Source organism: Nocardia coffeae, from assembly GCF_019890715.1.
GTDB lineage: Bacteria > Actinomycetota > Actinomycetes > Mycobacteriales > Mycobacteriaceae > Nocardia > Nocardia jiangxiensis.
Genome location: NZ_JAINZY010000009.1, coordinates 1 through 56,879 on the forward strand (window position 1 = coordinate 1; position 56,879 = coordinate 56,879).

55 protein-coding genes are annotated in these 56,879 nt (G+C 68.3%); 22 read left to right on the plus strand and 33 right to left on the minus strand.

What is annotated here, in order from left to right; genetic code table 11:
- Positions 1–45: 45 nt before the first annotated feature.
- Complete coding sequence (locus tag K7711_RS28415; RefSeq protein ID WP_308014991.1) at positions 46–714, minus strand: TetR/AcrR family transcriptional regulator; 669 nt, start codon at positions 712–714, stop codon at positions 46–48.
- Between the two features lie 202 nt (positions 715–916).
- Here K7711_RS28415 and K7711_RS28420 point away from each other — a divergent pair, with 202 nt between their 5' ends.
- The 5 genes from K7711_RS28420 (at position 917) to K7711_RS28440 (ending at position 6,963) form a co-directional block, all read left to right on the plus strand.
- Positions 917–2,443 carry a TldD/PmbA family protein gene (locus K7711_RS28420; RefSeq protein WP_372460202.1) on the plus strand — a complete coding sequence of 509 codons (1,527 nt, stop codon included), beginning with the start codon at positions 917–919 and terminating at the stop codon, positions 2,441–2,443.
- A 2-nt stretch (positions 2,444–2,445) separates the two neighbouring features.
- Entirely contained in the window at positions 2,446–3,834 is a 1,389-nt protein-coding gene (locus tag K7711_RS28425) for a metallopeptidase TldD-related protein (protein ID WP_222973074.1), read from the plus strand.
- A gap of 111 nt (positions 3,835–3,945) precedes the next feature.
- Positions 3,946–4,362, plus strand: a complete 417-nt coding sequence (locus K7711_RS28430; RefSeq protein ID WP_222972550.1) for a hypothetical protein — start codon at positions 3,946–3,948, stop codon at positions 4,360–4,362.
- Positions 4,363–4,399: 37 nt separating this feature from the next.
- The gene (locus tag K7711_RS28435; protein ID WP_222972551.1) at positions 4,400–6,181 is read left to right on the plus strand and encodes a hypothetical protein; all 1,782 of its coding nucleotides are present in this window, start codon (positions 4,400–4,402) and stop codon (positions 6,179–6,181) included.
- Entirely contained in the window at positions 6,181–6,963 is a 783-nt protein-coding gene (locus K7711_RS28440; RefSeq protein WP_222972552.1) for an ESX secretion-associated protein EspG, read from the plus strand. The genes K7711_RS28435 and K7711_RS28440 overlap by 1 nt, the downstream gene beginning before the upstream one ends.
- Before the next feature lie 38 nt (positions 6,964–7,001).
- On the opposite strand, the gene K7711_RS28445 is transcribed toward K7711_RS28440, so the two are convergent.
- Positions 7,002–7,484, minus strand: coding sequence for a nitroreductase/quinone reductase family protein (locus K7711_RS28445; protein ID WP_222972553.1), 483 nt, complete (start codon positions 7,482–7,484; stop codon positions 7,002–7,004).
- Positions 7,485–7,583: 99 nt separating this feature from the next.
- On the opposite strand from K7711_RS28445, the gene K7711_RS28450 reads away from it, so the two are divergent.
- Positions 7,584–8,195, plus strand: coding sequence for a TetR/AcrR family transcriptional regulator (locus tag K7711_RS28450; RefSeq protein WP_222972554.1), 612 nt, complete (start codon positions 7,584–7,586; stop codon positions 8,193–8,195).
- A 53-nt stretch (positions 8,196–8,248) separates the two neighbouring features.
- On the opposite strand, the gene K7711_RS28455 is transcribed toward K7711_RS28450, so the two are convergent.
- The 3 genes from K7711_RS28455 to K7711_RS28465 are packed head-to-tail and all read right to left on the minus strand — an operon-like array spanning position 8,249 to position 10,415.
- Positions 8,249–9,322 (minus strand): amidohydrolase family protein, encoded by a 1,074-nt coding sequence (locus K7711_RS28455; protein ID WP_222972555.1) that lies wholly within the window; start codon positions 9,320–9,322, stop codon positions 8,249–8,251.
- A gap of 32 nt (positions 9,323–9,354) precedes the next feature.
- On the minus strand, positions 9,355–10,101 hold the full coding sequence (locus K7711_RS28460) for an SDR family NAD(P)-dependent oxidoreductase (protein ID WP_222972556.1): 747 nt from the start codon (positions 10,099–10,101) through the stop codon (positions 9,355–9,357).
- Positions 10,098–10,415, minus strand: coding sequence for a hypothetical protein (locus K7711_RS28465; protein WP_222972557.1), 318 nt, complete (start codon positions 10,413–10,415; stop codon positions 10,098–10,100). Before K7711_RS28465 ends, K7711_RS28460 begins: the two co-directional genes overlap by 4 nt.
- 70 nt (positions 10,416–10,485) lie before the next feature.
- Between K7711_RS28465 and K7711_RS28470 the strand changes: the two genes are divergently transcribed.
- Positions 10,486–11,364 carry a LysR family transcriptional regulator gene (locus tag K7711_RS28470; protein ID WP_222972558.1) on the plus strand — a complete coding sequence of 293 codons (879 nt, stop codon included), beginning with the start codon at positions 10,486–10,488 and terminating at the stop codon, positions 11,362–11,364.
- A gap of 164 nt (positions 11,365–11,528) precedes the next feature.
- Here K7711_RS28470 and K7711_RS28475 read toward each other — a convergent pair whose 3' ends face one another.
- A complete protein-coding gene (locus K7711_RS28475; RefSeq protein ID WP_222972559.1) occupies positions 11,529–11,792 on the minus strand; it encodes a helix-turn-helix transcriptional regulator in 264 nt (87 codons plus the stop codon).
- A 99-nt stretch (positions 11,793–11,891) separates the two neighbouring features.
- Between K7711_RS28475 and map the strand changes: the two genes are divergently transcribed.
- Together map and K7711_RS28485 are read left to right on the plus strand one after the other, a co-directional pair.
- On the plus strand, positions 11,892–12,659 hold the full coding sequence (gene map, locus K7711_RS28480; RefSeq protein ID WP_222972560.1) for a type I methionyl aminopeptidase: 768 nt from the start codon (positions 11,892–11,894) through the stop codon (positions 12,657–12,659).
- A 46-nt stretch (positions 12,660–12,705) separates the two neighbouring features.
- Positions 12,706–13,089, plus strand: coding sequence for a PPOX class F420-dependent oxidoreductase (locus tag K7711_RS28485; protein WP_222972561.1), 384 nt, complete (start codon positions 12,706–12,708; stop codon positions 13,087–13,089).
- A gap of 28 nt (positions 13,090–13,117) precedes the next feature.
- Here K7711_RS28485 and K7711_RS28490 read toward each other — a convergent pair whose 3' ends face one another.
- Entirely contained in the window at positions 13,118–13,507 is a 390-nt protein-coding gene (locus K7711_RS28490) for a PPOX class F420-dependent oxidoreductase (RefSeq protein WP_222972562.1), read from the minus strand.
- A gap of 79 nt (positions 13,508–13,586) precedes the next feature.
- Positions 13,587–17,198 carry a cobaltochelatase subunit CobN gene (cobN, locus tag K7711_RS28495; protein WP_222973079.1) on the minus strand — a complete coding sequence of 1,204 codons (3,612 nt, stop codon included), beginning with the start codon at positions 17,196–17,198 and terminating at the stop codon, positions 13,587–13,589.
- 280 nt (positions 17,199–17,478) lie between these two features.
- Here cobN and K7711_RS28500 point away from each other — a divergent pair, with 280 nt between their 5' ends.
- The 6 genes from K7711_RS28500 (at position 17,479) to K7711_RS28525 (ending at position 22,250) form a co-directional block, all read left to right on the plus strand.
- Complete coding sequence (locus K7711_RS28500) at positions 17,479–17,730, plus strand: hypothetical protein (protein WP_222972563.1); 252 nt, start codon at positions 17,479–17,481, stop codon at positions 17,728–17,730.
- Positions 17,731–17,734: 4 nt separating this feature from the next.
- Entirely contained in the window at positions 17,735–18,064 is a 330-nt protein-coding gene (locus K7711_RS28505) for a hypothetical protein (RefSeq protein WP_222972564.1), read from the plus strand.
- Positions 18,065–18,153: 89 nt separating this feature from the next.
- The gene (cobG, locus tag K7711_RS28510; protein ID WP_222972565.1) at positions 18,154–19,341 is read left to right on the plus strand and encodes a precorrin-3B synthase; all 1,188 of its coding nucleotides are present in this window, start codon (positions 18,154–18,156) and stop codon (positions 19,339–19,341) included.
- 47 nt (positions 19,342–19,388) lie between these two features.
- Positions 19,389–20,024 carry a precorrin-8X methylmutase gene (locus K7711_RS28515; RefSeq protein ID WP_222972566.1) on the plus strand — a complete coding sequence of 212 codons (636 nt, stop codon included), beginning with the start codon at positions 19,389–19,391 and terminating at the stop codon, positions 20,022–20,024.
- On the plus strand, positions 20,021–21,637 hold the full coding sequence (cobJ, locus tag K7711_RS28520; protein ID WP_222972567.1) for a precorrin-3B C(17)-methyltransferase: 1,617 nt from the start codon (positions 20,021–20,023) through the stop codon (positions 21,635–21,637). Before K7711_RS28515 ends, cobJ begins: the two co-directional genes overlap by 4 nt.
- Positions 21,638–21,698: 61 nt before the next feature.
- Positions 21,699–22,250, plus strand: a complete 552-nt coding sequence (locus tag K7711_RS28525) for a PadR family transcriptional regulator (RefSeq protein ID WP_222972568.1) — start codon at positions 21,699–21,701, stop codon at positions 22,248–22,250.
- 25 nt (positions 22,251–22,275) lie between these two features.
- Here the strand turns inward: K7711_RS28525 and K7711_RS28530 are convergent, their stop codons facing one another.
- The 3 genes from K7711_RS28530 to dprE2 are packed head-to-tail and all read right to left on the minus strand — an operon-like array spanning position 22,276 to position 25,032.
- Positions 22,276–23,028 (minus strand): cobalt-precorrin-6A reductase, encoded by a 753-nt coding sequence (locus tag K7711_RS28530; protein ID WP_222972569.1) that lies wholly within the window; start codon positions 23,026–23,028, stop codon positions 22,276–22,278.
- Positions 23,021–24,274 carry a precorrin-6y C5,15-methyltransferase (decarboxylating) subunit CbiE gene (gene cbiE / locus K7711_RS28535; protein WP_235747952.1) on the minus strand — a complete coding sequence of 418 codons (1,254 nt, stop codon included), beginning with the start codon at positions 24,272–24,274 and terminating at the stop codon, positions 23,021–23,023. Before cbiE ends, K7711_RS28530 begins: the two co-directional genes overlap by 8 nt.
- Positions 24,271–25,032, minus strand: a complete 762-nt coding sequence (dprE2, locus tag K7711_RS28540) for a decaprenylphospho-beta-D-erythro-pentofuranosid-2-ulose 2-reductase (RefSeq protein WP_222972570.1) — start codon at positions 25,030–25,032, stop codon at positions 24,271–24,273. The genes cbiE and dprE2 overlap by 4 nt, the downstream gene beginning before the upstream one ends.
- A 101-nt stretch (positions 25,033–25,133) precedes the next feature.
- Between dprE2 and K7711_RS28545 the strand changes: the two genes are divergently transcribed.
- Complete coding sequence (locus tag K7711_RS28545; RefSeq protein ID WP_222972571.1) at positions 25,134–25,541, plus strand: PPOX class F420-dependent oxidoreductase; 408 nt, start codon at positions 25,134–25,136, stop codon at positions 25,539–25,541.
- A 21-nt stretch (positions 25,542–25,562) separates the two neighbouring features.
- Here the strand turns inward: K7711_RS28545 and K7711_RS28550 are convergent, their stop codons facing one another.
- The gene (locus K7711_RS28550) at positions 25,563–26,690 is read right to left on the minus strand and encodes a M24 family metallopeptidase (protein WP_222972572.1); all 1,128 of its coding nucleotides are present in this window, start codon (positions 26,688–26,690) and stop codon (positions 25,563–25,565) included.
- A gap of 98 nt (positions 26,691–26,788) precedes the next feature.
- On the opposite strand from K7711_RS28550, the gene K7711_RS28555 reads away from it, so the two are divergent.
- Positions 26,789–27,757 (plus strand): 5'-3' exonuclease, encoded by a 969-nt coding sequence (locus K7711_RS28555; protein WP_222972573.1) that lies wholly within the window; start codon positions 26,789–26,791, stop codon positions 27,755–27,757.
- A gap of 793 nt (positions 27,758–28,550) precedes the next feature.
- On the opposite strand, the gene K7711_RS28560 is transcribed toward K7711_RS28555, so the two are convergent.
- From K7711_RS28560 to dop, 12 genes are all read right to left on the minus strand, one after another.
- Positions 28,551–29,276 (minus strand): DUF4333 domain-containing protein, encoded by a 726-nt coding sequence (locus K7711_RS28560; protein ID WP_222972574.1) that lies wholly within the window; start codon positions 29,274–29,276, stop codon positions 28,551–28,553.
- A 198-nt stretch (positions 29,277–29,474) separates the two neighbouring features.
- Entirely contained in the window at positions 29,475–32,168 is a 2,694-nt protein-coding gene (locus K7711_RS28565) for a DEAD/DEAH box helicase (protein WP_222972575.1), read from the minus strand.
- A 3-nt stretch (positions 32,169–32,171) separates the two neighbouring features.
- On the minus strand, positions 32,172–33,161 hold the full coding sequence (gene tatC, locus K7711_RS28570) for a twin-arginine translocase subunit TatC (RefSeq protein ID WP_222972576.1): 990 nt from the start codon (positions 33,159–33,161) through the stop codon (positions 32,172–32,174).
- Positions 33,162–33,266: 105 nt separating this feature from the next.
- Positions 33,267–33,536, minus strand: coding sequence for a Sec-independent protein translocase subunit TatA (gene tatA, locus K7711_RS28575; RefSeq protein WP_222972577.1), 270 nt, complete (start codon positions 33,534–33,536; stop codon positions 33,267–33,269).
- Positions 33,537–33,598: 62 nt separating this feature from the next.
- The gene (locus K7711_RS28580) at positions 33,599–34,654 is read right to left on the minus strand and encodes a 2-dehydropantoate 2-reductase (protein WP_222972578.1); all 1,056 of its coding nucleotides are present in this window, start codon (positions 34,652–34,654) and stop codon (positions 33,599–33,601) included.
- Complete coding sequence (locus tag K7711_RS28585) at positions 34,651–35,658, minus strand: helix-turn-helix transcriptional regulator (protein WP_222972579.1); 1,008 nt, start codon at positions 35,656–35,658, stop codon at positions 34,651–34,653. Before K7711_RS28585 ends, K7711_RS28580 begins: the two co-directional genes overlap by 4 nt.
- A gap of 17 nt (positions 35,659–35,675) precedes the next feature.
- Complete coding sequence (locus K7711_RS28590; protein WP_222972580.1) at positions 35,676–36,671, minus strand: helix-turn-helix transcriptional regulator; 996 nt, start codon at positions 36,669–36,671, stop codon at positions 35,676–35,678.
- Between the two features lie 137 nt (positions 36,672–36,808).
- The gene (gene pafA / locus K7711_RS28595; protein ID WP_218008796.1) at positions 36,809–38,167 is read right to left on the minus strand and encodes a Pup--protein ligase; all 1,359 of its coding nucleotides are present in this window, start codon (positions 38,165–38,167) and stop codon (positions 36,809–36,811) included.
- Positions 38,168–38,351: 184 nt separating this feature from the next.
- Positions 38,352–39,140, minus strand: a complete 789-nt coding sequence (prcA, locus tag K7711_RS28600; RefSeq protein ID WP_222972581.1) for a proteasome subunit alpha — start codon at positions 39,138–39,140, stop codon at positions 38,352–38,354.
- A 73-nt stretch (positions 39,141–39,213) separates the two neighbouring features.
- Positions 39,214–40,053 carry a proteasome subunit beta gene (gene prcB, locus K7711_RS28605; protein WP_222972582.1) on the minus strand — a complete coding sequence of 280 codons (840 nt, stop codon included), beginning with the start codon at positions 40,051–40,053 and terminating at the stop codon, positions 39,214–39,216.
- Positions 40,054–40,067: 14 nt separating this feature from the next.
- Positions 40,068–40,262 (minus strand): ubiquitin-like protein Pup, encoded by a 195-nt coding sequence (locus K7711_RS28610; protein ID WP_040823079.1) that lies wholly within the window; start codon positions 40,260–40,262, stop codon positions 40,068–40,070.
- Between the two features lie 182 nt (positions 40,263–40,444).
- Positions 40,445–41,944 carry a depupylase/deamidase Dop gene (gene dop / locus K7711_RS28615; RefSeq protein ID WP_222972583.1) on the minus strand — a complete coding sequence of 500 codons (1,500 nt, stop codon included), beginning with the start codon at positions 41,942–41,944 and terminating at the stop codon, positions 40,445–40,447.
- Between the two features lie 274 nt (positions 41,945–42,218).
- On the opposite strand from dop, the gene K7711_RS28620 reads away from it, so the two are divergent.
- Together K7711_RS28620 and K7711_RS28625 are read left to right on the plus strand one after the other, a co-directional pair.
- On the plus strand, positions 42,219–43,250 hold the full coding sequence (locus tag K7711_RS28620; RefSeq protein ID WP_222972584.1) for a permease: 1,032 nt from the start codon (positions 42,219–42,221) through the stop codon (positions 43,248–43,250).
- Positions 43,247–43,993, plus strand: a complete 747-nt coding sequence (locus K7711_RS28625) for a TIGR03943 family putative permease subunit (RefSeq protein ID WP_222972585.1) — start codon at positions 43,247–43,249, stop codon at positions 43,991–43,993. The genes K7711_RS28620 and K7711_RS28625 overlap by 4 nt, the downstream gene beginning before the upstream one ends.
- A gap of 15 nt (positions 43,994–44,008) precedes the next feature.
- On the opposite strand, the gene K7711_RS28630 is transcribed toward K7711_RS28625, so the two are convergent.
- The 3 genes from K7711_RS28630 to K7711_RS28640 form a co-directional block, all read right to left on the minus strand.
- On the minus strand, positions 44,009–44,746 hold the full coding sequence (locus tag K7711_RS28630; RefSeq protein WP_222972586.1) for a TetR/AcrR family transcriptional regulator: 738 nt from the start codon (positions 44,744–44,746) through the stop codon (positions 44,009–44,011).
- A 49-nt stretch (positions 44,747–44,795) separates the two neighbouring features.
- Positions 44,796–45,161 (minus strand): arsenate reductase family protein, encoded by a 366-nt coding sequence (locus K7711_RS28635; RefSeq protein ID WP_222972587.1) that lies wholly within the window; start codon positions 45,159–45,161, stop codon positions 44,796–44,798.
- 67 nt (positions 45,162–45,228) lie between these two features.
- Complete coding sequence (locus tag K7711_RS28640; protein ID WP_222973083.1) at positions 45,229–47,337, minus strand: DEAD/DEAH box helicase; 2,109 nt, start codon at positions 47,335–47,337, stop codon at positions 45,229–45,231.
- A 219-nt stretch (positions 47,338–47,556) separates the two neighbouring features.
- Between K7711_RS28640 and K7711_RS28645 the strand changes: the two genes are divergently transcribed.
- Positions 47,557–48,168 (plus strand): TetR/AcrR family transcriptional regulator, encoded by a 612-nt coding sequence (locus tag K7711_RS28645; RefSeq protein ID WP_222972588.1) that lies wholly within the window; start codon positions 47,557–47,559, stop codon positions 48,166–48,168.
- Positions 48,169–48,276: 108 nt separating this feature from the next.
- Positions 48,277–49,842 (plus strand): FAD-dependent monooxygenase, encoded by a 1,566-nt coding sequence (locus tag K7711_RS28650; protein WP_222972589.1) that lies wholly within the window; start codon positions 48,277–48,279, stop codon positions 49,840–49,842.
- Positions 49,843–49,971: 129 nt separating this feature from the next.
- Here K7711_RS28650 and K7711_RS28655 read toward each other — a convergent pair whose 3' ends face one another.
- The 5 genes from K7711_RS28655 to K7711_RS28675 form a co-directional block, all read right to left on the minus strand.
- Entirely contained in the window at positions 49,972–51,501 is a 1,530-nt protein-coding gene (locus K7711_RS28655) for a glycosyltransferase family 39 protein (RefSeq protein ID WP_222972590.1), read from the minus strand.
- A 230-nt stretch (positions 51,502–51,731) separates the two neighbouring features.
- Positions 51,732–52,112, minus strand: coding sequence for a nitroreductase family deazaflavin-dependent oxidoreductase (locus tag K7711_RS28660; RefSeq protein ID WP_040823097.1), 381 nt, complete (start codon positions 52,110–52,112; stop codon positions 51,732–51,734).
- 145 nt (positions 52,113–52,257) lie between these two features.
- The gene (locus K7711_RS28665) at positions 52,258–53,172 is read right to left on the minus strand and encodes a 5-oxoprolinase subunit C family protein (RefSeq protein ID WP_222972591.1); all 915 of its coding nucleotides are present in this window, start codon (positions 53,170–53,172) and stop codon (positions 52,258–52,260) included.
- Positions 53,169–53,831 (minus strand): 5-oxoprolinase subunit B family protein, encoded by a 663-nt coding sequence (locus K7711_RS28670; protein WP_235747953.1) that lies wholly within the window; start codon positions 53,829–53,831, stop codon positions 53,169–53,171. Before K7711_RS28670 ends, K7711_RS28665 begins: the two co-directional genes overlap by 4 nt.
- The gene (locus K7711_RS28675; protein WP_222972592.1) at positions 53,828–54,577 is read right to left on the minus strand and encodes a LamB/YcsF family protein; all 750 of its coding nucleotides are present in this window, start codon (positions 54,575–54,577) and stop codon (positions 53,828–53,830) included. The genes K7711_RS28670 and K7711_RS28675 overlap by 4 nt, the downstream gene beginning before the upstream one ends.
- Before the next feature lie 390 nt (positions 54,578–54,967).
- On the opposite strand from K7711_RS28675, the gene K7711_RS28680 reads away from it, so the two are divergent.
- Positions 54,968–55,498 (plus strand): NUDIX hydrolase, encoded by a 531-nt coding sequence (locus K7711_RS28680; RefSeq protein WP_222973092.1) that lies wholly within the window; start codon positions 54,968–54,970, stop codon positions 55,496–55,498.
- A 1-nt stretch (position 55,499) separates the two neighbouring features.
- Here the strand turns inward: K7711_RS28680 and K7711_RS28685 are convergent, their stop codons facing one another.
- Positions 55,500–56,804 carry an aspartate aminotransferase family protein gene (locus K7711_RS28685; RefSeq protein ID WP_222972593.1) on the minus strand — a complete coding sequence of 435 codons (1,305 nt, stop codon included), beginning with the start codon at positions 56,802–56,804 and terminating at the stop codon, positions 55,500–55,502.
- Positions 56,805–56,879 lie beyond the last annotated feature (75 nt).

Sequence of the window (56,879 nt, forward strand, 5' to 3'; positions counted from 1 at the left end):
CGCGGAGGGGCCAACCCCCTCTACCTACTCCAGCAACGCCACAACTCAATTCCGGGCCTCCGCCGGAATAGGCAGGGATTCACGAACCTGAGGCCCCGCCAGCCACGGCGCGAGCACCCGCGAGGTCGTCTCACGAATCTTGCGCTGCAGACGTTCCCCGTCCTCGATGGCGTGCCGCCCGGAGAACAGCACGGTCAACGCACCCGAGACGGCGCCGACCACGGCGCCGACCAACGCCGCCGCGCCGACCTCGTCGAGTTCCTCGGGAAACGCGACGCGCAGATGACGGGCGATCTCCTGCTGGGCGAGCAGTTGCGCGTGCGCACCGCGACCGCTCACCGCGGGAACCGTGCGCGAGACCTGCGCTCGCAGTACCGCGATGCGGGCGGGCAGCGTATCCCCGAGATGTTCGCCGGGATTGTCACCGGCGGCCCGCAGCGCGCGCAGCAGCACCTCGACGGGACGTTCGTCCACGCGGCGGGTGGCGATCGCGTGCACGGCGGCCTGCACCCGGTCGTCCGGCTGCGGGAACAGCAGTTCCTCTTTGCTCTCGAAATAATTGAAGAAGGTGCGGGTGCCCACCTCGGCGGCCGCGGCGATGTCGGCGACGGTCGTCGCCTCGTAGCCACGGGCCTCGAACATCTCGACGGCGGCCTCGAGGAGGGCGCGGCGGGTGCGTTCTCGCTTGCGGTCACGGAGGGCTGATGGCGGCACGCGGGCAGACAGTACGGCATGTGACAGCGAATTCCGGGCAGGCAGCGTGTCCGCGCGTTGCATCTCGCGCCACATCACACAACATGCAATCTTGCACTCGATGCAGCATTGCACGGCGTGTCGTATTGTGCCGCACCGGATTCCGGAACGTTCCCGAGCATACGGTTGAACGACCGGTTCGCGAGCAATTAGCGTGTGCGAGGTGAGCATCACACCTCGCGCCGTGGACGAACAGTTCCGGGCACTGCCGCTGGCCGCCTTGGCCGATGCGGCGCTCGCGGCCGCGCGTGCCGCCGGCGCCGACTATGCCGACCTGCGCGTGCACCGACTCGTCCAGCAGACCATCCGGTTGCGCGACGGCCGCGTCGAGGCGATCACCGATTCGACCGATCTGGGCTTCGCGGTCCGCGTGATCGTCGACGGCACCTGGGGTTTCGCCGCACACGCCGACCTGTCTCCCGACACCGCCGCCGAGGTCGCCCGGCGCGCGGTGACCGTCGCGACGACGCTGCGGGCGCTCAATCGCGAGGAGGTGCTCCTGGCCGATGAGCCCGTGCACCGCGACGTGCACTGGGTCTCGGACTACGGAATCGATCCGTTCGAGGTGCCGACTCCGGAGAAAACGGCGCTGCTGCTGGACTATTCGGAACGCCTGTCCGCCGCCGATGGCGTCGACCACGTCACCGCGCATGTACTGCAGGTCAAGGAGCAGACCTATTTCGCGGACACGGCGGGCTCCTCGATCACGCAGCAACGGGTGCGGGTGTATCCGCTGCTGGAGGCCATCACGGTCGATCCGACGGCCGGTGCGTTCGAGACGATGCGCACCCTGGCCGCACCCGCCGCACGCGGCTGGGAGTACCTGACCGGCGAGGACGGCGTGTGGGACTGGACCGGCGAGCTGGCGCGGATTCCGGAGTGGCTGGCCGAGAAGGTCGAAGCGCCCACCGTGGACCCGGGCCCGGCCGATCTGGTCATCGATCCGACGAATCTGTGGCTCACCATCCACGAATCCATCGGCCACGCCACCGAATACGATCGCGCCATCGGCTACGAATCCGCCTACGCCGGAACCTCCTTCGCCACCCCGGACAAGTTGGGCACGCTGCGCTACGGCACGCCGATCATGCACGTCACCGGCGACCGCACCGAACCGTACGGCCTGGCCACGGTCGGCTACGACGACGAAGGGGTGGCCGGGCAGCGCTGGGATCTGATCCGCGACGGCATTCTGGTCGGCTATCAACTGGATCGGGCGTTCGCGCCGCGCTTGGGCCTGGACCGCTCGAACGGTTGCTCGTACGCCGATTCCGCGCATCACGTCCCGATCCAGCGGATGGCCAACGTCTCGCTGCAACCGGATCCCGAACACGACACCAGCACCGACGAACTCATCTCCAGAGTGGAGAACGGCATCTACGTCGTCGGTGACAAGTCGTGGTCGATCGATATGCAGCGCTACAACTTCCAGTTCACCGGACAGCGATTCTTCCGGATCCGCAACGGGCGCTTGGCCGGTCAGCTGCGCGATGTCGCCTACCAGGCCACCACCACCGATTTCTGGGGTTCGATGGAGGCGGTGGGCGGCCCGTCGACCTGGGTACTCGGCGGCGCGTTCAACTGCGGTAAGGCCCAGCCCGGCCAGGTCGCGGCAGTCGGCCACGGCTGTCCGTCGGTGCTGGTGCGCGGGGTCAATATTCTCAACACCCGATCGGAGGCCGGGCGGTGAGTGTGCTTCACGGTGGGGAGGTCGTCGAGCGGGCGCTGGCCGCCTCGCGAGCGGACGAGGCGATCGTGCTGGTCACCGATGCCGCCGAGGCATCGCTGCGCTGGGCCGGAAATTCCATGACCACCAACGGATCCACGATCTCGCGGGAGTGGTCGGTGGTGTCGATCCTGCGCGAGGGGCCCACCTCGGCCCGGGTCGGCAGCGTGAGCTCCACCAGCGTCGACGCGGTCGATATCGAGGCGGTGGTGCGCGCGAGCGAAGAGGCCGCGCGCTCGGCCGCACCCGCGCGCGACGCAGTGCCGCTGCTCGAGCCCGACGCGGTCGGGCTGCATCTGGATCCGGATTGGGCCGCGGACCCCGCGGCCACCGGTATCGAGGTGTTCACCGGCCTGGCCCGCGACCTGGCCTCCGGATTCGACGGTACGGACCGGCTGTACGGCTTCGCTCACCATCAGCTGCACACCACGTGGCTGGGCACCTCCACCGGTATCCGCCGCCGCTGGACCCAGCCGACCGGATCGGTGGAGATCAACGGAAAGCGCGGTCCGGCATCGGATGTCGCGAGCGCGTGGGTCGGTGCGGGCACCCTGGATTTCACCGACGTCGACACCCCGGGCCTGCTCGCCGAACTCGCGCGGCGGCTGGACTGGAACGCGCGCCGGGTGGAACTGCCCGCCGGACGTTACGAAACGCTGCTGCCGCCCTCGGCGGTCGCGGATCTGCTGATCAACATGGCCTGGGAGATGCAGGGCCGCGGCGCGAACGAGGGACACACCGCCTTCTCGCGCGCCGGCGGCACTCGAATCGGCGAGCGGCTCACCGACATTCCGCTCACCCTCTACTCCGACCCGAGCGCGACGGGGCTCGAATATCTGCCCTTCGTGGCGACCGCGTCCTCCTCGGATTCGGTGTCGGTATTCGACAACGGCCTCCCGGCGCAGCGCGTGGACTGGGTGCGCGAGGGCGTCATCGACAATCTGGTGTATCCCCGGGCGATCGCCGCGGAATTCGATGCGCCGGTGACGGTTCCGGGCGACAATCTGCTGATGACCGGCGGTTCTGCTGCCACTCTGCCGGAGATGATCGCCGCCACCGGCCGCGGCCTGCTGCTGACCTGCCTGTGGTACATCCGCGAGGTCGATCCGGCCACTCTGCTGCTGACCGGCCTGACCCGGGACGGGGTGTACCTGATCGAGGACGGCGAGATCACCGGCGCGGTGAACAACTTCCGTTTCAACGAGAGTCCGCTGGACCTGTTGCGCCGCACCACCGAGGCCGGGGCGACGGAGATCACCCTGCCGCGCGAATGGAAGGACTGGTTCACCCGAACCGCCATGCCCGCCTTGCGAATTCCCGACTTCCACATGTCCTCGGTGAGCCGGGCGACCTGACGCACGGCGTGTCCGGACCGGATGTGATCGGTCACCGGACAATCACGATGGCCGCACAACCGGTCGACCCGTATGGCAGAATCGCCGCCACACAGTCGAAGCGGGGGCAGCATGACAGACGACAGCGGGGGCCGGGTATTCGGCCCGTTGATCGAACAGGCCAAGTCCGGCTCGGTGTCGCTCGATGTGGAGCCGCAGGCGTTCCTGGCGCTGGATCGGGCTCTGCAACAACGCAAGACCGAGATCCAGGCGATTCAGAAACTCGTCCAGCAGGTGCAGACGCACGAGGCGTGGGGCCTGGGCGAGAAGACCGAGACCCTCACCTCGGCCCGCACGATCGCGCAGCGTTTCCGCGACAAGGGCGGCGGCGGGGCCAACAACGCCTACGACACCCTGCAGGACCACTGGAAGACCGCCGACGAGATGCAGACCCTGTTCCGCACGATCTGTGATCGACTACAACAGACCGACAGCGAGTTCGCCGCGAAACTCCGTGCGGCACAGGCGGCTACGGAGGAGGCGGTATGAGCGTGCGCTGTGCGGCGGCACCGGGTGAGGGGATGCTGTGACGACCTACGATCCGCCCGGCATCACCGATCCGGAGAACGTCGACGCGCTCACGCATCAGCAGATCTACGACGCGTTCCAGACCGTGGCGCAGAGCGCCGGTGACGTCGTCACGGCCTGGCAGCAGGCCGGAAGTCAGTGGCGCACCTCCACCACCGGCCTGGTCAAGGCCGTGCGCACGGCGGTGGACGGACAGTGGAGCGGCGCATCCGCCGAGGCCGCGGTGTCCGCCCTGGTCGATTACGGAAAACAGGCCGGAGAGCTGGCGGATCTGTTCGACGCGGCCGGACAGGCCGTCTCCGGTACCGCGCACGCCGCGCTCACGGCCAAGGCGTACATTCCCGAACCCGTTCCGGTGAGCGCCGATCAGACCAAGGATCCGTCCGGGTTCGACCGGCAGACCCGCGATGCGAGCAAGGCCCAGGACGACGCCCGGCAGGTGATGCAGCAGCGGTACGTCCTGCCGTTCACCGATCAGGACAAGCGGATTCCCACCTTCCCCGCCGCGGTGCCCGTCGCGAACGGCGACGGCACCGACCCGGCGAGCACGAGCGACTCCGACGATCCGGCGACGTCGACGAAACCGACCGCTTGGAGCAACGGGACACCGCTGGATTCCACCTCACCGGCGAGTGTCACCTCGCTGCTGCACGACCTGCCGTTCCCGGCGTCGGTCGACGCGACCATCGGGCGGTTCCTGCACGATCCGTCGTCGGCGACGCCCAGCACGAGCGATGTGCTGTTCCAGCAGCCGTCGACGAGTCGTCCGTCCCGAGCCGATCGGGACGAGAGCGCCCCGGCCCCCAAGGCCACACGACCGACGAGTGGCACTCCCGGCGACTCCGCCCCGACCACGCCCTCGTCGGTGCACACCGACTCTCCGGGAATCACCCCGGACGGCGACCAACGCGACTCGTCACCGCAGCGGCCGAATTCCACTCCGCAGCAACCGAACTCGGACCAGCAGGAACCCGGCTCGGATCACCCGGCGACTCCGGCACAAACCCAGACGCAGTCCACCGGCACCGCCACCGATTCGGTTCGGCCCGGACACGACAGTATGGCGAATCCGCCCACCGGCGGGCCCACGCCCAACTCCGCTCCCGCGCCGAACTCGACGCCTGCGCCCAGTGCGCCGCCCACCGGTTCGTCCGGGCCGGTCCCGGGCAACGCGACGCCGAATCTCGCCGGACCCGCACTCGGTTCGGCAGGTTCGGCGGGGTCCATCCCGGCGATTCCGTCGCCGGTGCCCAGTACGCCCGCACCGGTACCGAGCACGCCGATACCGAGCGCACCGGCGCCCAGCGCACCGACACCGGCACCGGTAACCCCCACGCCCGCACCGAGTTTCGCGGCCCCCGCCCCGAACCAGCCCGCACCGGGATCGAGCACGCCGGTTCCGGCGCCGACCGTGCAGGCCCCGGCGCCCGGCACCTCGACCCCTACGCCCGCAGTGCCCAAACCGGTGCCGAGCACACCCGTACCCGGCGCACAGACACCGGCGGCTCAAGCCACACCCGCGCGCCCGACGGTGGATCCGCTACCGCCCGACGTCCTGGCCGAGCCCGCGGCGGCCGCGGTCACCGGGGCGGCCACCGCGGAGGTGATGTCCGATCCCGGCCACCACCACTCCGGCACGGACCATCGGCCACCTCGACTACGGGTCAGATACGAAGGCGATCGGGATCGGACTGGCAAGAAGGTCGACCTACGGCACGAGTCGCACACCGCCGAGATGGCCGGAAGAGATGAGCAAGTCCAGCCGACGATAGGTGAATAATGGCCACTTGGTCGTTCGAGGACGAGGAATTCGCGGCACTGTGGTTCGGGCCCGCGAACGACCGAATGCTCTATCCGCTGCATTATCTGTCCCGATTCGGCCATGTCAACGAGCGCGACACCTGCTGGGAGCAGGTCCGGCACAAGTACTCAGAGCAGGGCCGGCTGAGCTGGAATCAGGCCGACCTGCTGCGGCGGGCGTTCACCGTGTTGACCGATCCGGAGGTGTGGGCCGAGATCCACGGCGTCTCGGATCAGGCCGGGCCGATCCGGGTCGCCGCGGCCCGCCACGACCGGCATGCCGCTCTCGCAATACAATTCACCCGTCGCCCGCGCATCGAGTTGAGTATCGTGAGTTCCGACCGGCTCTCCGCGGTACTCGCCGGTGTGCTGCCGCACTGTTCGCCCGGGACGCGGCCCGCGCAGGCCTTCGCGGCGGCCGATCTGTATCCGGAACGTCAGTCGGCGTTGCATTACACCGGGGAATCGACTCCGCTGCAACGGTATCGGCGCTTGGTCCGGCGTCCGGCGGGCGGGGCCGGAGTGGTCACAGTGTTCCGGGGGCCGCGCAATCGGGGCGGCGAGCAGCCCCACAAGGTGGGCGCGGTGCGCTGGTACGACATTCATGAGGACGGCCGCTACATGGAAACCGGCAATCACACCGTCACCGTCCAGCCCGCGGACACCTCCGCGATCCAGGCCGCGGTCGCCCGGTTACTCGACAACGCCCTGTCCGAATATCGCGACTACGTGGACGACATCGGCGAATACGCCCACCGGTAGATCGGAATTCCGTTCGCCTACCAGGAAATTCGATGAATCTAGCGGGATGCGTCGCGCGGATGCAAGCGGACCACAGCGGTACCACGCGCCAACGCGGCGCGTAGCTCGGCACGGTTCACGCCGCCGTCGGCATCGAGGCTGATTCCGGCGAAGCGACCGTGGACCGGATTCTGTTCCAGGATGATCCGGTACAGCTCGACGATCGGCTCCTCGTCGGTGATCACCTCCCAGTCGGCGCGGATCTCCTTCCCGCGCAACGTCACCCGCACGGGTTCACCGTCGCGCAGGTTGCGCCGCCAGCCGGCCGCGGTGCCGACCAGCAGATCCCCCTCGGACGAGGCATATCCGACCGGGTTGGCGTATTCGCGGCCGGTCTTGCGACCGACGACGGTGATGATCAGCAGTTTGCCGCTGAAGATGCGATGCAATCGGGAGCGCAGCAGGTAGCGGACGGTGGCGTCCCAGGAACGCTGCAGCCGGGACTGGGTGGGCGCGGGGGTCGTGGGGGCGGAACTGGACATGGCGAGTACCTCCGGATCACGTATTTACTGAGTGTATACTCAGAAAATACGACGAGATGCGGCATACTGCAAGGGCGAATCGAGTTTTCAGGAGGCGATGTGGCACCCGAGCGCGCGGCCCGCGGCCGTCCCCGCACCGGCGTGCGCGAGGCCGTGATCGCCAGCGCACAGCAGACGCTCGCGGAATCCGGCCTGGCCCGCACGTCCACCAAGGAGATCGCACGTCGGGCGGGCGTCGCCGAATCGAGCATCTTCTACCACTTCGGCGACCGGATGGGCCTGCTGCACGCGGTGATCCAGCATCAGTTGCGGCCGTTGAAGGAACTCCTGGCGGACCGGCCCGGAACCGAGCACAGCCTGCGCGAGGACGTGCTCGATCTGCTCGGCGCACTCGAGGAGTTCTTCCTCGCCGCCATTCCGGCCATCGCCGCCGTCCAGTCCGATGCCGAACTGCGCGAATCCTACGAAAAGCGCAGTCGCGACATGGATCTGGGCCCGCACCGCGCCGTCGACGCGATTCTCGCCCACCTGTCCCCCCGCGCCGCGACCGCCGACCTGCGTCCCGCGGCTCTCCTGCTGGCGGGCGCGGCGCATCAACGCGCCCTGCAACGCCATCTGAGCCCACCCGACGCCCTGGCCTCGCTGCCGACCCGTGCGGAGATCGCGGATACCCTACTGCCAGTGTTCGATTCAGCGCTGCGTGGTTCGTAATCGATCGCGCGACGTCGGCGGCCGACACCACCTGTTCGAACGAATACTGCGAACTATCCCGACCGGGTTCCGGTGATGCCGAATACCCGCTCGGCCGTCCGGTGGGCGATCGCGGTGCGCTGATCGCCGCTCAACGGGGCCTCGCGCAGGAAGGTCACGGCAGCTGCGGGATCCTCGTACGGGTAGTCGATCGCGAACATGATCGCGTCCTGCCCGACCGCGCGCAGGGCCAGCTCGAGCACGTCCGGATCGTCGATTCCGCTGGTGGTGATCACCATATTGCGGTGGAAGTACTCACTGGGAGTCAACGACAGCCTCGGCATCGGTGTGGCTGCGCCGATCGTCCGCGTCGCGAATGCGTGCCGATTGTCGATTCGCCTGAGCCAGTACGGAATTCCCTCGCCGAGATGCCCGAGGACGATGGTCAGATCCGGGTAGCGATCCAGCGTTCCGCTGAGGATGAGCCGCATGGCGTGCAGCCCGGCCTCGGCCTGATAACCCCAGATCGCACCCGGCATCCCGTAGTCGCGGTAGACCGGCATGCTCGGCGCGCGCGGATGCAGGTAGATCGGCGCGCGGTTGGCCTCGGCCGCCGCCAGCAGCGGGCCGAATTCCGGTTCGTCCAGGTACCGCCCGCCGGTGTGCGAATTGATCATGATGCCGTTGAGCCCGAGCGGACCCATCACCCGTTCGATCTCCTCGGCCGCGGCCACCGGATCCTGCGGCGTCACCGTGCCCAGTCCGCCGAACCGGTCGGGGCGACGTCGCACGATCTCGGCCAGCGCATCGTTGAACAGCCTCGCCAGCGGCACCGCATCGGCCGCCGGAAATGCTTGCACGCCAGGAGGATTCAGACTCAGTAACGCCATGTCCTGGCCGAGTGCATCCATCTCGCACAGGCGGGCGCCGATATCGGTGAGCCGAGTCCGAAGATCCGGATCACGCTCCAATGTCCGCAGCAGATCCACTTCGACCTCGTCGCCCGGCGCGACATCCACACCGTGTGCGACACGGAGGAATTCCTCGGTGGACATATGCTCCTCCACCGCGATGACCCGCAGATCGCGCACGACGGGTGCGGCTGCCCGATCATCTTGTGCCACAAACTCTTCGCTCGACCTGCTCATCGACTCCTCCTGTCCGGAGTCCGGCCGCCCGCTCATGCCCGCCGACCGCCGTCGACCGACAGTGCGATTCCGGTGATGTAGGACGCCGCGTCCGAGCACAGCCAGACCGCAGCCGCGGCCGCCTCCTCCGGTGTCGCCAATCGGCCGAGCGGAGTGGTCGCGGACTGCCGCGCGATCATGTCGGTACCCGCGGCCACCTGCTCGAATCCGGGAGTCAGGGTCGGGCCCGGACAGACGGCGTTGACCCGGATATTCCGGTCGGCGTAGTCGACCGCGGCGACCTTGGTGAGCCCGACGATGCCGTGTTTGGCGGCCACGTACGCCGGAGCGGTCGGGATCGCGTACAGACCGCCGTTCGAGGCGACGTTCACGATCGCGCCGCCGCCCGCGAGCAGCGGCAGCTCGTATTTCATGCACAGAAAGGTCCCGGCCAGGTTGACGCCTAGCACCCGGTCGAATTCGTCCAGGGTCATCTCGTCGAGCCGCCGATGATGCGAGGCCAGCCCGGCGTTGTTCACCGCGAAATTCAGACCGCCGTATGCCTGGACCACACGCTCGACCGCAGCCCGCACCGAGGATTCCACGGCGATGTCGACGGTGACAGCCAGCGCCTCACCGCCGTTCGCCCGAATCGCGTCGACGGTCTCGGCCGCGGCACTCGGGTCGATGTCGAGCACCGCGACCGCGGCGCCCTCGCGGGCGAAGGCCACCGCCGCCGCCCGTCCGATCCCGCTGCCCGCGCCGGTGACCAGGCCGACCTTCCGACCTTCAGCGCTCATGCCAGCGACTCGTGGTTCGCCCAGGCCACCTTGTACGGGTGCCGCGACTGCCAGCGATCGATGACCTCGTGCACGCCGGGCGCGGCGAACGCCTTCCCCAGCGTCTCGACATCGGGCAGCCCGATCTGCACGATCGCGGTCGCGATCAGCGCCGGAATGGCTTCCTCACCGGGAATCGGGATATGCCGCCGCACCACGATCGACTGTGTGAGCCCGGTGGCGAGCATGGCCTGTTCGATATCCGTGAGGTATTGGTCGAGCTCGTCGTCGGGCAGTGGCCGATCGAAGGAAACAATCATCGTGTGGTTGATCATGAGGCAATTCTCGGTCGATCCCCTCGTATCCGTCCAAGACCTGTTCGTTATCCGGCGATAACCTGGAGGCATGATCGAACTGGAAACCCGGGAGCTCGAGTACTTCATCGCGGTCGCCGACGAGCTGCATTTCGGCCGGGCCGCAGTCCAGCTGTCGATCGCGCAACCGGCGCTGTCCAAGGCGATCCGGCGAATCGAGAGCAGGCTCGGCGTTCCGCTGTTCGTGCGCTCGAGCCGACACGTCGAACTCACACCGGCCGGGGAATCCCTGCGTGAACACGGACGGCACGCGCTCAATGCGGTCAGCGCCGCGGTCCGCAACGCCCGGCACGCCGGTGACGCCCAGACCCACCTGCGGCTCGTACTCAAACCCGGCGGCGATGCCGGGCTGCTGTCCGGGATCCTGGCCGAGTACTCCCACCAGCCCGACGCCCGTCGGGTGGAAATCCTGTTCAGCGGCCCCGTCGACCGCACCGACTTCCTGCGCGAGGACCGCGCCGACGTCGGCCTGCTCTACGCACCCTTCGACGACCTGGACGGCCTCGCGCACGAGATATTGCACACCGAGGACCGCGTGGTCATCGTCCCGCGGCGGCACCGCCTCGCCGACCACACATCGGTACGGATGTCCGACCTCGAAGGCGAGACGCTTCCGTGCTGGAAAGGTCTGCCCGGCGACGAGGGCACCGGTCCCGAGGTCTCCGATGTGGTCCAGATGATGCACATGATCTCGGTGGGCCGCATGATCGCGATACTCCCCCGCTCACTGGTCGAGAACACCCCACCGGACCTGGTCTGCATCCCCGTCTCCGACGCCCCGCCGAGTCACCTCGTCCTGGCCTGGAACGAACACGACCAGCGCCCGTCGGTCATGGCGTTCGTGGCCGCCGCACTCCGCGCCCGCCGCCAGGATGCCGAACCGAACATCGGAACCATTGTGCGCCAATAGATTCGAACACGGCGCGACACCGAAATCCCCCTCCGCCATATTCGATCAGGGACGCCGTGCACGTTCTGCGACAGCCCTGTCGAATCGCCCGGCACACACACGCCGCAGACGGAATGCGCTACCCCCTGTGAGCGGGCACGGACAGAACTCGACCCCGATGTCGTTCAGGCCGATTCGGCGAGGGCGGCGGATTGCCAGACGTCGGCGAGGTCCTGCAGCGGAACGTCCAGGGCCCGGCTCAGGCCGACGACGGTGCCGAAGGCTGGGCTGGGGAGCCGGCCGGACTCGATCTTGCGGAGGGTTTCCGGTGAGATGCCCGCGGACTGTGCGATATCGCCGAGATCCCGGCCCGCGCGGGCCGAGCGCAGGAAGGCGCCCAAGCGGCGACCTGCTTCCACCTGCGCAGGAGTGAGCGGGAGACGGACCATGTCGACAGAGTACGAGTGGTATTCAAATACCGCAAGCGGCTTGGTATACAAATACCGGATGCGCTACGTTGGTATTTAAATACCATCAAGGAGGTGCCCGTGGTCGAGCTGAAGACGCCCGACGAGATCGACAAAATGCGCGTGACCGGGCAGTTCGTCGGCCAGATCCTGGCCGAACTGCGCGAGCGCGCCCAGGTGGGCGTGAACCTGCTCGACCTCGAGCTGCATGTGCGGCGACGCATCCAGGAGCGCGGCGCGAAGTCGTGCTACTGGGACTACTCGCCGTCCTTCGGTCGCGGCCCGTTCCGCAACACCGTCTGCCTATCGGTGAACGACGCTGTGCTGCACGGACTTCCGTTCGACTATGTACTGCGCGACGGCGACGTGCTGACCATGGACCTGGCCGTCGAGGTCGACGGTTGGGCGGCCGACTCGGCCGTCACGGTGATCGTCGGCACCCCCGCCGAGGCCGATCAACGGCTCGTCGCCGCCACCGAGGAGGCGCTGGAGGCAGCCATCGAGGTGGCCGTGCCGGGTAATCGGGTCGGTGACATCTCCGCCGCGATCGCCGCCGTCGCCCGCGCGCACGGGTATCCGATCAACACTGAATTCGGCGGTCACGGCATCGGCCGCACCATGCACGAGGATCTGCACATCCCCAACGACGGTCGCGCGGGGCGTGGATTCAAGCTGCGCCGCGGACTCACCATCGCCATCGAACCGTGGTTCGCCGCGACCACCGATCGCATCTTCGTCGACCCCGACGGCTGGACGTTGCGCTCGTCGGACGGTTCGCGCACCGCGCACAGCGAGCACACCATCGCCGTCACCGACGAGGGGCCACGCATCCTCACCCTCGCCGCCTGAGGTTCCGGATCTGGTTGTCCGGGTGGCTCGGCGCTAGGCTGCGTGCGTGGACAATCCCTTCGGCGCGGTCGGCACCGCGAATTACGTGCTGCTGACCAGCTTTCGCAAGAACGGCACCCCGGTCGGTACGCCGCTGTGGGCGGCGCTGGACGACGGCAAACTGTACGTCTGGACCGTCACCGACAGCTGGAAGGTCAAGCGGATCCGCCGCAATCCTGCGGTGACCATGCAGCCCTGCACTGTCAGCGGCACCCCGCGCGGCGCGGTCGTCAAAGGAACCGCGCAGATCCTCGACGACACCGGCAGCGATCGAGTGCGGCGACTGATCAAGCGCAAGTACTCGATTCAGGGCTGGCTGATCGTGGTCGGCAGCCAGTTGCGACGCGGGCGCAAGGGCACCATCGGCATCGAGATCACCGCCGACGCCTGAGACGCCCGCCTCGCGACGGGGCCGGGCGCTACCGAGCCCCGTCCTGCGGGGTCACCGACAGCCCGACCGAGCCGTCGCTCCCCTTCACCAGTTTGTGCGCGCGGATCAGGATGGTGCCGATCACGCCGTACTTATGGCCGACGATCCCGCGAACCCGTTCGGTCCCCGACGAGTCGAGCACCTCGGCCGTTCCGTTCAGCACTTCCGCGGAGGTCGTGCGGCCCCGGTTGTCGCACGATTGCAGCCGCACCTGCGGATTGCGCCGAATCCGCTTCACCTTCCACGACGAGGCGTAGGTCCACACCACGATCCGCTCCCCGTCCGGCGCCACCCACACGGGCGCACCGACCGCGGTGCCGTCCTTCTTGTAACTCGTGAGCAGCGCGTACTTACTGTTCGCCAGTTCGTCCCAGGTCATGCCACAACGCTAGGCCGGGCCCGGCGCGCATACATCCGTCCGCGGTCGGACCCCGCCATACGCACCTGGGCGTACCGCGCTACTCGAGCTCGCCCTCGGTCTCCAGGTACACCTGCCGCAGCTTGTCCAGAGTCTCCTGTTCGGGCTGCTCCCACAGTTTGCGTTCGGCCGCCTCGAGCAGCCGCTCGGCGATACCGTGCAACGCCCACGGATTCGACTGCTCCATGAACTTGCGGTTCGCTTCGTCGAATACGTAACTCTCCGAGAGCTTCTCGTACATCCAGTCGGCCACCACATTGGTCGTGGCGTCGTAGCCGAACAGGTAGTCCACGGTGGCGGCCATCTCGAACGCCCCCTTGTACCCGTGCCGTCGCATGGCCTCGAGCCAGCGCGGATTCACCACGCGCGCCCGGAACACGCGAGCGGTCTCCTCGGACAAGGTGCGGGTGCGCACCGCGTCGGGACGAGTGCTGTCACCGATGTACGCCTCGGGATTCGTGCCGGTGAGCGCGCGCACGGCGGCCACCATGCCGCCGTGGTACTGGAAGTAGTCGTCCGAGTCGGCGATATCGTGCTCGCGGGTGTCGGTGTTCTTGGCGGCGACCGCGATACGGCGATATGCGGCGCGCATGTCGTCCGCGGCGGGTGCGCCATCCAGATCGCGCCCGTACGCGAAACCACCCCACGCGGTGTAGACCTGCGCCAGGTCGTCATCGGTGCGCCAGCTGCCCGAATCGATCAGCTGCAGCAGACCCGCGCCGTAGGTTCCCGGCTTGGAGCCGAAAATGCGTGTGGTGGAACGACGTTCGTCACCGTGTTCGGCCAGGTCGGCCCGGCTGTGTGCTCGCACGTAGTTCAACTGGTCCGGCTCGTCGAGGTTCGCGACCAGTTGGACGGCGTCGTCGAGCATGGCCAGCACGTGCGGGAAAGCATCGCGGAAGAACCCGCTGATGCGGACCGTCACGTCGATACGCGGGCGGCCCAGCTCGGACTGCGGAATCACCTCCAGGGTGGTGACGCGCCGACTCGCCTCGTCCCAGATCGGCCGCACCCCCAGCAGCGCCAGAACCTCGGCGATATCGTCGCCGGAGGTGCGCATCGCGGAGGTGCCCCACACCGACAGCCCGACCGAACGCGGGTAGTCGCCGTGATCGGCCCGGTACCGTTCGAGCAGCGAATCGGCCATCGCCTGACCGGTCTCCCAGGCCAGTCGCGAGGGCACCGCCTTGGGGTCCACCGAGTAGAAGTTGCGGCCCGTGGGCAGCACGTTGATCAACCCGCGCAGCGGCGATCCACTGGGTCCGGCCGGGATGAACCCGCCGTCGAGCGCGTGCAGGATGCGCGTGATCTCCACGCCGGTCTGCCGCAGCCGCGGCACCACCTCGGTCGCGGCGAAGCCGAGTACCCGGCGCACCGCATCCAGACGTCCGGGATCCACATCGGAATCCGTGAGCAGGCGCTCGGTGAGCGCGTCGATCTCCGAGGCCGCCCAGCCCGTCTCCTGCATGGCCGAGACGAGCTCGCGTGCCCGCTTCTCGAAGGCGTCGACACGTTCGCGCGATTCGTCCCCGGATTCGCTGAGCCCCAACGCCTCTCGCAGACCCGGCACATGGTCTTCACCACTCCACAGCTGCCGGGCGCGCAGCATGGCCAGCACCAGATCCACCTCGGCCGCACCGCTGGGGGCCTGACCGAGAATATGCAGGCCGTCGCGGATCTGCACATCCTTGATCTCGCACAGCCAGCCGTCGACGTGCAGCAGCATGTCGTCGAAGGACTCCTCGTCCGGGCGCTCGGTCAGGCCCAGATCGTGGTCCATCTCGGCCGCGCGCATCAGCGTCCAGATCTGCTGGCGGATAGCGGGCAGTTTGGCCGGATCCAGCGCGGAGATGTTGGCGTGCTCGTCCAGCAATTGCTCGAGCCGGGAGATGTCGCCGTAGGTCTCCGCCCGCGCCATCGGCGGAATCAGGTGATCGACCAGGGTGGCGTGGGCGCGACGCTTGGCCTGGGTGCCCTCGCCGGGATCGTTCACCAGGAACGGATAGATCAGCGGCAGATCGCCCAGTGCGGCATCGGTGCCGCAGGTCGAGGACATGCCGAGCGTCTTGCCGGGCAACCATTCCAGGTTGCCGTGCTTGCCCAGGTGGACCATGGCGTCGGCGGCGAAACCGTCCGGCGCGGCCAGCCAGCGGTAGGCGGCCAGATAGTGGTGGCTCGGCGGCAGATCCGGATCGTGGTAGATCGCGACCGGATTCTCCCCGAAGCCACGCGGCGGTTGCACGATCAGCACCACATTGCCGAATCGCAGTGCGGCGATGACGATCTCACCGCGCGGATCGGCCGACCGGTCGACGTACATCTCCCCCGGCGGCTCACCCCACGCCTGCACGACCGCCGCACGCAACTCCGCGGGCAAGGTGTCGAACCAGGCGGTGTAGGCCGCGGCGCCGATGCGAATCGGGTTGCCCTCCAGCTGTTCCGCGGTCAGCCAGTTCGGATCCTGACCACCCGCCGCGATGAGGGCGTGGATGAGGGCGTCACCGTCGGCCTGCTCGAGTCCCGGGATCTCCCCCTGCTCACCCAGATCGTAACCGGCCGAACGCATTTCACTCAGCAGCGCGATGGCGCTGGCCGGCGTGTCCAGGCCGACGGCGTTGCCGATGCGGGCGTGCTTGGTCGGATACGCCGACAACACGATCGCGATCCGCTTGTCCGAGGCCGGAATATGCCGCAGTCGCGCATACCGCACCGCGATCCCGGCCACCCGCGCCGCACGCTCGGGATCGGGCACGTAGGCGGACAACCCCTCCTCGTCGAACTCCTTGAACGAGAACGGAACCGTGATGATGCGGCCGTCGAACTCGGGCACGGCCACCTGGGTGGCCACGTCCAGCGGGGACAGTCCTTCATCGCTGCCGGCCCACTGCTCGCGACCGGTGGTCAGGCACAGGCCCTGCAGAATCGGCACGTCCAGATCGGCGAGCGCGCCGATGTCCCATGCCTCGTCGTCGCCTCCAGCGGATGCGGTGGCGGGTTTGGTGCCGCCCGCGGCCAGCACCGTCACCACCAGGGCATCGGCACCGCGCAACGTGGCGATCAGCTCCGGTTCCGCGGTGCGCAGCGACGCGCAGTACAGCGGCAGCGGGCGCGCCCCGGCCTCTTCGATCGCCGCGCACAGCGCCTCGATATAGGCGGTGTTCCCGGCCAGATGCTGGGCGCGGTAGTACAGCACCGCGACCGTGGGACCCGTGAGGTCCGCACGCGAGGTCCGCTCGAGCTCGCCCCAGTTCGGCAGGTGGACCGGCGGCTCGAAGCCGTATCCGGTGAGCAGCACCGTGTCGGACAGGAAGTTGTGCAGCTGCCGCAGATTCTCCGCACCACCCGCGGCCAGATAATTGTGCGCGTCCGCGGCGACGCCGCCGGGCACGGTCGAGCACTCCATCAGCTCGGCATCCGGCGCCATCTCCCCGCCCAGCGCGACCACCGGGACGCCGCTCGCGCGCACCGTGTCGAGCCCCTGTTCCCACGCTCGGCGACCGCCCAGGATGCGCACCACCACCAGATTCGCGCCGTCCAGCAGGGCGGGCAGATCGTCCGGCAGCAGTCGCGCGGGATTGCCGAGCCGGTAGCCGGCGCCGCTGGCCCGCGCGGACAGCAGGTCGGTGTCGGAGGTGGACAGCAGCAGGATCACGATCGGCCTTTCCTCGGGTTTCGCGCCCATCAGGGATTCGTGCCTGCCGGGAGGGTCTGACTGTCACAGTGGCGCGACCGCACCGGAATTGCACCGGTTTCCTCGGGACAGGCAGGCACCGGGATGCTACCGCGCCGCACCGACACCTCCGCCCAGCGCCCATAACGACCTGGCACACACCCTCCCGGAACGAATGTCCGCGGCGTACGCTCGATCTATGCCGAACTCACCAGGGTGGGCCAGGCGAAATCGGTTCGCCGCCTGGTCAGGAATTGTTTGCATGATGGTTGCTGTCGCCTTGCTGGCGATGACACTGGCGGCTGCCGCCCAGAACAACTCGCTGACGATCATCGCGGCCGGAGCGTGCGCGGTGATCGCGATAGCGGGTCTGCTCATCTTCGAATCCACGGCACATTCCGATCGGATTCGCCATCACGAAACGCCACATCTGTTGTCCGACAGTTATGTTCCTGATCCGCCGTGGGCGCGTCGCGCCCGTGCGCTGAGGCGCGCAGGCAGGAGAGGACCCTGAGCGTATGTCCATGACTCCGAACTGGGTTCGGCGCAATCATTTCACCGCCTGGTCCGGCTATTTCTGCGCGCTGCTGGGCTTCGCGACACTGGCCATGACGCTGACCGCGGCAGGTACCGGCCACTCCGGGTACGCGATGATCGCGGGCGTCCTGTTCGCGCTGACGCTGGTCTACGCACTGACCCTGATCACCACCACGGTGCACCGCGATCACGCCGACCATCACGCGACACCGAATCTGCTGGCGGACAAGTGGGATCAGACCCCGCGCGCACTGCGCCGCCGCGCCATGCTGACACCGGTTCGCTCACAGCAGGTGCAACCTCGGCGCTGATCGGATCATCGAACCGCCTCGACCACGGCGCGGAGCCGAAACTCACCCGCGGCGGGCCACACCTGCACGAGCCGTACGCTGGGTGAATCATGACTCGCTCCGCCCCTGACTCCTGCCCCGGCGTGCTGCGCCTGCACGAGGCCGCCGACGGACCGCTGGCGCGCATCCGCCTGCCCGGTGGCCGGTTGCGTCCGGATCAGCTGCTGGCCCTGGCCGAGGCCGCCCGCGATCTCGGCGACGGCGGCATCGAGTTGACCTCGCGCGGCAACGTCCAGTTGCGCCGGATCGGCGATGCCGACGCACTGGCCGCCCGGCTCGGGAACGCGGATCTGCTACCCAGCCGCACCCACGAGCGGGTGCGCAACATCGTGGCCTCACCGCTGTCCGGGCGGCTCGGCGGCCTGGCCGACATCCGAGAGCTGATCCCACGGCTCGACGACGCCCTGCGCGCGGCGCCGGCCCTGGCCGATCTCCCCGGCCGGGTGCTGTTCACCCTCGACGACGGGCGCGGCGACGTCAGCGGCCTCGGCGGCGATTTCGGCATCCACGCCGTGGGCGCGAACGACTACGCGCTGCTGCTGGGCGAGCGGGACAGCGGCATCCGGGTACCGGACGCACAGACGGTCGAGGTGTTGCTCGCAGCCGCACACGAGTTCCAGGCGCTGCGCGGCGAACACTGGCGGCTGCGCGAAATCGCCGACGGACCCGCGCGAATCGTCGCGGCACTCGGCCTGGAACCGACCGCTGATCCACTGGACCCGCCTGCGCCACAGGATATTCCGATCGGCTGGTTCGCCCAGGACGACGGTCTGGTGAGCCTCGGCGCGGGCGTGCGACTCGGTGTGCTGCCCGCCCGGACGGCCGAATTCCTCGCCGCGGCGGACCGTCCGGTCGTCCTCACACCGTGGCGCAGCCTGATCCTGTCCGACCTGGACGAGTGGACCGCCGAACAGGTGGTGCGCGTCCTGGCCCCGATGGGCCTGATCTTCGACGCCACTTCGCCGTGGCTGTTGGTGACGGCCTGCGCCGGACAACCCGGCTGCGCCAAATCCCGCACCGATGTGCGCGCGGATGCCGCCGGAGCGGTCACCGAGGGGCGGGTGTCGCCGAGCGGCACACCGTCCGCCGGGCAGGGCCTGACCGTCGAGGAAATCGCGGTTCCGGGACGTCAGCACTGGTCCGGATGCGAGCGCCGCTGCGGCCGTCCGCGCGGCGCGGTCACCGACGTGGTGGCCGAATCGGACGGCTACCGAATCGGCCCGCCGGTCCCCCGCTGACACACTCGGTCCGGGAAGCCCCGGGACCGGGAACTATGGTGTACGCCATGTCCGACGTGCGTACCAGCTACCTCACCGACGGGGCCGAGATCTATCGGCGCTCGTTCGCGACCATCCGGGCCGAGGCCGATCTGGCCCGGTTCCCGGCCGATGTCGCGCAGGTGGTGGTCCGCATGATCCACGCCTGCGGGCAGGTCGATCTGGCCGCCGACGTGGACCACAGCGAGCACGTCGTCGCGAGTGCGCGGACCGCGCTGCGAGCGGGTGCGCCGATCCTGTGTGATGCCAACATGGTCGCCGCCGGGGTCACGCGCAAACGCCTGCCCGCGGACAACGAGGTGATCTGCCTGCTCGGCGATCCCCGGGTTCCGGCCTTGGCGCAGACCATGGGCAATACCAGATCGGTTGCGGCACTGGAACTTCTGCGTGACCGCCTGGACGGCGCGGTGGTCGCGGTCGGCAATGCGCCGACCGCGCTGTTCCACCTGCTCGACATGCTCGACGCGGGTGCACCCCGGCCCGCCGCGGTGCTGGGCATCCCGGTCGGCTTCATCGGCGCCGCGGAATCCAAGCAGGCGCTGACCGAATTCGGCGGCGTGGAGTATCTGACCGTCCGGGGGCGGCGCGGCGGCAGCGCGATCACCGCGGCGGCACTGAATGCGATTGCGAGCGAACAGGAATGAGCGAACAGGACCGCGCGCAACAGCCTGCCGCGCCGACACCGGCCCCTCGTTCCGCGCAGCCGCGGGCGGGCAAACTGTGGGGTATCGGTCTGGGCCCCGGCGATCCGGAACTGGTGACGGTCAAGGCCGCCCGGATCATCGGCGAGGCCGATGTCATCGCCTTCCACAGCGCCCGGCACGGCCGCAGCATCTCCCGCGGTATCGCGGCGGCCTACATGCGCACCGGGCAACTCGAGGAACACCTCGTCTACCCGGTGACGACCGAGACCACCGACCATCCGGGCGGCTATCAGGGCGCCATCGACGAGTTCTACGAGCAGGCCGCGGCCGCCCTCGCCGCACATCTCGCGGCCGGACGCTCGGTGGCGCTGCTGGCTGCCGGAGATCCGCTGTTCTACAGCTCGTACATGCATATGCACCGCCGCTTGGCCGATCGGTTCGAGGCCGAGATCGTCCCGGGCATCACCTCGGTCAGCGCCGCCTCGGCCGCACTGGGCACACCCCTGGTGGAGGGCGATCAGGTGCTGACCGTCCTGCCCGGCACCCTGCCCGCCGAGGAGCTGACCCGCCGCCTGACCGAAGCCGACGCGGCCGTGGTGATGAAGTTGGGGCGCACATATCCGAGTGTGCGGCAAGCGCTTTCGGATGCCGGGCGACTCGACGACGCGTACTACGTCGAGCGCGCCAGCACCGGACGTCAGCGGGTGCTGCGCGCGGGCGAGGTGGATGCGGCCGAGGTGCCGTACTTCGCGATCACCGTCGTACCGGGCCCGACCCCGACGACCGAGATTCCGCTCACCGCAGCGGATGCCACGCACCGCACCCGAATCTCGGAAGCCGAAGCGCCGCAGGATGATCGCCCGGTGACCGGGGAGGTCGTGGTCGTCGGCCTCGGACCGGGATCACCGGACTGGACCAGCCCCGAGGTCGCCCGCGCACTGTCCGAGGCGACGGATCTGGTCGGCTACACCACCTACATCGACCGGGTGCCGGTCCGTCCGGGTCAGCGCCGTCACGCCAGCGATAATCGGGTCGAATCCGAACGCGCCGCCATGGCACTGGATCTGGCCAGACACGGCGCGCGGGTTGCGGTCGTGTCCTCCGGAGATCCGGGCGTATTCGCCATGGCCGCAGCGGTGGTCGAGGAGTCGGCCGATCCACAGTGGCGCGAGGTTCCGGTCCGGGTGCTGCCCGGAATGACCGCCGCGAGTGCGGTCGCGAGCCGGGTGGGAGCGCCACTCGGACACGATTTCGCGATGATCTCGCTGTCTGATCGGCTCAAGCCGTGGGAGACGGTGGCACAGCGCATCTCGGCGGTGGCGTCCGCCGATATGGCCATTGCGGTGTACAACCCGGCGTCCTCGCAGCGCACCTGGCAGGTGGCGGCACTGCGCGACCTGGTCCTGGAACACCGCAAGCCGGATACGCCGGTGGTGCTGGGCCGCGACGTCGGCGGTCCGGCCGAATCGGTTCGCGTGCTCACACTGTCCGAACTCGATCCCGCCGAGGTGGACATGCGCACACTGCTGATCATCGGAGCCTCCACCACGACCGCATTCGACACTCCGGCCGGTCGCCGGGTGTTCACCTCCCGGCGGTACGCGACCCCCTGAGCACGGCTCCCGATCCGAACGTTAATATTCCAATGTGGAACGTTGATGTGGAAGGGTGGATATGGCCGAGGGTGAATCGAAGCGGGGTCTGAACTCGACCGCGGCCTCGCTGCTGGGTTTTCTGCACGAGGGGTCGATGGCCGGGTGGGATCTGGTGAATCTGGCTCAGGAGCGGATCGGGGACTTCTGGACGATCACACAGAGTCAGGTGTATCGCGAATTGGCCGCGATGGACCGGATCGGCCTGGTGGAGAAGGGGCAGACGGGGGTGCGCGAGCGCACGCCGTACCGGATCACCGAGGCCGGGCGGGAAGCCTTCGCGCAGTGGATCGCCCGCGATCCGGGTGCGGAAACCATCCGGGTGCCGTTGCTGCTGACGCTGGCGTTCGGCGAATTCGTCGAGCCCGAACGGCTGAATCGGATCATCGCCGCCAATCGCACGATCCACGAGGAACGACTCGAGCGTTATCTCGCGGGGATCGGCGACACGCGATCCCGGTGCGAAAGGGCCACACTGGATTTCGGGATCGGTTACGAACGCGCGGTGCTGGACTGGTTCGATCGGCTGCCCGGGTTGCTCGATCGGTCCGCCGACGACAGACCTACGGGATAGCCACCACCGCATGCGGCGTTCGAGGTCACGGCAGTCTGCGCAGCCAATCCCACGCGGCGGCAACCGATTCCGCGGTCCGCGCACCAGCCGGCAGAGACGGGCGATCGATCATGACGACGGGAACGCCGCAGGCGCGCGCCGCGAACAGTTTGGCCACGGTCAGCTCTCCCCCGCTGTCCTTGGTGACCAGGACATCGATCCGACGTTCGGTCAGCAGGCGGATCTCGTCCTCGACGGCGAAAGGCCCACGCGCCAGCAGCAATTCGTGATTCGGTGGCAGTTTCGCACTCGGCGGATCGATCGCGCGGATCAGAAACCAGCTGCTGGTCAGGTCTGCGAACGCGCCGACCTCCTGACGGCCGATCGTCAGGAATATCCGGGATCCCAGCCCGGCGACGGTATCGACCGCCGACGCGATGTCGGGCACCCGGATCCACCGATCTTCCCGACGTTTCCGCCACCCCGGCCGACGTACATGCAGCACAGGCAGATCCAGCGCCGCGGCCGCGGCGGCCGCATGAGCGGAGATGACGCCCGCGAACGGATGGGTGGCGTCGACCACCGCGTCGATATCGTTGTCGCCCAACCAGTTCCGCAGGCCGTCAACGCCACCGAATCCACCGATCCGGACCTCTCCCACCGGCAGAACGGGCTCGCGAACCCGACCGGCCAGCGAGGACACCGCAGTGAATCCACTCTCGCCGCTCATCATTTCGGCAAGGTTCCGCGCCTCCCGGGTGCCGCCGAGGATCAGCACCCGGCGGCACCGGTCACCCATCCTTCACCACCGCCCACTGGGTGATCGGCAGATGCGGCCGCCAGGTGGTGAATCCGCCGAGCGGTTCGGCGCGGTAGACCTGGAATCGGGTCAACGCACCGCCGAATTCGGCCGCCCACGCGCCCAGCAGCGTCTCCGCCTCCGCGGTGACCGCGTTGACGACCAGACGTCCACCGGATCGCAGTCGGACCCAGCAGTTCTCGAACAGGCCCGGCTGAGTCAGTCCGCCGCCGAGGAATATCGCGTCCGGCGTGGGGAATTCGTCGTCCGCCAACTCCTCGAGCACCTCACCGAGCACCGTGATCCCCGGCACCCCGAGAGCCAGCGCGTTGGCCGCGATCTGGCCCCGTCGCGCACCGGATCGCTCGAAAGTGATGGCGCGACAGGCCGGATGGGTGCGGCACCATTCGATGGCGATGGTGCCCGATCCGCCGCCGACATCCCACAACAGCTCGCCCGGGGACGGCGCGAGCGCGGCGAGGGACAGGGTGCGCACCTCACGTTTGGTGAGCTGGCCGTCGCCCCGGTAGATCTCGTCCGGGAGTCCCGGCAGCCTGGTCAGTCGCGGGGCGGCCCGATCGGCGAGACAGTCCACGGCGACGATGTTGAGCCGATCGCCCGGCGGTTCGGCCCAATCGGCCGCGACGCCCTGGACCATGCGCTCGGCCACTCCGCCGAGCTGTTCGAGCACCGTCATCCGGGATTGCCCGAAACCGTTGCCCGACAGCACCTTCGCGAGGTCGGACGGGGTGCGCTCATGTTCGCTCAGCACCAGGATCCGGCGGCGATGGGCCAATTCGGGCAGTACCGTCTCGATCGGCCGCCCGACGGCGGTGACCACCGCGATCTCCGCGAGCCCCCACCCGAGCCGGGCGCACGCCAGGCTGGCCGAGGAGGGCTGCGGCAGCACCCGAAGCGCCTGCGGCCCCAGGAGTTTCGCCAGCGACACCCCGATTCCGTAGAACATCGGATCACCGCTCGCGAGCACGCAGACACGTCTGTTGCGGTGTGCGGCAAGCAGATCCGCGAGCGCGGGCAGCAGCGGCGAGGGCCAGGGCAGCCGCTCGGGGCCGCCCGAGGAGAGCATCGCCAGCTGCCGACTCGAACCGAACACCACCTCGGAGCGCTCCACGGCCTCGCGAGCCGCCGCGCCGAGCCCGTCCCAACCGTCCGCGCCGATCCCCACCACCGCGATCGGGGTCCGAACGGGCCACGGCTCCATGCCCGTACCCGGCGTGTCGTTCATCGCGGCAACCGTCGCCAGACCGATCGCGGCAGGAATCGCACGGCGAAGTAGAGCGGGCGCATCATGGCCGGGGCCCAGGCGATCGCGCGCCGGGACCGCAGACTCGCGACGACCACGTCGGCGACCTGACCGGGCCGCACCGAGAAGGGCGCCGGATCCATTCCCTCGGTCATCCGCCCGATGACGAATCCGGAGCGCACCAGCAACAGGTGAACTCCACTGCCGTGCAACGCATCCGCCAGTCCGGTGGCGAAACCGTCCAGACCCGCCTTACCCGATCCGTACACGTAGTTGGCGCGCCGGACCCGGAATCCGGCCACCGAACCGAAGACCACCAGTTGTCCGCTGCCCTGGGCGCGCAGGATGGCCGCGAGGGTCGTCAGAATGCTGACCTGGGCGATGAAATCGGTCTGCAGCACCGCGACCGCCGCCGCGGGGTCCCGTTCGGCGAGTTCCTGATCGCCGAGGACACCGAAAGCCAGCACGGCCACGCCGATCCGGCCGTGCTCGGCGGCGATCTTGTCCAGCAGCGGCTGATGCGAGGGCAGATCGTCGGCGTCGAACTCCACGGTGTGCACCGCCGTCGCGCCCGCCCGGTCGAGTGCGGCCCGTTGGTCGGCCAGATCGGCGCTGCGCCGCGCGGCCAGGATCACCGCTCGGCCGCGCGCCATCCGCTGCACGATCTCGAGACCGATCTCGCTGCGGCCGCCCAGCAGGACGATCGCGCCCTCGTCGACATCATGTGCCCGCATACCCATGGCGGACAGTCTGCCACCGTGACCGCCCCGAACCGGACATGTGGGTACGCTCGGGTCACTCGAGTGCGGGCGCGGCGGCGGGGATTGTTAGCGTCACATCCATGACCAGCACCAGCGAACGTATCGCACTGTCCGCGGCTGCCCTCGAATTCGTCGCCGAGCGGCATGTGGCCACCCTGACCACGCTGCGCGCGAACGGCACCCCGCACATGGTCCCGATCGGCTTCACCTGGGACCAGGACAGCGGCATCGCGCGCATCATCACCTCCGGCGACACGGTGAAGGCCCGCAACGTCCGACGCACCGGCTACGCCGCGGTCAGCCAGGTCGACGGCGCCCGCTGGCTCACCCTCGAGGGCCCCGCCGAAATCCTCACCGACCCCGACGCGGTCACCGACGGTGAACGCCGCTACACCGAGCGTTACCGCCCTCCGCGGATCAACCCCGCCCGCGTCGTCATCGCCATCCGCCCCACCCGCCTGCTCACCGGGGCGGCCCTGCGCGACTGACCCGCGCGCACCCGCTGCGGCTCAGACCGCGGTGAGCCCGTGCGGACGTTTGTTCACCGATTCGCAGCCGTCCTCGGTGACGATGACGATGTCCTCGATGCGAGCGCCCCATCCGCCCGGGAAGTAGATGCCGGGTTCGATGCTGAAGGCCATACCGGGCTCGAGCAGGATGTCGTTTCCGCCGACGATGTAGGGCTCCTCGTGCACCGACAGGCCGATGCCGTGTCCGGTGCGGTGGATGAAGGCTTCGCCCAATCCCGCCTGCGCCAGCACATTTCGCGCGGCGGCGTCGACCGATTCGGCGCTCGCACCGGGCCGCACGGCCGCCACGGCCGCCGCCTGGGCCTGTTCGAGGATCGCGATGCGCTCGGCGATCTCCGAATCCGGCTCGCCGACGACGTAGGTGCGGGTGGAGTCGGAGTAGTAGCCGGGCTCGACCGGTCCACCGATGTCCACGACCACAACGTCGCCGGATTCGATCGGACGCTCGGAATGCTCGTGATGCGGACTCGCGCCGTTGGGGCCACTGCCGACGATGACGAAGGCAGCCGCGGTGTGCCCTTCCTCGACGATCGCAGCCGCGATATCGGCGGCCACCTCGGCCTCGGTACGTCCCGCGCGCAGCCATTCACCGACGCGCGCATGCACCCGATCGATGGCCGCGCCCGCGCGCCCCAATGCCTCGATCTCGCTGGCGTCCTTACGCATTCGCAATTGCCGCAGGACGGGCGTCGCCGAGACCGGCAGCGCGTTGAGCACATCCGCGATCGGCAGCAGATGCAGCGCGGGCATGGCGTCGGCGACCGCGACGCGCGCGCCGGCGTTGAGCGTCGACTTGACGGTCTGGTACGGATTCACCCCGTCGACCCAGTCGACGATCTCCAGGCCGAGATCGGCAGCCGCGGAATCCGTCAGACCGGCCAGTTCCAGCTTCGGCACCACCACCGACGGCGTCGCGCCGCTGGCGGGAACCAACAGGCAGGTCAGCCGCTCGAACGACTGCGCCCGGGACCCGATCAGATACTCCAGATCCGGGCCCGGCGTGATCAGCAGCGCGTCCAGATGTGCGGCGCGCAGGAGTTCCGCCGCCCGCTCCAACCGGCCTCCGTACACCTCGGCCTCGAACCGTGATTCCGTTTGCGCGCTCATGATCGTCAACGGTACGCGTTCGGGCGCGTCGCGACGCGGGGTACCGGACGAGCCGACACGCACCGCGTTGTCGGACCGACCGGGTACCGTCTGCAGCCATGAGTTCACCCGCCCCCGGTCCGCTGCTGCTGCTCGACGGCGCCAGCCTGTGGTTCCGCGCCTTCTACGCGATCCCGGAGAAGATCACCGCGCCCAGCGGACAGCCGGTCAACGCGCTGCGCGGATTCACCGATATGGTGGCGGCGCTCATCACCCGGCACTCCCCCTCCCGGTTGGTGGTCTGCCTGGATCTGAACTGGCGCCCGCAGTTCCGGGTCGAGCTGGTCCCGTCGTACAAGGCCCACCGCCTCAACGATTCCGCGGGCGCGGACCCCGGTGCGGAAGAGGTGCCGGACAACCTCACCCCCCAGGTCGACATGATCCTCGAGGTGCTGGAGGCGGCCGGTATCGCCACCGCGGGCGCGCAGGGCCTCGAGGCCGACGACGTGATCGGCACTCTGGCCACCCGGGAGTCCACCGACGAGGTGATCGTCGTCAGCGGCGACCGTGATCTACTCCAACTGGTGCGCGACGATCCGCAACCACGCGTGCGGGTCTTCTACGTGGGTCGCGGCCTGGCCAAGGCCGAACTGTTCGGACCCGCCGAAGTATCCGCGAAATACGGTGTGCCGCAATCCAACGCCGGCCCCGCCTACGCCGATATGGCCACCCTCCGCGGCGACGCCTCCGACGGCCTGCCCGGCGTTGCGGGCATCGGCGACAAATCCGCCGCCACCCTGATCACCCGCTTCGGCACCCTGGAAGCCCTCGTTGCCGCCGTCGCCGACCCGAATGCCGAACTGGCCCAAGGCATCCGCAACAAACTCACCGCAGCCCAGGACTACCTGAAGGCCGCCGCCCCCGTCGTCCGCGTAGTCCGCGACGCCGAGGTATCCCTCTCCCGGCCCGACCCCCTCCCCGACACCCCGGTCGCCCCCGACCACCTGCACACCCTCGCGACCACCTACAACGCGGAAAGCCCCATCAAGCGCCTCATCACCGCGCTGGAAGCCAACGCCACACGCTAGTCACAACCCCGACGCCGGTCCCGGAACCCCCACCCATCCCGGCCGAATCACGCAGCAAGCCAGCCGATTCCACGCGGTCTCCGTGCGAACAAACCGATCCGCGAAGTCGCCTCCCTGCGTCCAAGCACGCAATCGGAGCAAGCTGCAGAGAAGCGGCATCGACACGCCAGAAGACTCGGAAAACCCTGTCGCCCAACGTTTTCCGCTGCACCTTACCGTTCGCGTAGGTGCACAGCCCGCCGGTCGACCCCGCCGCGCCCATGCGAGCAATACCCCGCCCCCAGCTGGCCCCACGACCAAGCGCAGGCCCCCGCCGAAAGTTCTCAGGCTCACACACCACACCCAGCAGACCTGCTCGAGGCACGAGGAAGCCAGCCTTCAGGCGAGCTGGCCAATGCCTCGACCTCGCAACACAGTCAGCTGCAGAGCGTCTCCACACATCGCAACAGCCCGCTGCGAAAACACCACACTCCAACACTTTTCAGCGCAATTTTGTTGCTCTGCAACCATTCACGATACGACAACAGGTCACACCACTACCCCAGCTGGGCGCGGAGGAACCGACGACCCCGTGTCACAACGCACGCACCTCCCACCCCCACCGGCGAAGCGTCTCCGTACGCCGGAACCGTCAGGCAAAAACCGCCAACCCCAAAGGTTTTCGGCGCGGGCTCGTCGTTGCGCGCTCGAAGCGCATGGGCGAAGCCCGAGTCTCGAGCGCGCAACGACGAGCCTTACAGCGCCGAAAACCCGCCGCAGCGAAGCGGAGGCCGAAAATACAGCAAAAATACAGCTAGTTGGGGCGGCCTACCTCGTAGGTGCCGTCGGACTTGGTGACCTTGATCGTGACGTTCTTCTGCTCGCCGCCGACCTTGAGTGAACAGGTGAATGTCTTGCCGACCTCCACCTTCTGCCCGGACGGGCAGTTGACGTTCTGTACGTCGTCGATGCCGTACGAGTCCTTGAGCACTTTCTGCACACCGGACTGCACGGCGCTGTTGTCCAGCTTGTCGCTGCCCAGGAAGACCACGGCCAGCACGACGACCACGACGATGACGACGACCGCGCCGATGCCGCCGCCGATGATCAGACCGCGACGCGACTTCTTGCCGGTGGGCTGCAAGGAGGGCTGCTGCGGCTGTTCCTGATTCCACTGGCCGGACTGGCTCCACTGCTGTGGTTGCTGCGGCGGCTGACCCCACTGCTGCTGGGTCGCCTCCCACGGCTGCGATTGCGCGGGCTGCTGCTGTGGCCACGACGTCCCGCTGCCCTGCCCCCACTGCTGCTGACCGGCGGGCTGCTGACCACCCCACTGCTGCGTCGGATCTGCATTGCCGGTGGCCTGCGGCGGCCAGGACGTCTGTCCCGGCTGGCTCCACTGCTGCTGACCGGCCGCTTGCTGACCGGCCCACTGCTGTGTCGGGTCGGCGGGCTGCTGACCGGTCCACTGCTGAGTCGGATCGCTACTGTGTCCCTCCCCTGGACCAGGGGTATCGTTCGGTCCGTACGGGCCGCTCATCTGCCTGCCTCCACTCGTCGTCGTACACACGCTTGCCCCCCGCGTGAGGTCGTCAGTCGCTCACCACGGTCGGTACTCGCAAGCATCAAATCACAGTTCGGCACTGTCTGTGCCCATTGGCCTACGCTCCGCTCCGGCGGGTTCGCGGCGCCCTGAGGGCGCACCGATCCGCCCGTGAACACGAGCTGTGACATGCGCTCACGCCGAGTCGACCGCGACCACGCCGCGGCGGATCGCGCGGACCGCTTTGGAGGCCGTTCCCGCCACTTCGACATCGTCGGCGGTGTTGTGGATCTGGTCGAGCAGATCGATCACCTGGCGGCACCAGCGCACGAAATCACCCGCCGAGAGCGCATTGCCCTGATCGCCGCTGGCCAGCAGGGATTCGGCCAGGCCGTCGCCGCGGGCCCACTTGTGCAGTCCCGTGACGAAGCCCAGATCCGGTTCCCGGGTAGGGGTGAGTTTGTGCTGGGCCTCGTCGGTGCGCAGCTCACTCCAGACGTTCATCGTCGCCGCGACCGCGCGCCGGATCGGGGCCGTGGGCCCCGCGGGGCCCAGATACCCTGTCTCCTGGCGTGATTCGTAGACCAGCATCGACACCACCGCGGCCAGTTCGGCCGGTCCGAGCCCGCGCCAGACGCCTTGGCGCAGGCATTCGGCGACGACCAGATCGGCCTCGGTGTAGATGCGCGCGAGCCGACGGCCGTCGGCGGTCACCTCGCCGGCATCGTCCACATAGCCGCGCTCGGTGAGCAATTCCACGATGCGATCGAAGGTGCGGGCCAGGGAATTCGTCGCGGCGGACACCTTCTGGCGCATGGCCTCGGTCTCGCGCTGCACGCGGTTGTAGCGCTCGCCGACCCGCGCCAGCTGTTCCCGGTCCGGCCGCGAATGCGCAGGATGCGAACGCAACGCCCGCCGCAGGGTGGCCAGCTCCCGGTCCTCGCCGCCTTTGGCCTTGGTACCCCGACGTTGCCGTCCGGGCGGGGTGATTCCGGTGCTGCGCAGGGCCGAGGCGAGGTCGCGACGGGTGCGGGCGGTGCGGTGGTCGACGTGCCGCGGCAGCCGCATCCGGCCCAGCGGTTGCGCGGGCGTCGGAAAGTCGGCGGCGGAGATGCGCCCGGCCCACTTGTCCTCGGTGAGGACCAGCGGACGCGGATCACCCGGGGACTGATCGGGTTCCAGGATCACCGCCAAGCCCTGGCGCCGCCCGCTCGGGATGGCCACCACGTCACCGCGCCGCAGCGAGGTCAGCGCCGCCACCGCCGCGCCGCGACGATCGGCGCGACCCTGCCGCTCGATATCACGCTCGCGCTGGGAGATTCGCTCCCGCAGCGACATGTACTCGAGGAATCCGTCGTGATCGATCTGCGAACGCAGTTTGCGCAGTTGCCCCTCGTTGCGCTCGATGCCCCGGACCAGCCCGACAACCGATCGGTCCGCCTGGAACTGCGCGAACGAGCGTTCCAGCAGCGCCCGCGACTCCTTCGAACCCATCCGGTCGATCAGGTTGATCGACATGTTGTACCCGGGACGGAACGAGCTGCGCAGCGGATAGGTGCGGGTCGAGGCCAGACCGGCGACGGAGCTGGTGTCCACGTCGGGATTCCACACCACCACGGCATGTCCCTCGACGTCGATACCGCGCCGCCCCGCCCGGCCCGTGAGCTGGGTGTACTCCCCCGGCGTCAGTTCGGCGTGCGATTCGCCGTTGAATTTGACCAGCCGCTCCAGCACCACCGTGCGCGCGGGCATGTTGATCCCCAGAGCCAGTGTCTCCGTGGCGAATACGGCCCGAACCAGGCCGTTCACGAACAACTCCTCCACGGTGTGCCGGAAGGCGGGCAGCATACCGGCGTGATGCGCGGCCAGGCCCCGGAACAGCCCCTCGCGCCACTCCCAGTACCCGAGCACCTCGAGGTCGGCGCGCGGCAGATCGCCCGTATGGGCATCAATGATCTCCGCGACGCGCTCGTGGTCGTCCTCGCGGCTCAGATCCAGCCGGGAACGCAGGCACTGCGCCAAAGCCCCGTCGCAGCCCGCGCGCGAGAAGATGAACGTGATCGCCGGGAGCAGGCCCTCCTCGTCCAGCCGCGCCAGCATCTCCGGACGGTGTACCGGGCGGTAGTCGCGGCGCGGGCCGCCGCGATGGCGCGGACCGTTCCAGCTGTTCATCCGGTCGGCTTCCTCGCGGTGCTTGATGTACCGCACCAGATCCTCGTCGACGAGGATCTTCTGATCGCTGGACTTCTGATCGAACAGATCGAACATCCGCCGCCCGACCAGCACGTGCTGCCACAGCGGCACCGGACGCGTCTCGTCCACGATGACGGCGGTATCCCCGCGCACGGTCTCCATCCAGGAGCCGAACTCCTCGGCATTGCTGACCGTCGCGGACAGGCTGACCAGCCGCACGTCCGGCGGCAGATGCAGGATCACCTCCTCCCACACCGCCCCGCGGAAGCGGTCCGCCAGATAGTGCACCTCGTCCATGACGACGTACGACAACCCTTGCAGCGCATCCGAACTCGCGTACAGCATGTTCCGCAGCACCTCGGTGGTCATCACCACCACCGGCGCGTCCGGATGCAGCGACTGGTCCCCGGTCAGCAGACCCACCTGACCGCGGCCGTAACGCTCGACCAGATCCGCGTACTTCTGATTCGACAGCGCCTTGATCGGGGTGGTGTAGAAACACTTGCCACCCGCGGCGCGAGCCAGATGGACAGCGAACTCGCCGACGACGGTCTTACCGGCCCCGGTGGGCGCGCACACGAGCACGCTGTGCCCGTTCTGCAGCGCCTCGCACGACTGCTGCTGGAACGGGTCGAGCGTGAATGTCAGTTCTGCGGCGAATACCGCGAGTTCGCCGATCGGCGACCGTTGTCCCACTCGTCAGAGCGTATCGGAGTAGTCCGACACCGGTCGCGGTGTTTTCTCCGGGCCGTCGGACAGGATCGCCGCCGCCGGATCGATCGGCTGGGCCGCAGCCACCGGCGCCACCTGCCCGACCCCGTCGGTTCCGGTCAGCGGGGACGCCTGGTCGTCGGACAGCTCGTCCCAGTCCTCGCGCAGCCGCGCACGCCGCCTGTCGTTGATCCGGGACACCTGCACCGCCACCTCGAACAGCAAAGTCAGCGCGCAGGCCAGGGCCAGCATCGAGAACGGATCCTGCGGGGTGACGATCGCGGCGAAGACGAACAATCCGAAGATCATTCCGCGCCGCCACTTCTTGAGCCGCTCGTAGGTGAGCACGCCGATGGCGTTGAGCCCGATGATCAGCAGCGGCGTCTCGAAACTGACGCCGAAGATGATCAGCAACTTGATGATGAACCCGAAGTACTGGGTACCGCTCAACGCGGTGATCTGGACGTTGTTGCCGATCGACATCAGGAACCGCAGCGCGTGCGCGACCACCCAGTACGCCAGCAGCGCGCCGACCAGGAACAACAGCGCGCCGGAGGTCACGAACCCGACGGCGTACTTGCGTTCCTTGGCGTACAGGCCAGGCGTGACGAAACCCCAGACCTGATACAGCCAGACCGGGCTGGCCAGCACGATTCCCGCGGTCAGGCCGACCTTGAACCGGAGCATGAACTGCTCGAACGGTGCGGTCGCCAGCAGTCGGCAGGCGCCGTCGGCGCTCAGATTGGCCCGCGAGGAGGCGGGCAGCGAACAGTACGGTCCGCGCAGAATATCGCCCAGGCTGTGCACACCGAGGAATCCGTACTGGTACCACAGAAATCCCAGCACGGTGGTGAGGCCGACGGCCAGCAGCGCCTTGAGCAGCCGCGAGCGCAACTCCTCGAGATGTTCGACCAACGACATGGTGCCGTCGGGATTCGTTCTACGTCGGCTGCGCCGGGGGTCGAACGGAATGCGCATGGGATCTCAATGCCTCGCTGCTCGCCGGACGCCGGACCTGAACGACTCACCCGTCGCCGTGACCGGTACGTCGCCGGTTCGGCGCGGGCTGAGCCGACGTGTCGGCTAGGCCTTGTGCACTTCCGGGTTCGGCTGGACCTGCGGGGCGGGCTGGACCGGTTGCGAGGCGGGCAACTCCTGCGGAGCCGGCGCGGGGGCGGGCTGCTGTTGCTGCGCGGGCTGCCCACCTTCGGACTGCATCTCGCTCATCTCGCTCTTGAAGATGCGCAGTGAGCGTCCGAGGCCACGAGCCGCGTCCGGCAGCCGCCTGGCGCCGAACAGCACCAGCACCAGGACCGCGATGATGATCCAGTGCGTCGGGCCGAATGTACCCATCGATAACCTCCAAAACTGTGGTAAGTCCGATGCTACCGGACCGGGAAGAACGATAACGCCCGTCAGGCGCGGTGCGATGGATGGGCGGGGTCTTCGGCCCCATCACATTTCGCCGAACGCAACCGCGCCAGCAGATCGGGACCGGTCCACCGGCGCGAGTCACCCCGTTCGGCCGCACCGATCAACTCCACCAGACACGCGTTGACCGGCGTCGACATGCCGACCATCCGCCCCAGGCTCACGATCTCCCCCGACAGCCAGGCGATCTCGGTCTTGCGTCCGAGTGCCAGATCGTCCGCCATCGAGGAGCGGGCCTGGGGATCCACCGCGACCACCCGTCCGGCGAACCTGCTGAACAGCAGGTCGGGCACCGTCAGCAGGCGCACCATCAACTCCGGCGACAACAGCGTCAGCCGGGCCGGGCGGATCTGCGCCCGATGCATCACCGCCAGGGCCTCGGCCTGCGCGAGCGCCAGGCAGCGCCGATAGTCGCGCTCGCCGAGTTCGGTGCGCAGCGGCAGGCCGGACAGGGCGTTGATCGGGTTGTTCAGATTCAGCAGCAGTTTGGCCCACTGCACCGGCAACAGATCCGCATGCCGATCCAACGGCAGCCCCGCACGAGCGAACAACGGCGCGAAACGATCCAGCGCCGGATCGTCGGCAACCGCCAGGCCACCGGCCGTGCCGCGATGGAAGTTCCCGCCGTCGCGGTGCACGACGTTGAACATCACCATCCCGGCCAGCACCACGCACGCCGGCAGGATCTCCTTGATCACGGTGTCGTTGCCGATGCCGTTCTGCAGACTCAGCACGACCGTGTCCGGACGCACCCGGCCCACGAGTTGTTCGGCCGATACCGCCGTCTGCGCCGACTTCACCGTGATCAGAATTAGATCCGCGGTCGCGGCCGAGGTGGGCTCGGTCGCCACGGCGAAGGCGCCCGGCGCCACCCGGTCGGCGCCGCCGTCCAGGTCGGTGAGCCGCAGGCCGTTCCCGGAGATCTCGTCCAGCAGGCGCGGACGCCCCACGAAGGTGACATCGGCACCGGCCGCCGCCAACTTCCCTCCCACGAATATTCCGATGCTGCCGGCGCCGAGCACCGTCACTCGAAATGTCACGTGGGCCCTACCTCCTCGATCACTGTGTCTCCGTAGCCCGGGTCCTCGGCCAGGGCCGCATAGGCGTCCAGGGCGGCGCTCGACCGCTCTCGCACCGCCGTGACCAGTTCGGCCGGACCCAATACCGTCACCCCGGAGCCGAAGCCCAGCAACAGTCGCGCCATCCAGTCCATGGTCGCGAACCGCATGGTGGCCTCGACATCGCCGTCGGGCAGCAACGCGGTGCGCTGCATCGAATACTGATCGAGTACCCAGCCGTAGTCGGCGCGAATCCGCAAGTGCGCCAACGGGACCGCGGGATCGTCGGAGAACAGGTCCAGCGCGGCGGCCTCGTCGGTGGCATGGCTGGGCGGGCGCGCGGGTTCGTCGAGTTCGGCAGCCTCCTCGATCCGGTCGAACCGGAACAGCCGCACGCCCTCGGCGCGGCGGGACCATGCCTGCAGATAGGAGTTGTTGTCCACCAGCACGATTCGGATCGGATCGACCACGCGCTCGGAAACCACATCCCGGCTCGCGGAGTAGTACACCAGACGCAGCGCACGGTTCGCCGCCAGCGCCGAACGCACCGTCGTCACCGCCGGAGCCTCCAGTGGCGCAACCGATTCCGTTCCCGCCGACGTGCCGGTCCCCGCGATGGCCGTCTCGATCTTCGCCAGCGCCGCGTGCGCGGCCGTCGGATCCACCATGCCCGGCAGATCCGCGATGGACCGCAACGCCACCAGCAGCGCGGTCGCCTCGGTCGAGGTCAGCCGCAACGGCCGGTCGATTCCCGCGGAGAAGGTGACCTCGACACTCTCCTCGGAGAAGGACAGGTCGATCAGATCGCCCGGCCCGTAGCCGGGCAGGCCGCACATCCACAGCTGATTGAGGTCGTTCATCAGCTGCTTGGTCGTCACGCCCAGGTCCTCGGCGGCTTCCGCCGCGCTGATCCCCGGATTGGCCAGGAAGTACGGGACCATGTTCAACAGGCGGGACAACCGCGTCGACAGTCGGCTGCCGCTCATGCGGGCGCTCCTGGGCGTCATGCCGGAACCTCTGTGCGCTCGAGCACCGAGCGCAACCGCGCCACGACATCCGCGCGCAGCTGCGCCGGAGCCAGCACCAACGCATCCGGACCGAGTCCGGTGATCAGCCGCGCCAGCCAATCGCGCGAACGCACCGGCACCTCCACCACCGCTCCGCTCCGCCCGGCGACCTCGCGATCCTCCACGACCGCGCCGAGACGGCGGATCTCCTGGCCGCGGCCGTCGGCCACCCACACCGTCGCGGTTCCCGTCACGGGCGCGGCCCCGGTCACCCGGGCGACCATCGCCCGCAGATCCGCGCCCTCGGGTTTACGGACCGCGTTCTCCGGACCGTACGCGGTGACGTCCTCACCGATCCGGGACAGCCGGAACGTGCGCACCGCGTCGCGAACGCGATCGTGCCCGACCAGATACCACCGTCCGTGATGGGTGACCACACCCCACGGCTCCACATCGCGCATCAGATACGGCGCATTGTGCGAGTTGCGGTGTTCGAACCGGACAGCGCGTCCGGCGTCGATGGCGGCCAGCAACTTGCCCAGCGCCGCCTCCGACCCACGCGTGCGCGCGGGTACGGCCGGAACCGAGGCCAGTGCCGCCTCGGGCTCGACGTGGACCCCGGCGGCCCGCAGTTTCAGCACGGCCCCTTCCGCGGCGGCGGCCAGTTCGGGAGATTCCCACAGCTGCACGGCCACCGCGACGGCCGCGGCCTCCTGGCTGGTCAGATCGATATCGGGGAGCTCGTAGGCGTCCCGGTTGATCCGGTACCCCTCCTGACTGGTGTACCGGCCGACCGGGCCGACCTCCAGCGGAATGCCCAGATCGCGCAACTCGTTCTTGTCGCGCTCGAACATCCGGCTGAACGCCTCGTCGCTGACCGAGTCCTCATATCCGGCGACGCTGTCACGAATACGTTCGGCACTCAGAAACTGCCGGGTCGAGAGCAGCGCGATGACCAGATTCATCAACCGCTCGACCTTGGATATCGCCACTCGGACAAGAGTAATGCGACCAACCGCATTGTTGTGCGCTGGTATCGCAATTTTCGCGACACGCACCCTTTCGCCAGCAGCGAACTCCCGGTGACCTCACACAAGCGGCCGTGCGCACCACCGCGCACGGCCGGGCGTCACATCGAGGCGATCAGGCGATCCACTCGCTCGTCGACCGAACGGAACGGGTCCTTGCACAGCACGGTGCGCTGGGCCTGGTCGTTGAGCTTCAGGTGCACCCAGTCGACGGTGAAGTCGCGACCTGCCTCCTGCGCGGCGGTGATGAAATCACCACGCAGTTTGGCGCGGGTGGTCTGCGGCGGGGTCGTGACGGCCGCGTCGACCGCGTCGTCCTCGGTGACCCGCTTGGCCAGACCCTTGCGCTGCAGCAGATCGAAGACGCCGCGACCACGCTTGATGTCGTGATACGCCAGGTCAAGCTGAGCGATCTTCGGATCGGACAGGTCCATGTTGTACCGGTCCTGATAGCGCTGGAACAGCTTGCGCTTGATCACCCAGTCGATCTCGGTGTCGACCTTCGCGAAATCCTGCGCCTCGACCGCGTCGAGGGTACGGCCCCACAGATCCACCACCGCGTCGACCTGCGGATCCCGCTCGCGGTTGCGCAGATGCTCCACCGCGCGGGCGTAGTACTCGCGCTGGATGTCCAGGGCGCTGGCCTGCCGCCCGCCCGCCAGGCGAACCTGACGCCGGCCGGTCAGATCGTGCGACACCTCGCGGATCGCCCGGATCGGGTTGTCGAGTGCGAAGTCCCGGAACGAGACGCCCGCCTCGATCATCTCCAGTACCAGCGAGGCGGTGCCCACCTTGAGCATCGTGGTGGTCTCGGACATGTTCGAGTCGCCGACGATGACGTGCAGACGCCGGTACTTCTCGGCGTCGGCGTGCGGCTCGTCGCGGGTGTTGATGATCGGCCGCGAGCGCGTGGTCGCCGAGGACACGCCCTCCCAGATGTGCTCGGCACGCTGGGACAGGCAGAACGTCGCCGCCTTGGGCGTCTGCAGAATCTTGCCCGCGCCGCAGATGAGTTGGCGCGTCACCAGGAACGGCAGCAGCACGTCGGAGATCCGGGAGAATTCACCGGCGCGCACGACCAGGAAGTTCTCGTGGCAGCCGTAGGAGTTGCCCGCGGAATCGGTGTTGTTCTTGAACAGGTAGATATCGCCGCCGATACCCTCCTCCGCCAAGCGCTGCTCGGCATCGATCAGCAACTCCTCGAGCACCCGCTCACCCGCACGATCGTGGGTGACCAGCTGCACCAGGCTGTCGCATTCGGCCGTCGCATACTCCGGGTGGGATCCGACATCGAGGTAGAGCCGGGCACCGTTGCGGAGGAATACGTTCGAGCTACGGCCCCAGGAAACCACCCGGCGGAACAGATACCGGGCCACCTCGTCAGGGCTCAACCGACGGTGACCGTGGAACGTACACGTCACCCCGAACTCGGTCTCGATCCCCATGATTCGTCGCTGCACACTATCGACATTACAACCAACCCATCCCCGAAAGTGGCTGTGCGAGCAAGTGGTTGCATACGTCTTCGCAACGATTTCCCGTGTGAAGGGCCGGATTGGCGATCCCGGCCCGCACCGGGACAAGGCCCCTTACACTCGTGGACCACGAGTGTAAGGGGCCTTGTCTCAGGCGATTACACGGCTGCTACGAGTTCGACGGATCTCCTGCCGACGGTGTCTGCGGCTCGTCCGAACCTTCGGACTTCTCGGCCGAATCGGAGTCGCTCGTGCCCAGCAAGGTACGCAGGGCGGTGGGCGCGATGCGCCGGAACGCCCGACGCGGCCGCGACTGCTCGAGCGTGGCGACCTCGAGCGAACCGACGCCCAACGTCCGCTTCTCCTTGTCCGCGCCCTCGGGAACGGCCTTCTGCAACGCCTGCACGGCCGTCTCCAGAGCACTGGTCAGATCGAGTCCGGGCTGGTAGGTCTCCTTCAGCGCGGTCGCGATGGGATCGGTGTTGCCACCCATCACCACGTATTCCCGCTCGTCGACGATGGAGCCGTCGAAATTGATCCGGTAGAGCACCGAGTCCGGCGTCTGCTCGGGATAGCCGACCTCGCCGATGCAGATCTCCACCTCGTACGGCTTGAGCTGATCGGTGAAGATGGTGCCCAGCGCCGAGGCATACACATTGGCCAGGGCCCGGCCGGTGACGTCCCGGCGGTCGTACTGATAACCGCGCAGGTCGGCCTGCAGGATGCCGCCCCGCCGCAGGCTCTCGAACTCGTTGTACTTGCCGACCGCTGCGAAACCGAGACGGTCGTACAGCTCACTGATCTTGTTCAACGTCGCCGACGGATTCTCCGCGACGAACAACACACCCTTGTCGTACACCAACGCCACGACACTGCGTCCCCGTGCGATCCCCTTGCGCGCAAGTTCGGTCTTGTCGCGCATGATCTGTTCGGCCGACGCGTAGTACGGCAGTGTCATGCTGCAATTCCTTTCCGCATGCCCGGGCGGCCTACGTGGTTACGCTCCGCTGCCGCCTCCGGCCGCTGACCGTTCATGCGGGGAAGCTCCCTTCTTCCGCCTCGCGCTCATCCGCGAGCGAACGCGCGATCTCCGCCAGCCGCTCCTCGGACACCTCCACCGCGCCCTCGGCGTCGATCAGGACCGCCGTGGGGTAGATACCGCGCATCAGGTCCGGACCGCCGGTGGCGGTGTCGTCGTCGGAGGCGTCGATCAGCGACTGCACCGCGATGCGCAGGGCCTGATCGGCGTCGATACCACGGCTGTAGGTCTTCTTCAGCGAGGATTTCGCGAACATCGAGCCCGAACCGGTCGCCGCGTAGCCGAACCGCTCCTCGGTGCGGCCACCGACCACGTCGTAGGACACGATGCGGCCGGCGTGGTCCGCGTCGCTGGCCTCCTGGTCGTATCCGGCCAGGATCGGCACCGCGGCCATCCCCTGCAGGGCGGCGGGCAGATTGTCGCGCACCATCCTGGACAACTTGTTGGCCTTACCGTCGAAGGTCAGCGAGACACCCTCGATCTTCTCGTAATGCTCCAACTCCACCGCGAACAGCCGGATCATCTCGACTGCCACGCCCACCGTGCCCGCGATCCCGGCCGCGGAATAGGTGTCGGTGATGTACACCTTCTCCATGTCGCGGCTGGCCAGCAGATTGCCCTGGGTCGCGCGGCGATCGCCCGCGATCAGCGCACCACCGCGGTAGGTGATCGCGACCACGGTCGTGCCGTGCGGGGCCAGATCCTGCGACGCCGCCCCGCTGGGGGCGGCGTCGCCGGTGTTGCCGAATCTGTTGGCGGGCAACAGTTCCGGTGCTGACTGACGCAGATGTTCGGTGAACGACGACAGCGCGTACCCCGTGTGGAGCCGCATGGGGTCACCTGATGTCACTGGCCGCCCTTCTGAACGTATGCGCGCACGAAGTCTTCCGCGTTCTCCTCGAGTACGTCATCGATCTCGTCGAGCAGGTCGTCGGTGTCCTCCGCCAGTTTCTCGCGGCGCTCCTGCCCCGCGGCATCGACGCCGGCAGCGTCGTCGTCCTCGTCGCCGCCACCGGCGCGCCTGGTCTGCTCTTGTGCCATAGCAGCCGACCTCCTCTGTACTGATCATCGGCGAGCACCGGATAGCTCCGATGCTCGTCCCTCAACACTACCCAGCAGCGCGGACAAGATGCCGGATTACCTCGCAATGTGCCCCCGCCGCAACGTGACAGCGGCCGGACATCGCACCCGGTGCGATGCCGGTTCGACCGCCGTGGCGACGGCTAGGTGGTCAGCTGTTCCACCAGCTCCGCCGCCGTGTGCACGCCGTCCAGCAGCTTGCCGACATGCGATTTGGTGCCGCGCCGGGGCTCGAGCGTGGGGATGCGCACCAGCGAGTCGCCGCCGAGATCGAAGATGACCGAATCCCAGCTGGCCGCCGCGATATCGCCACCGAACCGCCGCAGACATTCGCCGCGGAAGTAGGCGCGCGTGTCGGTCGGCGGGTTGGTCATCGCATCGAGCACCTGCTGCTCGCTGACCAACCGCTGCATCGAGCCACGCGCCACCAGACGGTTGTACAGCCCCTTGTCCAGGCGGACATCGGAGTACTGCAGATCGACCAGATGCAGTTTCGGTGCGGCCCAGCCCAGGCCCTCGCGGTTGCGCATCCCCTCGAGCAGGCGCAGTTTGGCGGGCCAGTCGAGCAGGTCGGCGCATTCCATCGGATCGCGCTCGAGCAGGTCCAGCACGTGCGCCCACTTCTCCAGTAGATCGGTGACGCGGGCGTCGTCGGTGCCCTCGCGGCTGTGGTACTTGCCCACTCGATCGAGGTAGATCCGTTGCAGCGCAAGGCCGGTCAGCTCGCGACCGTCCGACAGCGCGACCGTCGCGCGCAGGGTCGGGTCGTGGCTGATGGCGTGCACCGCGGTCACCGGACGCGCCAGTTGCAGATCGGCCAGATCCTCGCCGGCCTCGACCAGGTCCAGCACCAGGGCCGTAGTGCCGACCTTGAGGTAGGTGGACCATTCGGCGAGATTGGCGTCGCCGATGATGACGTGCAGGCGGCGGTACTTGTCCGCGTCCGCGTGCGGCTCGTCGCGGGTGTTGATGATGCCGCGCTTGAGCGTCGTCTCGAGACCGACCTCGACCTCGATGTAGTCCGCGCGCTGGGACAGCTGGAATCCGGCCGTGTCACCGGACTGGCCGATGCCGACACGGCCCGACCCGCAGATCACCTGACGGGAGGCGAAGAACGGGGTGAGTCCGACGATGATCTGGTTGAAGGGCGTGTCCCGGCTCATCAGGTAGTTCTCGTGAGTGCCGTAGGAAGCGCCCTTGCCGTCCACGTTGTTCTTGTACAACTGCATCGGGGCCGCGCCCGGCACGCTCGAGGCGTAGCGCGCGGCGGCCTCCATCACCCGTTCACCGGCCTTGTCCCAGATCACCGCGTCCAGCGGGTCGGTGACCTCGGGCGCGGAGTATTCCGGGTGCGCGTGGTCGACGTAGAGCCGGGCCCCGTTGGTGAGGATCATGTTCGCCGCGCCGACTTCGTCGGCGTCGATCACGGGGGCGGGCCCGTTGAGGCGGCCCAGATCGAAACCACGAGCGTCGCGCAGCGGCGATTCCACCTCGTAGTCCCATCGGGTGCGCTTGGCCCGTGGCACGCCTTCGGCCGCGGCGTACGCGAGCACCGCCTGGGTGGAGGTGAGAATCGGGTTGGCCGAGGGCTCGGTGGGCGTGGAGATCCCGTACTCGACCTCGATTCCGATGATGCGCTGCATGAGTTGAATCGTAACCGCGTCGCGCGGCGCCAACCGGGCGGGCGGTGCACGGAACGGGCCGCGACCGGCCGGTGAACGGTGTGCACCGGGCGTGTTCCCGGCCCGGTGAACGACGCGTCTGTGCAGGCCCGGGAGTATTCCCCGGTGTCGGTGGTCTGTGCCATCATGCCCATGTCCACACCGCGACAGCGAATATCACCGCCGCGGCGTGCGACGGACATTGCGCTCGGTTGTTCGCCCGGATCTCGATGTCGTCAGCAATGGGGGTAGATGAATGTCGATACCGCGGACCGACCTCGTCGCCGACGATGCCGGGCAGGCGCCGCGGCGCGGCCGATTGCGCGGGTCGTCCACCTACGTGCTGGGCGGGTTGCTGGTACTCGGACTGATCTTCCAGGGGCAGCTCGCCGGCTGGATCGGTTCGAGCCCGAAACTGCAAACCGCCACAACGGTTTTCACCGGCGTCTTTGTGCAGGCTGTGCCTTTCCTGGTGCTCGGCGTGCTGATCAGCGGTTCGATCGCGGCGTTCGTCTCACCCGAGTTGCTGCGAAAGTTGCTGCCGCGCAACAGCACCGCCGCCATCGGCGCGGCCGGGCTGGCCGGTATCGCGCTGCCCGGCTGCGAATGCGGTGTGGTGCCGGTCGCCCGGCGGCTGATGGATCAGGGCGCACCCGGCGCGGCGGCCTTCGCATTCCTGCTCTCGGCGCCTGCGGTGAACCCGGTGGTGCTGATCGCGACCGCCGTGGCCTTTCCGGGACATCCCGCAATGGTCGCCGCGCGGTTCACCGGATCGCTCGCCACGGCCTTCGTCATGGGGTATCTGTGGGCCCGGTTCGGCCGCCCGGAATGGCTCACCGCCCGCCCGCCCGGACACGATCACTGTGCGGCCGGGCGGTCGCGGTGGGCCGTGTTCGCCGAGGCGGCGCGGCACGATTTCCTGCAGGCCGCGGCCTTTCTGGTGATCGGCGCGATGGCCGCGGCGGCCCTGCACGTGCTGGTTCCGCCGACGTGGTATCGCCAACTGTCCGGGCAGATGCTGATCTCGATCGGGGTGCTCGCGCTGCTGGCGGTGGTGCTGGCATTGTGCTCGGAGGCCGATGCCTTCGTGGCCTCCAGCATGTCCGGACTGCCGCTTCTGCCCCGACTGGTCTTCCTGGTGGTCGGCCCCGCCGTGGACGTGAAGTTGTTCGCCATGCAGGCGGGCACCTTCGGGCGGCGTTTCGCGCTCCGGTTCGCCCCGGCCACCTTCGTGGTCGCGACGCTGTGCGGATCGGCGGCCGGATATCTGTTCGTGGGTGCGCGATGAACCGGGCCGCACAGAATTTCGCCCTGCTGCTGATCGGCGCGGCGGTACTGAAGATCTCTCTGGACGGCACCTTCCTGCGGTACGTGCGGCCGGGTCTGCAGCCGTATCTGGTGGCCAGCGGAGTCGCTCTGCTGCTGCTCGCCGCGGTGGCGATCGTGCGGGACATCCGCGGTCACGACGAGCCGCGAGACCATGCGGATCACCATCCCGGGCGACCGCAGTGGCCGCTGCTCGCGCCGATCGCGGCGCTGCTGATCATCGTTCCGCCCGCACTGGGCGCGTCCTCGGTCCAGTCCGGCGCGACCGCGGCGGCCGGCATCGCCGCACCCGCATCCGGCGGCGGGAGGGTGCGGTTCGCACCGCTGCCCGCGGGCCCGGCGCCGACCATCCGGATGTACGACCTGATCGACCGCGCCGCCTACGACTCCAGTGGCGAACTCGACCGGCGGCAGATCACCGTCCAGGGATTCGTCATCCGCACCGAGGAGGACGGTAGTGCGCGCACCGACGGCACCCATACCGGATTCGATCTGGCCCGCGTGGTGATCACCTGCTGCGCCGCCGACGCACAGACCCTGCGCATCCATCTCGACGGCGCGGTCACCCCGTTACCGGACGACACCTGGGTCTCGGTGCAGGGGCGGGTGGTGCCGAACAGCGCGACCCCACAGGACAACATGACACCTACCGTGACGGTGACGCGGATGCAGATGATTCCCCCGCCTGCCCGGGTCTACGGATGAGCCTGCGGCTCAGGCTCAGGATGCCGAACTCTCGGGACTGGCCAGCAGTACGGCGATGGGCGTGTCCCGGGCCAGCGGAACCCCGAGATTGCGCGCATTGCCCTCGAACAGCGCCAGGACCGATTCGGTGAGGATGGCTTCGATCTGCTCACAGGTCAGTGCCGTCGCCGAATCCGCGCGCCAACTGTTGACGACGCCGTCCACGAAACCGACCACCCCGAAGGCCATCGGCCGCGCACTCGCCGGATCGATACCGAACCGTGCCAGCGAAGAGGTGAACAGATCGGCCAGGCGGCCGCCGATCCGGTCCCGGGCTCCCGCGATCGCCTGTGACGAATCTCCCTGCGGCGCAATGCCGTCCAGGAATCTGTGCAGGCCGGGATGCCGATCGACCCATTCGACGTAGGTGCCGACCGCACCGCGCACCGCATCCCGCACCGTGCCGTCGGCACGCAGCGCGGGCATCAGCTCATCCAGCAGCGTTTCCAGGATCCGCCGACGTATCTGCTCGTCCAGATCGGCGCGGCCGTCGAAATGCCGGTACACCACCGGGCGCGGCAGGCGCAGCCGATCCGCGATCTGCTGCACGGAGACATCGGCCCCGCACTCCTCGATCACCTCGACCGCGGCATCGAGCACCGCAGCGCGCCGACGTTCCTTGTGCCCGTCCCAGCGCGTGCTGCGGCCGTCTACTCCCGACCGCGCCCCCGATGCGGTCCGCCGGGACGCGGACCTGCCACCGGTCTCGCTCACACGGCCACGATACCGGCCCGCGACATGGCCGATAGGCCACGCAGGCGACTCAGAGCAGTGACCGAAGCGACTCGTCGTCCCGGGCGACCACCGCGCCGCGACTGCTCGCCACGATCGGGCGCTGGATCAGCTTCGGGTGATGGGCGAGGGTCTCGATCCAGTGTTCGCGATCCTCGGGCGTGCGCGACCAGCCCGCGATGCCCAGTTCCTTCGCCACATCCTCGCCGGTGCGCGTGATATCCCACGGTTCGAGACCGAGCCGGTCCAGCATCGCCCGGATCTCCGCCGCACTGGGCGCATCCTCGAGATAACGCCGCTCGGTGTAGGAGACCCCGGCCTCGTCCAGCGCCTGCTTGGCCGCACGGCTCTTGGAGCAACGCGGGTTGTGCCAGATCTCCATCTGCTCGGATGTCATATGCGCACCCTAGCCCGGCCCGGCGCCGGCGCGGCAGTCCCGCATACCGGCCCCGGGTGCCCGCAGCTCAGCCGCGACGACCGCCGCCGCTGGGCAGGAATCCGCCCGACGCGTCACGACCGCCGTTTCGCGCACCCTGACGATGCCGTCGCCCCGGCGCACCCGCACCGGACCGATCCGCTCCGCCCGAGGGGCCATGCTGCGATTCCGACCGCTCGTGCCCGTTCCGCCTGCCCTCGGACGAGGTCGAATGCGTGTGCCGCGCACCGGATTTCACGGCATGCCCGGATCGATCTCCCGCTCCGCGAGCACCCGCGTCCCGCGATCCTCGCCCCGACTCGACCCGCTTACCATCCGAAACATCCTGCCGCGCACCGGATTCCATGGCATCACGATTCGAGGACCGCTTGCCTGCCGCCGCACCCCGATCGGTACGTCCGCCACGCGGCGCATCTCCCCTGCCACCCGAATCCACGACATGGTCGCGACCACGCCGGGAACTCCGGTCGAGTCGCGCCCGCTCGCCGCCCGCACCGTCACCCGAGGCGCGCGACCGCCGGTCGACACCGGCAATCGACTGCTGCCCATCACCATTCGACGTTTCACGACGCTTCCGCCGGGCGGCCGAGTCGGACTTCGCGCCACGTGAGCCGCTACCCGAGCCACGCGACTCGTACGCGCCACCGGCCGAATTCCCCTGCGACACATCGCGGCTCGACGCCCCACGACGCTCCTGCAGCGTAACGGCCTCCCCCTTCGGGCCGCGCCGACGCTCGCCGACGGGGCGCGCCTCGGCCGACCGAGAACCGGAACGCCTTGTCCGAGAAGTGGTTCCAGCGCTACTCGGCGACTTCTGGACAGGTGCGGACGGCATGACGATCGGAGCGATGACGCCGATCAGGTCGCCGACCGCGCGCGAGTCCGCAGTGACCGACTGCGGGCGCACGGTGATCGCGGCCTTACGCAGCAACATCGCGGTGTCCTTGCGCTGATCGGGCAGGACCAGGGTGACCACATCGCCCGCGCTTCCCGCGCGAGCAGTGCGGCCGGACCGGTGCAGGTACGCCTTGTGTTCGGCGGGCGGATCCACGTGCACCACGAGTTCGACCCCGTCCACGTGCACACCGCGTGCGGCGACGTCGGTGGCCACCAGCACCCGCGCGGCTCCCTCGGCGAAGGCCGCCAAGTTGCGATCGCGGGCGTTCTGGGCCAGGTTGCCGTGCAGGTCGACCGCCGGAATCCCTTCCGCAGTCAGTGTTTTCGCGAGCTTGCGGGCCTGATGCTTGGTCCGCATGAACAGGATCCGCCGCCCGCTGCCCGAAGCCAGCGCGCGGACCACGTCCTTCTTCACCGCCGGACTCGCGACCTCGAAGACGTGGTGCGTCATCGCGGCCACCGGCGAGTGCGCCTCGTCCACCGAGTGCAGCACCGCATCGGGCAGGAAGCGCTTGACCAGCTTGTCCACGCCGTTGTCCAGGGTCGCCGAGAACAGCAACCGCTGCCCGGTCTCCGGTGTCGCGGCGAGAATCCGGGTGACTCCCGGCAGGAAGCCCAGATCGGCCATGTGATCGGCCTCGTCGATCACGGTGATCCCGACATTGCCGAGGTTCACCAGCCCCTGGCGCATCAGGTCCTCGAGTCGCCCCGGGCAGGCCACGACGATATCGGCGCCCGCTGCCAGCGCTTTGACCTGGCGAGTCTGCGAGACGCCGCCGAATACGGTGGTGACCGTCATCGAGTACGCCGCGACCAGCGGCTCGAGTGCGGTCGCGATCTGAGTGGCGAGTTCCCTGGTCGGAGCGAGGATCAGTCCGGCGGGACGATGCCGACCGGCGGTCCCGGCCAGATCGGTTGCCAACCGGGCCACCACGGGAATGGCGAACGCCAGCGTCTTACCGCTGCCGGTCTTGCCACGGCCCAGCACGTCGCGACCGGCGAGGGTGTCGGGCAGGGTGTCGGCCTGAATGGGGAACGGCGCGGCGATACCGGCGTCCCGCAGGGCCCCCACCAGCGTGGCCGGTACGCCGAGCGCGGTGAAGGACGTGGTCACGGCAGCGCCGGACGCGGATTCGGTCGAGTTCACAGAGATTCTGGTGTCTTTCGAACAGGGTGCCCGCGACGCGGCGAAATCTTGATTCGCGCGGGGCACACGGTGGCGAGATGGCCGATGGGCCATATCGATCGCCGCAAGGAGAGCCGGTGCCACAGCGCTGATACGCGGTGAGAGCAATCTACGACGCCGGATACGAACGAGCCGCATCCTTTGATCATGATAGCCCAGGCATTGCCCTCGAACGATTCGGTGTAGCGACCGTCACGAATTTTTCTGCCCAATGGGCAAACTTTCCCAGTGAGCACTCTTGCCCGGTGGGCACTTTTCCGTCAGACTGGGTGCATGACCGACGAACAGTCCCTCGGACTTCGGGAACGCAAGAAGCTCGACACCCGTAGGGCGTTGAGCGATGCGGCGCTCGAGCTGATGTTCGAACGCGGTCTGGAAAACGTTGTCCGAGAGGACATCGCCGCCCGGGCCGGGGTTTCGGTCCGCACCTTCAACAACTACTTCTCCAGCAAGTTCGAGGCCCTGGCCTATCGGCAGATCGAGCGCGTGCGGCGCGCCGCGGAAATATTGCGCGACCGCCCCGCCGACGAGCCACTCTGGACAGCGATCATCGAATCCGTGATCGCCCCGTTCGAGGCCGACGGCGTCGGATGGGGCCCACCGACACCCGCGATCCTCGCCGAGATCCGCAAACTGCCGGCCGCACCGGAGATGCACACCGCCTTCGTGCACGCCGTGGGCGACGAACTGGTCGCCGCGGTGGCCGTACGCACCGGCACCACACCTGCCGACCTGTATCCGAAACTGGTCGCGGCGGCGGTCAACGCCGCCTTCGTCACGACATTCGACGTGTACGCGCACACCGACCCGCCACAGGTCGTCACCACGATCCTGCGCCGGGCCCTGACCGAACTGGCCCGGGGGCTGCCGGACCCGAGCGTCTGACCCACCGGCCACCGAAAACCACACAGCGGTAGCGCATTCGGCGCTTCCGTGATCTGCCGCACCCTTCTCCACCGAGAAGGCGCACCTATCGACAGGGGTTGATCAGTCATGTCCGAAACAACAACCGAGGTCATCATTTCCGGCGCCGGGCCGAACGGCCTCATGCTCGCCTGTGAACTCGCTCTGGCGGGCGTCCAGCCGATCGTGCTGGACCCGCTGGAGGGCCCGAGTCCCGAGCCCAAGGCGAACGGCCTGATCGGCCAGGTGGTCCGGATGATGGATATCCGGGGGTTGTTCTCCCCCAACGAATTCGAGATCTTCGACTCCTCCCGGGCCGAACATCCCGAACCCATTCCGCACTACATGTTCAGCGGTCTTCCGCTGGAATTGTCTGCACTGCAGAATAATCCGATGTACGGCTGGTCGATCCCGCAGCCACGCCTGATCGTATTGCTGGCCGCGCGCGCCGAGGAACTCGGCGTACGGATCCGATGGGGCAACAAGCTCACCGACTTCCGAACCGACGGGGAGCAGATCGTCGCGACGGTGGCGGGCCCCGAGGGGCCGTACCGGATCGCCGCCCGATACCTGGTCGGCGCCGACGGCGGAAAGAGCCTGGTGCGCAAGCAACTCGGGATCGCGTTCCAGGGCACCAGCTCCAACGACCGAATCACTCGCTTCGCGCATGCCCACGTTCCGGAGGAGTTGCGAACCGAGGACGGCGGGATCGAGATCCCGGGGGCGGGCCGATTCAGCTTCGGCCACAACCGAGTCGAGCGCGGCATGTTCGTCTACGCGGAGATACTTCCGGGACGTCCGATGATCGGCGCGGCCGAGCACGGCTGTGATCCCGTCCCGGACGACGAGCCGGTGACGTTCGACGAGGTGCATCAGGCGGTCGAACGGGTCCTGGGCGTTCCGGTGCCGATGGCGCCGCCCGAGGGCCCGGGCCCACATGCGTTGCGCCGCACGGTCGGTCAGAACACCCTGCTCGCCGAACGCTATCGCCGAGGCGGTGTCCTACTGTTGGGCGATTCGGCGCACGTCCACTCGGCGATGGGCGGGCCCGGCCTGAATCTGGGCCTGCAGGACGCGATCAATCTGGGCTGGAAGCTCGCCGCCGTGGTGCGCGGCAATGCGCCGGAGGATCTGCTCGATACCTATGAGAGCGAACGTCATCCGGTCGCCGAGCGGGTCATGATGCACAGCCTCTCGCAGACCGCCCTGATCGCCCCCGGCCCCGAGGTGACCGCACTGCGCGAACTCTTCGGCGAACTCATGCAGCTGCCCGAGGTCGCGAACCATCTCGCGAATCTGCTTGCCGGAGCCGATGTTCGGTACGCGATCGGCGACGACCATCCGCTGTCCGGCCGTCTGGTGCCCGACCTCACCGTGAGGACCGATGCCGGACCGGTGCGAGTCGCCGAACTGCTGCGCACGGCACGTCCGATTCTGCTCGACCTGTCCGGTGGTGCGGCAGGGCACGCACGCGAATGGGCCGATCGGGTCGATGTCGTGACCGCCACCGCGGACGATGCGCCCGCCGCCGCGCTGTTGATCCGGCCGGACGGGTATGTCGCCTGGGCCACAGGCGATTCCGATATCGACGGCCTGCACCGCGCGCTGACCCGCTGGTTCGGGCCCGCTCGCACGCTGGCCGAGGTGACGGACTGAGCTACCCGGGAGGCATCGTCACCGCGATGCCTCCCGGACCTGTCGCCTACGTACCAACGTCTCCGCACCAACCGAATTACCGGTGTAGGGCACCGAGCAGGCGCTGCCGAACCGATATGTTCGATGCGTTCACAGATGCATCCAGCGCGGCCATACCTGTGACCACGACTTGCGCTGACCGGTGCATCGCCAGATGGTCACGTTCTGCGTATTACCCGGGAATCCGAGCCGGGTATCGACTCTGCCGACCGGCTCGACATGCTCGAACTGACTCTGCAATGCCGCCTCGGACCCGCCGACCGCAACGACCGCGGTAGCACCGTCGGGTGGTGTGGCGAAATAGCCGAAACCACGACTGGGGCTGTAGATCGGCGGCAGGTGGGCCCGGCCGAGTTGATCCAATGCGCTTGCCTGCCAGTAGGTATCGGTGACGAGGATCGGATGGGATCGCTCGACCGGGGTCAGGCCGTCGTAGGCGCGAGTAACCGCCTCATCGAGTTCGGGCCAGCCGAATTGGCCATAGACCCCGATCTGAACCGCGGCCTGAGCATCGTTGTGCGGCGGCGTGATTCGATCCGCCGACCGCCACGGCGTCGCCTGCAGAATCAGCATCGTGGCCGCAATCCCCAGCGCCACAAGGACAGTGGCCAGCGACCACCGCCACACCGAAGCCATCCGCCCGAGGGCGGTCACCGCACCCACCGCACCGGCAGCGATCACCACCGCGTACATACCGGCCGGATAGTACACCCGGCCGCCGGTGATCATGAACGCCAGGTACAGCAGGAGCAGCGCTACGCAGAGAAAGCGGTACGGACGGAATATGTTGTACCGCAGCAGAACCCAGATTCCGATCAGCAGCAACGGCGTGCCCAGGAATTCGCACAGGATCACCGACATCGGGATGAACAGCAGTCGTCCACCCAGGATCGCCTGTTCACCGGCGATCTCGTTACCCATCGCCAATTGCGGCCAGCCGTGCCCGGACTGCCAGAGCAGTTCCGGCACAGCGGAAATCACGACGATCAGCGCACCGACCCACAGCAGCGGACGCCGCACCAGCTCGCGCGGACCGGCGATCAGCGCACCGGCCGCGACCGCGACCCAGAAGAACGGGATCAGCCATTTCACCTGCAGATCGATCGCGGTGATCAGCGCCGCGATCAACAGCAACACATCACGGCGGCTGCGCACCCAGCACACCAGCAACCAGGTGATGATCACCCACAGCGCGGTGTCCACCGTATTCGTGGTCAGCATCGCACCCTGCAGCAGCAGGAAGGGCGAACTCGCGTATCCCGCCGCGGCCAGCGTCTGGGCGCTGCGCCCGCCCCCGAACATCCGCGCGAGTTCCGCGCACAACACGGTGGCGGTCACCGTCAGCGCCACCGCGGGCAGACGCAGCACCAGATAGGACCCGGGGGCGAGGGTGTCCATCGCCCGCGCGATCAGTGGAAGTACCGGCCCCTGGTCCGCATAACCCCACCCCGGTCGCCGTCCGGCGGCCAGGAAGTACAGCTCGTCCCCGAAATATCCGTACCGCGAGGCCGCGAAGAGCAGTACCGCCGCGGCCAGCACCGCGATGACGGCAATCGCGCCCTTCGCCCGGGGCGGAGTCGCAACACCGTCATCGATCACGCGCTCCATCACGTCGGTCATCGCGAACTCTCCTGCACGAGTCTGGGCGGCCACCACGCCGAATCTATCGGCTACCACGTCCGCGGCCATCCCCCACACGACCGAGTCGTGACAAGCCTCACGGCGTGGCCGCGGACCGCGCAGGCATCCTCGCCGTCGGCGAAATCCACGACCGGACAACGCATCCAGGGCTGTCAGCTGTATTGGCGGCCATCTCGCAAGATCGAAGTACCAGCCCGGCCGGCAGTTCGCTACGGCGCGGGATGCGCCTCGACGTAGCAGTCCGCGGAAAGCGTGTGCAGCATCTGCCGGACGCCGATCGGGGCCCAGCCGACCTCCGCGTCGTGCCGCACGACCGGATCGGTGAGCGCGATGGTGCGTCCGTCGAGCTCGAGTTCGAATTCACCGGCGGCGAGAATGTTCTTGAGCCAGTCGACATCCCGACCGTAGCTCAGCGCGATGCGATATCCGCCGTCGCGGCTGAACACCGTCACCGGTGTGTGATACTCGCGGCCCGATTTGCGCCCCCGATGCACGAGCACCCCGAGTCCGGGCATCCGCCCGGCGACCAGGCCCGCGACCGGATTGGTAACCCGCCGGTTGAACCTGGCCAAAGCCCGCGGCAACGGCATTGTCGTCCCCTTCCCGAAATTCCTGCGCCCACAGGCTACGCGCGAACCCGCACAACCGCGCGCCATGATCGAAAACGCCCCCTGACACCGATCGCCACACGCACGATCGTCGGCCGTCACGGCGAATTGCGCTCTGCGCCTGGGATCATCCGCGCACGAATCGGATCGGGCGGCCGGGGCGAGCCTGAGCCAGGGCGTCGACATCGGCGTCCAGGACCGTGGCGATCACCGGGTAGCCCCCGGTGATCGGATGGTCGGCGAGGAATACCACCGGCTGACCGGAGGGCGGCACCTGGATCGCGCCCAGGGGCATGCCCTCGGTAGGGAGTTCGGCGTCGTCGATTCGGGTCAGCGGCGGGCGGTCCGCGTCGCCCTCGAGTCGGATGCCCACTCGATCGGTGTCGGCACTCACCCGCCAGGATCCGGCGAAGAGATTCTCAGGACGATCGTACCAGTCCTCGCGCGGGCCCAGTATCGTCCGCACGGTCAGCGTATCGGCGGTCAGGGGCGCGACCGGGGCGAGGTCGACCTCCGGCCAACGCCGCGGCGGCGGGCCCACCGGGAGCACGTCCGTTGCCCGCAGCGGTTCGGGTCCGATGCCCGCGAGCGTGTCGCGGCTGCGGGAGCCCAGTACCGACGGCACCGCGATACCACCGCGCACGGCGACGTAAGTGCGCATTCCGGTCGAGGATATGCCGAGCGCCAGCCGCTGACCGGCCCCCGGACGCAGCACCGCGGAATGCGCGGCCGGACGGCCGTCCAGCGTGATCGGTGCGGGTGCGCCGGTGACCGCGACGACAGCGGACGCACCGAATTCCACGATCAGCCCGCCCAGCAGACATTCGATCGCCGCGGCGGATTCGTCATTGCCGACCAGCCGGTTGGCCAGGGTGAACGAGCGCCGATCGGCCGCTCCGGAAACACCGACACCGGCATGGAACCATCCCGGACGACCCGAATCCTGAATGGTGCTGAGCATTCCGGGCGCGACCACCTGCAGTACGGCCGTCGCCGAACCGTCCGGATCGGTGGGATACAGCAACGAGCTACGCCGGGTCATGCGGCGATCTCCGCCGCGGTGAAGCGCACCCGAGTCCCGGGACGCAACAGCGCGGGCTCGGGCCGGTCGAGATCCCACAGCGTCGTGGTCGTCCGGCCGATGATCCGCCAGCCGCCGGGTGAGCTGCGCGGATAGACGGCGCTGTACCCGGCGGCCAAGGCGACGGAACCGGCCGGCACCGCTGTTCGCGACTGCTCGCGGCGCGGCACCGACAGCTCCGCGCCGGGCGCTTCGAGATATCCGAATCCGGGCGCGAAGCCGATGAATGCGCACCGCCACAGCGCGCCGGTGTGCCTGGCGATCAGCTCGGCCTCGGAGATACCGAGCAGGGCCGCGGTCTCCGTCAGGTCGACACCGTCGTAACGCACCGGAATCTCCACGACCGCACTATCTTTCACATCCCGAGCCGCATATTTCGACGACGTGTCGAATGCCGCGCGCAGCCGCCGGATCATCACCACCACATCGACACCGGGCCGCAGCGTGATCAGTACGGTGCGCGCCGCCGGTAGGACGTCGCACACTCCCCCGACGGGATCGTCCCGCAGCCGATCGATGAAGCCCATCAACTCGTCCCGATCCGACGGTTCGACCAGTAACGCTCGGTCCCCGGCCTGCCGGATCATCAGCCCGGGCTCGCTCATCACACCGCTGCTCATGCGAATGCCCGTAACTCGACGCCCCGCTCGGCCAGCGCGCTGCGGATCGCCCGCGCGATCGCGACCGCGCCCGGCGAATCACCGTGCACGCACAGACTCCGCGCCGGTACCGCGACGGCGGCGCCGTCCACATCCCGGGCCTTGCCGTCGGATGCGATGGAAACAGCCTGTGCCACAGCAGATTCCGAATCGAGAACACTCCCGGGTCGACTTCGCGGCACCAGGGTGCCCGCCGGGGTGTAGGCCCGATCGGCGAATCCCTCGGCGTGGAAGTCGATTCCGACCGCGACGGCCGCAGCCTCGTGCTGAGATCCGGGCAACCCCAGCAGGCTCAGCCCGCCGTAGGTGGCCACTGCCGCCGCGATCGACTGCGCGATATCGGCATCCTCTGCTGCCGAGTTGTACAGCGCACCATGTGGTTTCACATATCGAACCCGATCACCGGCAGCGCGCGCGATACCGTCCAGCGCACCGATCTGATACAGGCATTCATCGGTCAACTGCCCGGCCGGCATCGAGATCTCCCGCCGCCCGAATCCGGCCAGATCGCGGTAGGAGATGTGCGCACCGATCCGCACGCCGCGTTCGACGGCCATCGCGCAGGTGCGCCGCATGATCGACGGATCCCCGGCATGGAATCCGCAGGCGATGTTGGCACTGGTCACGATGTCCAGCAGAGCGTCGTCGTCCCCCATCGACCAGGCGCCGAACCCCTCCCCCAGATCACTGTTCAGATCGATCGTCATCGTCGCCTCCTTCGTCGAATGCCACTGCCGCCCAACAGCTCCCGGCAATGGATCTCGGTCGGACCGAACAACGCCGACACCGCGGATCGAGCGCACCGCACCCGGCGGCTCCACCATCGCGACGACCCGGCATCCACAGCGGCGGCGAACACCCGCCGACACCTGATCGGCCCCGTCGGTGACCACCCTGTCCTGCGCCGGGAACTGCACTCGCGAACAGCTCTGCCCAGTATGCCCCTTTCTGCGGGGCGATCACGACGGTATGAAGTACTCACGGACGGCGAGCCCGCAGTGGCCGCCGATATGCTGGTCGGGTACCTGAACGAGACGCAGGCGCGGATCTCGGCGGACGGCCGGGATCGATACCGACTTTCCGACGAGGACGAACCGATGGGTGAGGTGATCGCGGTCTACGACCGCGACGGACAGCAGGTCGGCAGCGCCGACCGTTCCGCGGTCTACGCGCGCGGGCTGTGGCATGCCAGCGCGGGCGTTCTGGTCCGGTCCGGCGATGGCGAGCGCATCTATGTACACCGCCGCACCGAGACCAAGGCCGTCTTCGCCGGGATGCACGACTGCCTGGCCGGGGGCGTTCTGGGCCCGGACGAGGACCCGGCCGACGCGGCGGTTCGCGAACTCGGCGAGGAACTCGGAATCATCCTGGGCGACAACGATTCTCGTCCGGTCTCCCGGGCCCGCGTCAGCTGGGACGGCGAATGGCTCGGTACGCCCATGCGCTGCCACCTGTTCGCCTACGAGATCCGGTACGACGGCCCGATCCGGCATCAGCCCGAGGAGATCGCCGACGGCTGGTGGTGGACCGACGCACAACTGCGCGCCCACCTGGATGATCCGGCCTGGCCGTTCGTCCCCGACACTCGGCTGCTGCTCGAGGACCTGCTGCGCCCGACAGCCCGGTAGATCACCCGACGTACGAGTCGGCCACCGCCAGAACCTCGTCGAGAATCTCCATCCCCGTACGCAATTCGTCGACCGAGGTGGTCAGCGGCGGCGCGATCTGCAGCCGATTCGCGGCGACGAAGGGCCACAGCCCGCGCTCCTTGGCCGCTGCGGTGACCCGATTCATCGGTTCCTGCGCAGCACCACTCGCGGCGAAGGGCACCAGCGGCTCCCGCGTCCCCGGATCCCGCACCAGCTCGAGCGCCCAGAAGAATCCCATGCCACGCACCTCCCCCACCGATGGGTGCCGAGAGGCCAACTCTTGCAACCCCTTTCCGAGCACATCCGACCCGGCCGAACGAACGTGGTCCAGAATGCCCTCCCGTTCGAAGACCTCGATCGAGGCCACCCCGGCCGCGCACGCCAGCGGATGGCCCGCATAAGTAAGCCCGCCGGGATAGACGGCGTCGTCGTACCGGGCCGCGATCGACTCGGCGATCAGGACCCCGCCGAGCGGCACATAGCCGGAGTTCACGCCCTTGGCGAAGGTGATCAGATCCGGCGCGACGTCGAATGCCTGCACCGCGAACCACTCACCCACGCGACCGAATCCGGCCATCACCTCGTCGGCGATGTACACGATCCCGAACTCGTCGCACAGCTCGCGCACACCGGCCAGATATCCCGGCGGCGGCACCAGCACGCCGTTCGTACCGACCACCGACTCCAGGATCAGTCCCGCAATATGTTGCGGCCCTTCGAGTTCGATCACCTGACGCAGATGCCGCAGCGCCGCGGCGGACTCGTGCTCCGGAGTCGAGGTCTGCCAGGCCGAGCGGTACGGGTACGGACCGAAGAACCGGACCACGTCCACATTGGTCGGCTCCGCACCCCAGCGACGCGGCTCACCGGTCAGGCCGATCGCCACGCCCGTGCCACCGTGATAGGAGCGGTAGGCCGAGAGCATCTTCGTGCGCCCGGTGTAGCTGCGCGCCAATCGGACCGCATGTTCGACCGCCTCGGCGCCGCCGGTGGTGAACAGCACTCGGTTCAGCTGTCCCGGCGCGCGCTCGACGATCAATCGGGCCAGTTCGCTGCGCACCTCGTTACCCACGGTCGGCGATATGGTCGTCAACGTCTGCGCCTGCGCCACGATCGCAGCCACCACATCCGGATGCTGATGGCCGATGTTGACGTTCACCAACTGAGAGGAGAAGTCCAGATAGCGTCTGCCGTCGGCGTCCCAGAACCAGGACCCCGAGGCACCCGTGATCGGAACGGGATTCACTTTCGCCTGCGCACTCCACGGATAGAAGACGTGATCCACCGGCAACCTCCCTCACTCGGGCCACCGCGCGAGCCGCGTCCACCGCACGCACGGCACACTCCTGTTCGCGATCAA

What these genes read in the sequence shown, in the direction of transcription:
- K7711_RS28670 (WP_235747953.1), bottom strand. Translation starts at nt 53,831, where the DNA reads ATGAGCAGCGGTGTGATGAGCGAGCCCGGGCTGATGATCCGGCAGGCC.
- cobG (WP_222972565.1), top strand. Translation starts at nt 18,154, where the DNA reads ATGACTCGCTCCGCCCCTGACTCCTGCCCCGGCGTGCTGCGCCTGCAC.
- K7711_RS28665 (WP_222972591.1), bottom strand. Translation starts at nt 53,172, where the DNA reads ATGACCCGGCGTAGCTCGTTGCTGTATCCCACCGATCCGGACGGTTCG.
- K7711_RS28650 (WP_222972589.1), top strand. Translation starts at nt 48,277, where the DNA reads ATGTCCGAAACAACAACCGAGGTCATCATTTCCGGCGCCGGGCCGAAC.
- K7711_RS28645 (WP_222972588.1), top strand. Translation starts at nt 47,557, where the DNA reads ATGACCGACGAACAGTCCCTCGGACTTCGGGAACGCAAGAAGCTCGAC.
- K7711_RS28465 (WP_222972557.1), bottom strand. Translation starts at nt 10,415, where the DNA reads ATGATCAACCACACGATGATTGTTTCCTTCGATCGGCCACTGCCCGAC.
- K7711_RS28585 (WP_222972579.1), bottom strand. Translation starts at nt 35,658, where the DNA reads ATGAGCGGCAGCCGACTGTCGACGCGGTTGTCCCGCCTGTTGAACATG.
- tatA (WP_222972577.1), bottom strand. Translation starts at nt 33,536, where the DNA reads ATGGGTACATTCGGCCCGACGCACTGGATCATCATCGCGGTCCTGGTG.
- K7711_RS28455 (WP_222972555.1), bottom strand. Translation starts at nt 9,322, where the DNA reads ATGAGCAGGTCGAGCGAAGAGTTTGTGGCACAAGATGATCGGGCAGCC.
- K7711_RS28490 (WP_222972562.1), bottom strand. Translation starts at nt 13,507, where the DNA reads ATGACCTGGGACGAACTGGCGAACAGTAAGTACGCGCTGCTCACGAGT.
- cbiE (WP_235747952.1), bottom strand. Translation starts at nt 24,274, where the DNA reads ATGAACGACACGCCGGGTACGGGCATGGAGCCGTGGCCCGTTCGGACC.
- K7711_RS28525 (WP_222972568.1), top strand. Translation starts at nt 21,699, where the DNA reads ATGGCCGAGGGTGAATCGAAGCGGGGTCTGAACTCGACCGCGGCCTCG.
- K7711_RS28475 (WP_222972559.1), bottom strand. Translation starts at nt 11,792, where the DNA reads ATGGTCCGTCTCCCGCTCACTCCTGCGCAGGTGGAAGCAGGTCGCCGC.
- K7711_RS28640 (WP_222973083.1), bottom strand. Translation starts at nt 47,337, where the DNA reads ATGGCCCATCGGCCATCTCGCCACCGTGTGCCCCGCGCGAATCAAGAT.
- K7711_RS28440 (WP_222972552.1), top strand. Translation starts at nt 6,181, where the DNA reads ATGGCCACTTGGTCGTTCGAGGACGAGGAATTCGCGGCACTGTGGTTC.
- tatC (WP_222972576.1), bottom strand. Translation starts at nt 33,161, where the DNA reads ATGCGCATTCCGTTCGACCCCCGGCGCAGCCGACGTAGAACGAATCCC.
- K7711_RS28560 (WP_222972574.1), bottom strand. Translation starts at nt 29,276, where the DNA reads ATGAGCGGCCCGTACGGACCGAACGATACCCCTGGTCCAGGGGAGGGA.
- K7711_RS28660 (WP_040823097.1), bottom strand. Translation starts at nt 52,112, where the DNA reads ATGCCGTTGCCGCGGGCTTTGGCCAGGTTCAACCGGCGGGTTACCAAT.
- K7711_RS28555 (WP_222972573.1), top strand. Translation starts at nt 26,789, where the DNA reads ATGAGTTCACCCGCCCCCGGTCCGCTGCTGCTGCTCGACGGCGCCAGC.
- K7711_RS28610 (WP_040823079.1), bottom strand. Translation starts at nt 40,262, where the DNA reads ATGGCACAAGAGCAGACCAGGCGCGCCGGTGGCGGCGACGAGGACGAC.
- K7711_RS28530 (WP_222972569.1), bottom strand. Translation starts at nt 23,028, where the DNA reads ATGGGTGACCGGTGCCGCCGGGTGCTGATCCTCGGCGGCACCCGGGAG.
- K7711_RS28550 (WP_222972572.1), bottom strand. Translation starts at nt 26,690, where the DNA reads ATGAGCGCGCAAACGGAATCACGGTTCGAGGCCGAGGTGTACGGAGGC.
- prcB (WP_222972582.1), bottom strand. Translation starts at nt 40,053, where the DNA reads ATGCGGCTCCACACGGGGTACGCGCTGTCGTCGTTCACCGAACATCTG.
- K7711_RS28680 (WP_222973092.1), top strand. Translation starts at nt 54,968, where the DNA reads ATGGGTGAGGTGATCGCGGTCTACGACCGCGACGGACAGCAGGTCGGC.
- K7711_RS28500 (WP_222972563.1), top strand. Translation starts at nt 17,479, where the DNA reads ATGATGGTTGCTGTCGCCTTGCTGGCGATGACACTGGCGGCTGCCGCC.
- K7711_RS28515 (WP_222972566.1), top strand. Translation starts at nt 19,389, where the DNA reads ATGTCCGACGTGCGTACCAGCTACCTCACCGACGGGGCCGAGATCTAT.
- K7711_RS28545 (WP_222972571.1), top strand. Translation starts at nt 25,134, where the DNA reads ATGACCAGCACCAGCGAACGTATCGCACTGTCCGCGGCTGCCCTCGAA.
- K7711_RS28620 (WP_222972584.1), top strand. Translation starts at nt 42,219, where the DNA reads ATGTCGATACCGCGGACCGACCTCGTCGCCGACGATGCCGGGCAGGCG.
- K7711_RS28470 (WP_222972558.1), top strand. Translation starts at nt 10,486, where the DNA reads ATGATCGAACTGGAAACCCGGGAGCTCGAGTACTTCATCGCGGTCGCC.
- dop (WP_222972583.1), bottom strand. Translation starts at nt 41,944, where the DNA reads ATGCAGCGCATCATCGGAATCGAGGTCGAGTACGGGATCTCCACGCCC.
- K7711_RS28625 (WP_222972585.1), top strand. Translation starts at nt 43,247, where the DNA reads ATGAACCGGGCCGCACAGAATTTCGCCCTGCTGCTGATCGGCGCGGCG.
- dprE2 (WP_222972570.1), bottom strand. Translation starts at nt 25,032, where the DNA reads ATGGGTATGCGGGCACATGATGTCGACGAGGGCGCGATCGTCCTGCTG.
- K7711_RS28505 (WP_222972564.1), top strand. Translation starts at nt 17,735, where the DNA reads ATGTCCATGACTCCGAACTGGGTTCGGCGCAATCATTTCACCGCCTGG.
- K7711_RS28655 (WP_222972590.1), bottom strand. Translation starts at nt 51,501, where the DNA reads ATGACCGACGTGATGGAGCGCGTGATCGATGACGGTGTTGCGACTCCG.
- prcA (WP_222972581.1), bottom strand. Translation starts at nt 39,140, where the DNA reads ATGACACTGCCGTACTACGCGTCGGCCGAACAGATCATGCGCGACAAG.
- K7711_RS28675 (WP_222972592.1), bottom strand. Translation starts at nt 54,577, where the DNA reads ATGACGATCGATCTGAACAGTGATCTGGGGGAGGGGTTCGGCGCCTGG.
- K7711_RS28460 (WP_222972556.1), bottom strand. Translation starts at nt 10,101, where the DNA reads ATGAGCGCTGAAGGTCGGAAGGTCGGCCTGGTCACCGGCGCGGGCAGC.
- K7711_RS28635 (WP_222972587.1), bottom strand. Translation starts at nt 45,161, where the DNA reads ATGACATCCGAGCAGATGGAGATCTGGCACAACCCGCGTTGCTCCAAG.
- K7711_RS28445 (WP_222972553.1), bottom strand. Translation starts at nt 7,484, where the DNA reads ATGTCCAGTTCCGCCCCCACGACCCCCGCGCCCACCCAGTCCCGGCTG.
- K7711_RS28430 (WP_222972550.1), top strand. Translation starts at nt 3,946, where the DNA reads ATGACAGACGACAGCGGGGGCCGGGTATTCGGCCCGTTGATCGAACAG.
- cobJ (WP_222972567.1), top strand. Translation starts at nt 20,021, where the DNA reads ATGAGCGAACAGGACCGCGCGCAACAGCCTGCCGCGCCGACACCGGCC.